The sequence below is a fragment of the Acinetobacter sp. SA01 genome (genome assembly GCF_011319235.1).
GTDB lineage: Bacteria > Pseudomonadota > Gammaproteobacteria > Pseudomonadales > Moraxellaceae > Acinetobacter.
Genome location: NZ_WXXM01000001.1, coordinates 1 through 57,671 on the forward strand (window position 1 = coordinate 1; position 57,671 = coordinate 57,671).

Genomic DNA, 57,671 nt, shown 5'->3' on the forward strand with positions numbered 1-57,671 from the left:
TATGCCTCTTTATGTGCTTATCAGTTATGCCATCAAAACAAGCCAACCATTCAAGTAATGGAATGATTGGCTTAAGCAGGATTCGGGTTAATTAAGAAAACTTCTGATTTCAAAATAATTAAACTGCCTGCTGTGCTAAAAATTTCTCAATCGCCTGCTGTGCAATCTCCGCATCTTCAAACGACTTCACGCCTGATACGCCCATCGCACCGACCAACTGCCCTTCATACATAATCGGCTCGCCACCTTCCAGCATTCCTGAAAATGATTCCATGGTCAGAAAACCCATTTGTCCATTTTTTATAATATCCTCAAACAATTTGGATGGACGACGGCTCATTGCCGAGCATTTGGCTTTTTCAATTGCTAAATTAGCAGTCATCGGCGCGGCCCCATCCATACGCTTCATCGCTAACAAATTTCCGGTTTCATCTACAACGGCGATACTGACATTAAAACCATGTTCAAGTGCATATTCATAAGCTGAATTTAGTAAAAATTCCGCATTGCTTAAAGTCAAATAATGTTTGGTTTGCATGTGTTATCCCTAATTTTAGAATTTAATCTCCCCTAACCCATCTTTAAAAAGAGGGGAATTTCAATATAGTAAATTTAGAATTCCCTCCTTTATCAAAGGAGGGTTAGGGAGGATTCGAAAAGTTAAGCTTTCATTTCAGCAAAGGTTTCTTTAGCAGCTTGAATAGTAAATTCAATATCTTCATCACTGTGTGCTGCTGAAATAAAGCCCGCTTCAAATGCAGAAGGTGCAAAATTCACCCCACGCTGCAACATGCCATGGAAAAATTTACGGAAGGCATCCACATCACATTTCAACATGGAATCAAAACTGGTGATGTCTTCTTGATCGGTAAAGTACAAACCGAACATCCCGCCCACTTGTTGAGTCTTGAATGGTATACCTGCTTCATCCGCAGCGGTTTGTAAACCGGCAAGCAATTTTTCGAGTTGCGCGGTTAGTTTTTCATAAAAACCTTCGGCACGTAAATGTTTGAACATTTCAATACCGGCACGCATCGCCAAAGGATTACCTGACAATGTCCCTGCTTGATAGACTTTACCCAGTGGCGCGATGCACTCCATCACTTCACGTTTACCACCAAACGCACCGACTGGCAGGCCTGCACCAATAATTTTACCCAAAGTGGTCAAATCCGGGGTTACGCCATAATGTGCCTGTGCACCGCCTAGACCGACACGAAAACCGGTCATCACTTCGTCAATAATAAAGACCGAACCATGCTCATCACATACATCACGAATCGCTTGCAGGAAACCATCAATCGGTTTCACCAGGTTCATGTTGCCTGCGACTGGCTCAACAATTACGCCAGCAATTTCATGACCGAATTTAGCAAAACATTCTTTTAAAGTCGCGATGTCATTGTATGGAAGCGTCAGCGTATGTTTGGCAAAATCAGCCGGTACACCCGCAGAAGTCGCTTCACCTTCACCGCTAGTCAACATGCCTGAACCCGCTTTAACTAAAAGCGAGTCTGAGTGACCGTGGTAACAGCCTTCAAATTTTACAATCTTGTCGCGGCCTGTGTAGCCTCGTGCCAAACGGATTGCTGTCATGGTTGCTTCCGTACCTGAGTTGGTCATACGAACCAGTTCAATCGATGGCATGATCTCGCAAATAATATCTGCAAGCGTGGTTTCATGAACGGTTGGTGCACCAAAGCTTAAGCCATCAACAGCAGCCTCTTGTACGGCTTTAATGATGTCAGGATGGGCATGGCCTAAAATCATCGGTCCCCATGAACCGACATAGTCCACATAGCGTTTACCATCGACATCGTATAAATAGGCACCCTTGGCTTTTTCAATAAATACAGGCGTACCACCCACCCCATTAAACGCACGTACAGGTGAATTCACCCCACCCGGAATATGTTTGCTGGCTTGTTTAAACAATTGTTCTTGCTTTGGAGATAGGCTCATGAATTTACTCAACTCAAAATTAAATCAATCTAAATCTATATTATTAAAGGTTGTCTTGAAAAAGTGCAGACCATTCATCAAGACGCTCAGGAATGGCATGCATAGGACGACCTAATATATCACTAATCACTGCACAATAATCTGCACCAGATTCCACCACGATCTTTGAATTTTCAACGGTTAACCCGCCAATGGCACAGATCGGCACATTCAATTGTGTTTTAGCCTGTTTCAAGGTTTCCAGACCAATGTTTCCAGCTTCAGGCTTACTCTCAGTCGCATAAATTGCACCAAATGCCACATAATTTGCACCATCGGCAATCGCCTGTTCTGCCAATTCCAGAGAATTGTTACAGCTACGACCAATCAGGACACCTTCTGGCAAACGTGCAACCGCTTCCTGAATCGAGCCATCATCCTGGCCCAGATGCACACCTACACCGTATTTAACTGCAATTTCAAGATCGTCATTAATCACGAAAGGTACGTGATATTCAGCACACATGGCTTTCATGTACTCAATTTCATAAAATTGATCTTCTTTGGCGACTTTTTTACGACGGTATTGCAATACTGAAATACCACCATTGGCCATTGCACCTTCAAGCTTAGCCAATAAAAGTTCTAAAGGATCATCATTGGTGATCAGATATAAACCGCGCATAACAAACTGCCAAAATTAAAACTGCCCTATTATAGGCATATCAAGGACAAGATTCAGCGGAACTGTCTTAATTCCTTAAAATTACAGCAGATGAATATCAAAAATTAGAAAACTTAAACAGTGGCAACTTTGAGTTAAATAGTGTGAAAATACCTATTTTCAGGGATAGATCATCTGAAGATTAAACGATTAAATAAACCACAAAATAACAATAAATAATAATTATAAAAAGAAACTTGAAGCAATGAAAAGACTTCCTGATCCTTGATTATAAAATGCGCTTGGGGGAAGCGAATGAAGGATTAGGAAGTCTTTCTATTTTTATTCCGCTAAAATTGGGTAATATCTTCAACTCTGACAAAGCATTTTTTGTAAATTTTTAATTCCCTATTTTTTAATCTTGATTCAAAAACTTTAGCTTTTATCTAACCTTCGTTAAATAAAACCTTCCTTAAATAAAAAAAGCCTAGAGAAGGTCGCTCTAGGCTTGGAAAACTTTAAAATTAGGACGCTCGAAGTAAGAAATAAATTTATTCAATGCCTGTTCTATTAATAGAATATTCACTCTACCATTGCAAGTCTACATTCCGTAAATTTACAAATATTTTATTTTTAGGTAAATTTTTTAAACACTATTCACATAATATAAGTGATTTTTTAACTAACTGGGAATTTTATCCAGGGAACGATCTTTCAAACTTAAATTCCCACGCAACACATCAGAAAACATGCGCCAATCTGAAATAAAACTATAGAGCGGCTGTTTAAAACTGGCCGGTTTGTTTTTTTCAAAGCAGAAATGACCTGCCCATGCACTGGCATAGCCGAACAATAATCCATAAACAAGATACTTTGGCTTTCTTTTTACAATGGCACGACTTAATAGGCATGCCCCGACACTACTGCCGAATATATGCAAACGGCGACTCATGATATTACGATGCTCAGTTAGATAAAACCGATAGAATTCATGATAGTTTTGAATCGGCAGCTGAAATTCCGGTTCTGGATGATGTTCAAATTTGAGCTGGATTGTTGTATTCATGGTCATAGTCCTGCCTATTTCGATTCAAGTTAGCTCATATTTCAGCCAAATTAAAGTGTCCGCTTTTATCATTTTTTTGATCATTTGCAAAGCAACCAGTCAAGAATCCGTTCGTCAAGTCTTACATCAAAAATCATTTTCGCTACAATCATCAGCTTAGAATGAACAATGCTATTTCCGGCGCTATAAAAGAACAGATTTCATAATGCATGTGTAAGCTATAGATAATGTTTGCATTGCTGACATCACATCAAAAAATTAGGATGAAAAATCATGGTTGAAGTTGAATTAAAATTTCAAATTCCTGAAGCAAGACGTAATGCTTTACTGAAAGCATTGGATCCTAAAAAATCTGAAATTATTCAACTGAAAGCCAAATATTACGACACCTCAGAACGCTTACTCTCACAACATGGTGTTGCCTTAAGACAACGTCTCGAAGGCACGCGCTGGATTCAAACCTTAAAAGCTGCAGGGAAAAGCCACTTACATCGTTTTGAGCATAATCATGACCTGGGTGAACTGGAACATGCCCCGCAGCTGGATTTATCTATTTATGAGCAGGATGCTGAAGCACAACACATCCTGAAAAATGCTTTGGGTGAGGCACAGGATCAACTTAAATTACAGTTTGAAACTGATATACAGCGTACCTTTCGCGTCATTCATTTTGAAGAAACCGAGATAGAAGTCAGTCTAGATGTTGGTGAAGTGCGTACCGAAACAGCCCAGAGTGAAGTACATGAAGTCGAGTTTGAATTGAAGTCGGGCTCAGTCCAATCTCTTCTCACCTTTAGCTTTGAATGGGTGAAAAAATATCACCTTTGGCTGGATGTGCGCAGTAAAGCCGAAATCGGCAATCTTTTGGCCATCCAGCAACCCGTCAGTCCGGCAAAATTAGCCAAGGAATTTCATTTAAGTAAAAAAGACCCCGCCAATAAAAACTTGCGCATGCTGATTGCCCAGCAGTTACAGCATTTACTGCCAAATATCGCAGCTATTGCTGCAGGTGTTGCCGAGCAAACACATATTCAGCAAGCTCAAATTGCACTGGATAATTTACATTTGACCCTGTCGTTATTTAAAGACTGGAATGAGGAAGTTTCCGACAAATGGGCGGTGCAGCTGGGTGCATTTAAGCATCAGTTTGATCATTTACAGCATTTACAGCACATGCAGTCGACTTTAGGCGCATTTTTACAGAACCCCAATACTGCATCGAATTTAGCCAAAGATATTTTGTATGCCAAAGAAAAGTTGGCCAATCTAGTACGTTCCACACAAAACGTACATCATTATCTGGAATTATTGATGTTTGGCCTGGACCATGAGGATAAGCTCCAAGCGCATGACTTAAAATGGTTTGCGCAAAATACCCTTCAAAATCAATATAAACAGCTCCAAGAGCATCTTGCAAATACCGATATTTCCAATTTTGAGAGTCTGGATGAGTTAGCGACTAAAATTCATGAACTGAAATTTAGCTTCCCGATTCTAACTTCGATTTATGATGTCAAAAATTTGCAAAAATACAGCAAAGCCTTGAATGATGCTCAACTTGCCGCCAGTGAATATCAGATTCTGGCCTCTTCTGCCGAGTATATTCAGCAAACTGAACTTGAAGCCAGTGACTGGTTTGTGTTGGGCTGGCTGACAGCAAAACAGGAAGTGTATGCACAAAAACTGCTTGAAGCGACAGAACAATTCCTGGTGAGTCGTAAATTTATTAAGTAACAAATAAAGCGACAAAATTAAACCTGTCAAATCAAAGCGTATGGCATGATCTTTTAATGTACACCAATGAGTGGGGCGACATACGCTTGATCTACTTTCTGGCAAAACCCTACTCTTTTTTTGATACTGGCTTACAATAAAAGTCATGGCCCTATCGGATGATGAAGCGTCAGGAGTTTTAACATGCTTGAAGTAGAATTAAAATTTCAGATCCCCGCATCAGATCAAGAAAAGCTCTATCAGCTCTTCTTGAACAAGAATGCTCGCTTGATTTCTTTATACGCAAAATACTATGACACGCCCGAACGGCATTTGGCTGAAAAAAATATTTCATTACGTCAACGTCTTGAAGATGATCATTGGATACAAACTTTAAAAGCGCCCAGCGATCATTCCTTACAACGTTTTGAACTGGAAAGTGATTTAGGCAAGCTAAAAGACCCGGATTTAGATCTTAAGATTTATCAATCCGATTCGAAAGCAAAACAATTGCTGCAAAATGCTTTGGGCAAACAGGCTAAAAACCTGATTGTGCAATATGAAACAGTCGTTCAACGTCTGGTGCATGTGATTCATTTTAACCGTTCAAAAATTGAAGTCAGTCTGGATCGCGGCAAAATTCGACATAACGATCAGAGCGTATCAATTTATGAAATTGAATTTGAGCTTAAACAAGGTTCCATACAAGACCTGATCAAATTTATTCACCCCTGGGTGCAGCGATATCATTTATGGCTAGATGTGCGCAGTAAAGCTCAACGCGGCGATTTGCTGGCACAGAATTTAAAAAATCCTGCCGCTCAATTTGCCAGCCCACTGCAACTGAATCCACAGGACTCAACAGATCAAGCTTTAAAGCAGATCATCAATAATACCTTGCAGCACCTATTGCCGAATGCATCGACCATCGCTTCCGGACAGTATGATAGCGAACATGTGCACCAGACTCGGGTTGCCATTCGCCGTTTAAGAAGTGCCTTACGTGTTTTTGACGACTGGTCAAAAGATGTCAATCCAGACTGGCAAGAGCAGCTGACTCATCTGTTCCGCCAACTGGGTTCAACCCGTGATCGCGATGCCTTGAGTGAAGGACTTTTACCTCAGCTCGAACAGGCAGGTGCCCCTTTTGTTGAGGTTCCAGATACGCCTGAACAATCTGGCATTCCCATTGATGAATCATTACGTTCTTCAGACTTTGTAGAATTGATTCTTCATCTGCTACGCTTTGTCGATCAGCCAAGTAAAGAACAGAAAAAATCCGGATTAAAAAAAGATATCGCCAAAAAACTGCAAAAAATGCATCAACAAATCTGCAAAGATGCCGATCAATTTTTACAGCTGGATATTCCATCCCGGCATCGTACCCGCAAACGGGTCAAACGCTTGCGTTATTGTGTAGAATTCGTGGCTTCGCTTTATCCTGTTCAAGATGTAAAGCACTATCTCAAAGATTTAAAACCCGCCCAAGAAAGTTTAGGACAATATAACGATTTGATGGTGGCCGAAACGCTGTTTCAGGATATGGTCAAACGTAAACAAAAAGCATGGTTTGCCTTGGGCTGGATTGCCAGTGAGAAAAAATACGTTCTGCAACAGGCTCAGCAGCATTTAGACGATTATTCTAAAACCGATACTTTCTGGTAAGTAGAAAATGTAAAACCAATATTAGCGATATTTGCCAAAAATTTTCCAAGTTCCATTATCTGCCAATGGATCGCTATAACTATCGTTGCGCTGTTTGCGTGGCTTGTCACGGGCATCTACCAGCTCAAAATGTGGCTCTGTACTCAGTACAATACCATTTACATAAAACCGCGTACGAGTATATTCACTTTGTCCATGCTGGAACACATAAGTGCGCAAATCGATGAATTCACGATGAGCCACCAAAGCTGCGGTATCATCACTTTCCAACCAAGCACTCATGGCCTGAATCTGCTCAGGTTCAAATTTTCCGCACTTATCTAATAAGCTGGCAATACCGCGAAAGGTTTTCGACTCTTTGGCGCGGGTTTTATTAATTCGGATGCGGTCAACATGAAAATAGAACAGCGGCAGATTCAAATGGCTGGGTAAATGCACCGCATCGAGTGTTTCATCTTGCATAAAAGGCTGGAATAGATCTTGTGCTCGTTCAATTAACCCAATCCATTGCCGGTAATATTCATCGACTTCTTTTTTAGAACCATAATAAATAGGTAAGCCTTCAACATTGGCCAAATTTGCAGGCGGCCAAATATTTTGACGCAATAAGGCGATGTCACTTTTTAAACTTTGTACGGCAATGGCATCTTGCATTGGAGTATCCATTTTATACTTAGGCTATTTTTAGATTAAGCCAAAGGTTTAGTTTCTGCAAGGCTTTGCCTATAATAAGCTATTAGATCGTTTTTGCAGGAAAAGTTCATGGTTCAAAAGATTGAAGCAACAGATGTAACCGAAGAAGAAGCGTTAAATGCTGCTTTTTTTGAACGTGCTGATGAATTTATTAAACAAGCCAACGAATTTTGCCGTGTCGAAAAAGGTTCAGCCGTGAAACCTGCTGAAATGCGCGGACAAGTCAGCGCTGCCATGTTGTTTGCTACTGCCCGTTTTAATACTTGGGTAGCTGCCAATAACTTTAAAGATGGCAATGAAATGCGTGATGCCAAAGATCAGGTGATGTCATACATCATGCAGCAGTTCCAGATGATGCTGGAAGACAACTATGACGAATATTGCGAACAGTTTGAAAACTATCTTCGCTTCCGTCGTAACGAAGAATTTCATACCAACAAGCATGATCATGACCACAATCACGATCATTAATGAAAAGCCCTACGGGGCTTTTTTTATGTGCTGAGTTTTTGGATGAAAGGTCATCCAAAGCCAAAATACCTTAGTGTATGGTGACATGACAGAGATTTACTGAACCAAAGACTGACCATACAACAGCTGGAGACAGTTTCCGGAAACCTCTATTGTACTGGACCATTTTGGCACGCCTGCCGGATTATTTGGAAAAATCGGCTCACTTACAGGACTGACGAAAACCGCCCAGGAAAATATTCTGGTGCGCTGGCAGGAAGATATTGCCGAACTAGCAAGATATCCAAATGTTTATATCAAGATGTCTGGCCTGTTTATGCGGATATTGGGTCATCAGTTTCATAAACAAGACCGCTTAGCCAGTAAACAGGAAATCTATGATCTAGTCTTTCCACTGATTAGCCATGTGCTGCGCCACTTTGGCAGTTACCGGGTCATGTTTGCGTCCAACTTTTCCATGGATCGGGTCAGTACCTCACTGCTGAACATCATTAATGCCTTTAGTGATGTGGTAGTGGGTCTATGATCCTAATGCACTGAAACAAGTTTTTCATCATAATACAAAGCAGTTTTATCGGCTTTAAATGGGCTTTTCTTTAAGAACAGTTTAGTATAATAATTAAAAATAACCTCTCCCTAACCCTCTCCTAAAAGGAGAGGGAATGTTAAAACAAATAGATTGGTGGCACTAATAAATTAAATGATAGAGCTGATTAAGAACTATGACTTATTTTGTGGCTTTCCATACTGGTCTGCCATGACTTCCACCAGCTGATCCAGTTTGATGTATTTCTTGATTACGGTATCTACATCTGCTTTGCTAAGTTTTGCAAAAGCCTGATCACGCTTTTCACGGAACAACAAGTCGCGATTATGTTCCAGTTGCGGCAAAAGCATTGCGTGAATACTGCGTTCATCTTCCAAAGCAGTCACCCGTTTTTTCAGAATATTGGCTTTGGCCGCTTCCAGCTCCTGTTCAGTTACCCCTTTAGTGAGTAAATCATTCAGTACCTTATGCACGGCTTGTGATACTTGCGCCGACTTTGCTGCAGTATAATTGGCTTCTATGGTGAGTGCCCCTGAATCAATCCATTCATCCAGATCCAGATTGCTGCCAAATCCATATACCAAGGCATTTTTCTCACGGAGTTCCTGGGCTAAACGTGACGACAGCTGCGAGTCAGCCAGAATATAACTAAACGCCATTAAGGCTGGCGCATCGGCATGATTCGAACCCACCGGCAAGGTCAAAATGGCCTGATAATTACCAAATTCACGTTGCTCTGATAAAGCATGGATTTTTTGTGCCTTATACGCCTGATAATCAGAACTTAAACGTTGATAAGGCAATTGCGCTTTCCATCCAGAAAATTCTTTTTGTAGCAGTTTTAGCATGGGCTGAGCCTGATAATCACCGGTAATGGCAATTTGTGCATGATGACTGATAAAGAAATCCTGATATAATTTTTTCACTTGCTCAACTGTTGCTGCTTTAAGCTGCTGTTTAGACAGCTCAGGTTCAAAATGATAGCGTAAATCTCCTGGCTGATAGGTTTCCAATAAGCGCGTCATGGTCAATGCGGCAACTGTTTCAGGTTCCGTATATGGACGATCCAGGCTCGACAAGCTTTGTGACTTGATCAGGTCAAATTGCGATTGTTCAAACTTGGGTGTTTTCAGAACATCAAGTATAAATTTGAAATAATCATCAAATTTATCTTTTTTCGCCACAATCTGAATGGCAATACTATTTGCAGATGCTGTAGCCGTTGCTCCACCACCCGCTTCAATCGATTTGTCTGCAATATCCTGCAAACTATACTGATCTGAACCGCGCAAGAGTAAATAGGCCATCAAATCCAGTACTTCACCTTTATTAAACAAAGATTTATTCGTACCAAAGTCAACAGAAATGGTGGCATAGGTTTTATCATCACGGGTAGAGGTCGGATACAAAGCGTATGCAATACCGTTTTTCAACGTTCCGCGCTGGATTTTCTTTTCAGTATCCACCAAATACTGCTTTGAGGTTTTGACGTATTCCGCGACTTCCTGCTTATAGGCACTGCTGTCTTTAAGCGGCTCTTCTTGCACACTGGCCTGATCTAAGGTTTTAGGTTGCTCGGCAGCCTGTTGTTGTAATGCTTTTTTCTGATCTTCCGGGGTCGGTTTAATATCTCCAGAAATGCGATGTTCTGGCACTAAAAACCGGGTCAGGGTTTGATTGACATCAGTAAGCTTCAATTGCTTCACATTATTCAAATCAGTAAAGTACTGCGACCAGTCTCCCTGATAAGCCACATAATAATCACTTAAGCGCCCCCCCAAAGCGGCAGCATTACTGAGTACACTGTCTGCCTGATTTTGAATCAGGTTTTTTACCCGGTTTAGTTCGGTCTCATTAAATGGCTGACTTTTTTCCACACCCGCAATAAGTTCGGATTGCACTTTTTTCTCATCATGATTCGGTGCATAAATGGCGCCCATAAAGACCAGATTAAAGTCCTGATCTAGCCAGGTAGTAGATTGAACGCCGGTACTTAAACCGGTTTCCACCATGCTTTGATAAAGATGCCCACTCGGTTGCATGGTATATAAATAAGGTGTCAGTGCCAAAGCAGATTTGATCTTTTCATTTTTGCCATTTAGGTAAATATTGAATTTAGCCAGATCACTACCCTTTTTTACAACAAAATTTCTATGCTGAATTTTGGCTGAGTCCAGCACAGGAACTTTGGTCTGTACTGGAACCTGACGAGTTGCTATTGGACTAAACTGTTGATCAATCTGTTTTAACACAGCGGCTTTATCAAATTTACCGGAAATGATCATTACGGCATTGTTCGGCGCATACCAGGTTCGATAAAATTTATTCAGCTCATCCATTTTGATGGACTGCAATTCTTTTAAATCGCCAATCGGCAAACGTCCCAGATACTTATTGCCATAAGCCGATTTCCACATCTGATCCATCATCACTGCAAAAGGCTGATCCATACGAACTTCACGTTCGCGTTTCACAATGGCAATTTCAGAAGGGACAAACTTTTCTTGCAGCACCAGCTTGTCCATACGTTCAGCTTCAAGATGAATCACTTGATTAATGGCATTCTGTTCAGGACGGATCACATTGGTATATTTGGTGGAATAATAATCCGTACTGGCGTTGGTCATTAAGGTGTATTGATCCAGACGGCGCTGAAATTCTTCACCTTTGATATTCTGTGTACCCTTAAATGCCAGATGTTCGAGCAAATGTGCCAAACCGCCTTTGCCCTGCGGATCATTAAGTGAACCGGTCAGATAGACCGTGTTCATAAAGACTTTATTTTCTTTATCATTTTGCGCCAGAACCACGCGAAAACCATTGTCTAATGTATATTCTTCAATCTTCTGCTCAGATTTAACCAAGATCGGTTGTGCCCAGGCAGTTGCACTAAAACCAACAAATAATAATGAGATAGTAAGTTGTTTGAACCGCATGAGCATAATTATTCCAATTTATTCAGTCATATGAATTTTTAAGCATCACATCTTAGAAAATGATCATGATGTTGAGTAGTTACTTTTTGCAAGCATTACCGTTTATTTCAATAGCTTTGTCGTTCATTTATATCCAGATGTTACAAATGTAGCTCTGCCTGCATATATAATTTTGCATAACCTGAAATTTCAATCCGTTCATTTTCAAGCAGTTCACAATATAATTTTCCCCCACGTGCAGATGCCTGATCAGCCAGAATATCTTTTTTGCCCAATTTCTCTGCCCAAAGCGGCGCAATTGCGGTATGAATTGAACCGGTAACCGGATCTTCATCAATGCCATTAGCGGGAGCAAAATAGCGCGATATACAATCATAAGGCGCAGCAGCCTGAGCAGTAATGGCTAGGTCCAGAACACGCTTGGGTTGGGTTTTCTCGGCTTGATTGAGTGTCCATTGTTTGAATAATTCCAGATTGGGCTTCTCATCCCGTACATCTTGTGGATTTGCATATTCCATAATGTAGGCTTGATGATTTAAAAAAACATTTTTAAATGGCTTGCTTAAAATTTGCTTTAAAATTTCAGGGTAATGGGTAATTTTTTTTGCACGGCGAATCGGAAAGTTCATTTTGATTTTGCCATCCATCTCTTGGCTTACCACAAAAATGCCGAGCTCTTTAACATGAAACCGAAGGGTTTTCGCAGCGGTATAATCTTTGAATAGTACAAAACTGCTGGCTAGCGTTGCATGTCCACAAAAGTTCACTTCTGTGGTTGGGGTAAACCAGCGGATTTCATAGTTTTCTGCATCAAGCATTTTCACAAATGCAGTTTCTGCCAGATTATTTTCTAAGGCAATATTTTGCATCAAGACCTCATCCAGCCAGTGTTCAGTCACAATCACTGCCGCAGGATTTCCTTTAAACAGTTCCGTTGTGAAGGCATCCACCTGATACATTTTCATATTGATCTCCCCAATTTTAGATTCAGCACTTTGTATGTTCTAAATGTAATACAGACATTATTGCTGCAAGTATTCCATAGCGTGCTTTTTAAAAACAAAAAGCTGATCGAGAAAGACTGTTTTTGTATCCGCCTGCAGATCAGCAACTTTATGTATAAATACTGGCCTATTAATTGCGATTTTCCCCTGGAAAAAACCTGGCTTTAAGGCTAGCTTATCCATATCTATATCATTGATTTCTATCTTATGCATTTTCAAGTCCATATGATTGATGTGAAAAATCAATTGCAGAACTATATCTGGTTATTAGAACATATCCCGAGTAAAGAAGTAGTTGCAGTTGACCCTACTGAAGCACATCTGGTCGAAGAATTTTGTACAGCGAAAGGTTTAAAGCTGACTCAGATCTGGCTGACACATTGGCATAAAGACCATATTGGCGGTGTGCCCGAGCTTTTACAAAATCGTCATATCCCCGTTTATGGTCCACGGGAAGAATTAAGCAAAGTTCCTTTTATCACCCATCCCCTGCAACATGAAAATCATCTTAGTTTTCATGATTTAAATATTGAGATTATTGCCGTACCTGGACATACACTGGGGCATATCGTTTATTTTATTGATGCGCTGGATGTACTTTTCTGTGGCGATACATTGTTTGCCATGGGTTGTGGCCGTGTGTTTGAAGGAACATATGAGCAAATGTACCATTCGCTGAACCGTCTAGCTGCTTTGCCTGCACGCACAAAAGTCTACTGCACCCATGAATATACACTGGCCAATGCCAAGTTTGCTTTACATGTCGAACCTGACAACCTGGCGATTCAGCAGCGCTTCGAACAGGTGGAAGCACTGCGTATGCTCGGTCAAAGTACCTTACCAAGTAGCATTGAACTGGAACTGCAAACCAATCCCTTTTTAAGGGTGGACAGCGTGGAAGAATTTCGGCACATACGACAGTTAAAAGATAACTTTTAATGGGTGTAGCATGTAGCAGCGATGACAGTTTATAAAATTTGATGGGTTTGGGTGTAAGCATCGAGCTCGGCTTGCGTCACCACTTTGGTGACATGCATCTCGTCCACACGAACTAGCAGCAACCCACCTAAAGCCGGTTGATAACGACGGGCGCTGCCAAAAGGCGTATAGGACACTTTGGATTGTTCGCCGAAAAATAGCCAGTCCTCATGGCCCAGCATAACAGCAACAGGTACCTGACCTTGTTGCTGCATCTGCTGAATTTGCTTGATTACATTCTGTTCAATAGTTTCTGTGGTCATTACAATCCAGTCTTCATCTTGATCAACATTTTGCACCTGCCAGAATTCAATAAATTCTCTTGGTACAGTGCTATATATTTTATCTTTTTTTAAAATATGAAGCACTGTCATTTTTTGGCAGCTATTGAGTTGTGAATAAAATGACATGGCTGTTCCACTTCAGTTCAGTATTCCCCCCCATTTATTCTTCCCCAAAACTGCTCAAAGATAAAAACATTCATGCTCTAGTTAAAATTGTGTTTAAATATTTCCATTTCAAAAAATCAAGAAAATAGACTAAAACAAATAAAAATCAATAATATGTAAAATAATTCTTTGAATGCAAGATTGGTTTTTATCCGCAATTTACTTATTATTTACGCATTTCTTGCATAAAAAAATACAAAATATTTATTTTATAAAAAACCTGTTCAAGCTACCCTTTAAAAAAATATCTGCATCCCTATTAATTATTTAATAGCGGTCAGTATCTAATACACAAGGAGTTCTCTCGTGAAGAAAGTTGTTAAGGCAAAAAATTTAATTGCATTTCGTATCTGGTTAGAAAAATTGGGCTATTCAGTAAAATCATTGACTGATAATCGTGGGTTTACCTTTAGCTTCAAAAAAGAATACGGTCTGGTCACATGTGATTTAGCAGGTAATGCACTTGCCATGCAACTTGGTGAAGAATTCGAAGATCATTTAAAAGCTTAAAAGACTATTGGTCATTTTGGATTAGGACAAAACAATAATAATTTTAAATCTATTTTTAAAAGCCCATTTTTTGGGCTTTTTATTTATATTCACTTTTTACAGGCAATAAAAAAGCAAGGTCTATTTACCTTGCTTTAATATGGTGGGGATAGAGAGACTCGAACTCTCACGCCCAGAGGGCGCTGCGACCTGAACACAGTGCGTCTACCAATTCCGCCATATCCCCGTCAGGACCAGCTTAAATGCTGGATTTTTTTTACAACAAAAAAGCAAGGTAGCTTACCTTGCCTTAATATGATGGTGGGGACGGAGAGACTCGAACTCTCACACCTTGCGGCGCTGGAACCTAAATCCAGTGCGTCTACCAATTTCGCCACGTCCCCATCAGGGTACCAACTGTGTGTTGGATTTTTTAAAGCTTGGCAGAGGATCAAGGATTCGAACCTTGACGAACGGTTTTGGAGACCGTCATGCTACCATTACACCAATCCTCTGTAACCTAATTATCAAACTATGCTGATATTTAAGTGGTGGGGACGGAGAGACTCGAACTCTCACACCTTGCGGCGCTGGAACCTAAATCCAGTGCGTCTACCAATTTCGCCACGTCCCCAATGGCTGTGTATATTATAGAGATCGATTCCTGATGACAAGACCTTTTTATGAAAAATCCACTTGTTTGTTTAAATAAAAAACAAAAACCGTTTTTCTGTATTTTTCTTAAGCATTTTCAGTGACTAAGCAGCATTTTATTGTAGCAATGTCGGTAAATCTCTGCTGTTTTTGCTTCGCCAACATGCCACATAAAAGCTGTTTAAACGCTAAATAAGGTTGTGGTAGTTCAATATTTAGCTGCTGGCAATGCAAATAGGCCCAATCGTGATAAGTTTTTGCACTCAGGCGCTGATTTTTCAACCATTCATACAGAATAATACCCAACGCATAAATATCCGTTTGCACGGTTTTTTCGGCACCCTGAAAAAGTTCGGGTGCCATATAGCGTGGTGTTGCCGTTAGATTTTTCGGATTGTGGACTGCATTGATTTTTTGTACCTGCTCAAAATCAATTAAACATACGCGGTTTTGATGTTTAACCAGGTGCTCACATTTTAAATCACCATGAATCCAGCCCAACTGATGCAACTGATCCACGGCATCTAAAAGCTTCAAGAAAGTCTGTTTGATCTGTTGTAGTGACATCTCATCACAATTACCAAGCAATAAGTCTGCGTCGCTTAGAATCAATGCTGCACTGCCCGACATGTGTGATTCAGCCAGGCTTTTAAAATTAGAAATCATTTGAAAAGGCAATAAAAAATCAGGCTGGCTGCTGGCAAAATTAGCTTGAGCTAAAAATTGCTGATAAAAAAGCAGTTCATTTCGAAACCCGGCTTCAACACTTGGATGGCTATTTAAGCTTTGGGTTTTTAACCAATAGCGTTGTTGCTGATATTCAAAGGTATATAAACAACGCCCAAAAGTTAAACTTTTGGGCTTGGTCTTTAACATTAAATGGATATTAGAAAAATCCACATCTTTAAACCGCAATAAATTCTGCGGTTTTTTTCTCAGGATCATGCTGATAACTTAAAAGCTCTAAACAGTGCTGAATGGTTTTACCTACACGGGCATGGGTTTCGATAGAAGATATTTTCGGCCAGGTTGCCCGCTCCCCTTCTCTTTGCAATAACTTGAACAAATATGGACGTGGATTCTGAAACATGTAACTATAATGGCGCAGACTATAATCACCTACGATATTCACATCGCCATAATAACCTTGATCAATCACCCCATATCCATGATCGAGCAAACGGCGTACAGGGGGAAACATACCAACCCGACCACGTGCAAAATCCATGATTCCTTTGGTAATGACTTTGCCCTGACGACGAACAATCCGCTCTGGCCAGCTCATCATATCTTGACGATAGCGTTCTACATCACTTTGCATGAATGGCACAATATGTGGATTCACCTGACTGGCAATGGTGTAATTTAAGTTATACAGTCGCGCCATTTTTTCTTGCGGGAAATCACTTCTTACACTGCCGTCTACCCAACGGGTATTGGACATATAAGGGGTCAATTTGCCATCGTAACGCTTACTGGTGAGCTTAACCGGTGGAAACAGGATGGGCACAGCACAGGATGCCAACACCGCACTCCAGACCAGTAAATCTGGCGAAGTATAAGTATTCATGATGCGGGCTTGTTGTGAGGTGTCATAAGGTGCTACAGCGACATTAATATGTAAACCGGAAGTTTTAAAGGCTTCTTCAAATGTCACATCACCCAAATTTTCAATCAGGAATTTTTTCAGGTATTTTACATCAGCAAAACCACCGTTTCCCTTTAAAAGATCGCCAAATTTACGAAAGTGAAAAGCTTCGGTAAAAAAGTTTTCACCATTTAAAAGACCGGTAATATCTGAAGGTTTTGAAGTACCGAGCATGGTGGTCATGATTGCCCCGGCACTCGAACCGGATAACACTTTAGGCATTAAATCCTGTTCAAGCAGTGCTTTACATACGCCAGTATGAAACAGTCCTAAAGTTGCTCCACCTGAAAACATGATCGCAGGCTGGCCATAAGCTTTTTTACACTGCTGAAAGAACTCTATTTTTTTTTCCATAGGCAAGCAAGTACAGTTGCTCGAAGCAATGTAAGCCAGGCTTTCACTGACTTCTTCCACATAATCTTCAATAATTTTTTTAGTGCCCACATAGGTGGCATTAAAAAGCATGGGATGTGCAATATTTGCGATATCGTAGCTTAAACCTTCACGCAATATGTACATGAGATCTTGGGTACGTTTTTGAAAACGGTAGCGTTTTAACCTGCTTAATCGCCCAGAAATAATTTCGGCATCAAAATAAGGTGAACAGTTATCCAATTTCCATTCTTGAGCACCGGATTCTTCATCTATTTTTAGGGCAATGCTTTTCCATTCTTCATATGTTTCAGCCGCAGCGAGCTGACTTTTTAATTTTTTTATACGGTATGCTTGATGTGGATTAATATTTGTCGTGAAATCATTAAATAACATATCTATCCCTCAAACACTTTCATTGTTATTTCCTGTCCCTGATCGGGTATCGAGCATCATCTTTGTACAATCAACAAGTGATTAATCCATCATCATACCGCCTATTCAATTGGCAAACTATGGCTATTTGATATACAGTTTCCATGTAAAATGACCTTTTTCACTTTATCCGTATAAGCTGAACCATCATGGCAACAATTGATTTACCTGACAATATCTTACAAGTTCTTTCGACTGTACTCCAACAGCTACAGCAAAACCTACCTGAACTGAAACAAGAAACCAACTTTGAAGCTTCGGCCTATAAGTGGCAAAATAAACAATTAAACGCCATTCAGCAGCCTAAAAAAATCTATTTGGACGACTTAAAAGGTATAGAAAAACAAAAAGAAAAAGTGATTCAAAATACCCGGCAATTTTTAAAAGGCTTGCCTGCCAACGATGTGCTACTGACTGGCTCACGCGGTACAGGGAAATCCTCAATTGTACGTGCATTATTAACCGAGTATGAATCTGAAGGCTTGCGTTTAATTGAAATTGAACGTGATGATTTGGCCGATTTGCCGATGATTCAGAAATTGATTGAAAATCGTCCTGAAAAATTTATTGTCTACTGTGATGACCTGGCTTTTAATGCAGAAGATGAAAACTATCGCAGTTTAAAAAGTGTATTGGATGGTTCATTACAATCCGGTTCAAGCAATTTTATTATTTATGCCACCAGCAACCGCCGTCATTTATTGCCGGAATTTATGCATGAAAACACCCCGATAACGCGTATGGATGTTCCTCAATACACGGAGCTACACCCACAAGAAGCCATTGAAGAAAAAATTTCACTGTCTGACCGTTTCGGTATGTGGCTGTCGTTCTATCCGATGGATCAGAACTTGTACCTGGAAATCGTGCAGCATTATTTAGCAAAAGCTGGTATGTCCATGACAGATGAAGTACGCGCTGAAGCCTTAAGATGGTGTCAGGCACGTGGACAGCGTTCAGGGCGTGCAGCGTATCAGTTCTCAAAACACTGGATTGGATCACAACTACTTCAGTCTCAATAATTAGCTTAAATTTGTGAAAACTGGAAAAGAATCTCTCATATTCTTTTCCAAAATTAAAAAAGAGGCTCTCGCCTCTTTTTTAATTCTTTATATTTAAGCTTCGCTTGGATTGGTCAACTCTGTCATTGGCCAGCGTGGCGTAGTCGTCACAGACAGACCATCATGCTGCCCTGCTTTTAAACGCTGATAACCGGCAAAGGCAATCATGGCACCATTATCAGTACATAACGCGGGTTCTGCATAATAGACTTGGGCTTTAATTTTAGCCAAATCCGCTTCCAGACGTTCACGTAAGCGCTTATTGGCACTTACACCACCTGCAATCACCAAACGTTTTAAACCGGTCTGTTTCAGTGTTTTTACCGATTTTTTCACCAGTGTATCTACTAGCGCTTCCTGAAAGCTCGCTGCGATATCAGCTTCACGGCCTTGTCCTTCCACTTTTTTCAATTGAATGGAAACTGCCGTCTTTAAACCACTAAATGAAAAATCCAGACCTTGATGCAGCATTGGACGCGGGAAAGCAAAGGCTTCTGGATTCCCCTGCTCAGCCAGTTTTGAAATGTTCGGACCACCTGGATAAGGCAAGCCCATCATCTTTGCCACTTTATCAAAAGCTTCACCGGCAGCATCATCAATTGATTCACCCAGCAATTCATATTGACCAATGCCATGAGCTGCCATGAGCTGAGTATGCCCACCAGAGACCAATAAAGCGACAAACGGAAATTCTGGCGGAGTTTTAGACAACAAAGGCGCCAACATATGACCTTCCATATGATGCACACCAATGGCCGGTTTATTTAACGCGAACGCCAAGGTACGACCAAACAGTGCACCGGTCATAAGCGCTCCCATCAAGCCGGGACCACGTGTATAGGCGACTGCATCAATGTCTGATTTTTTAATATTGCTTTGTTCAAGCAACTGATTCATTAAAGGAATAAGCTTACGTACATGATCACGAGAAGCCAGTTCCGGAACCACTCCGCCATATTCAGCATGCAGTTTAATCTGACTATATAACACCTGTCCTATTAAGCCGACTTCACTGTCATAGAGTGCTAACCCAGTTTCATCACAAGAAGTTTCCAAGCCCAGAACGATCATTAAACTGCCTTTTACCCGTATCTAAATATTGCTAAAGCTATTATAGACTTGTGATATGAGATGTAAATGAGTAAAATACTGCACTTCACTTGTGATCGAAGGCAATTCAGCCTAGATCTTATCCATAACTTAATGAGGATTCTTCATGCCACAAGTTAAATTGAAAGAAGGCGAACCAGTAGACGTAGCTATCCGTCGTTTCAAACGTTCATGCGAAAAAGCAGGTGTTTTAGCTGACGTTCGTAAACGTGAATTCTACGAAAAACCAACTCAAGAACGTAAACGTAAAAAAGCTGCTGCTGTTAAACGTTACCAAAAGAAATTGGCTCGCGAATCAGTTCGTACTACACGCCTTTACTAAGATTAATTTGTGATTGACTGCCTGGACTAAATAAATGACTACTTTAAAAAACCAAATCACTGAAGTTTTGAAAGCAACAATGCGTGCTAAAGAAATGAATAAGTTGACGGTTATTCGTAGTCTGCAGGCAGCAATTAAGCAAATCGAAGTCGATGAGCGCAAAGAGCTTGACGACGCTCAAGTTCTTGCGGTCATTGAAAAGCAAATTAAACAACGTAAAGAATCGGTTAAAGCCTTTGAAGGCGCTGGCCGAGATGATTTAGCTAGTAAGGAACAAGCCGAAATTGAAGTGTTATCTCAATTTCTACCAGAAGCTATGACTGAGGAAGAGCTTGATTCTATCATTGCGCAGACGATTACTGCACAAGAAGCTACTAGCATGAAAGATATGGGTAAGGTGATGAATTCTCTGCGTCCGCTCATAGCCGGGCGCGCCGATCCTGCACAAGTTTCAGCTAAAATTAAAGCTAAACTTAGCTAACCCCACTTCTAAAATCGTTCTTTATCGTTGAACTGCCTTTAAGCAAAGACAGTTCAAATGTTTCATCTAATCTCTTATAAACATTCCCGATTATTTCAGATCACACTGAATATTATATTTTTTCAAAATCAGCATTTCTTTTGATGACATCACTTTATTAATGACGTCTTGCCTGGTCATGTGTCTAAATTGACGATCCAAAGACTCCCTGTTCTGATCTGCCGCTTGATATAACTGCTCGACATAATTACCCACGATTCCACAGAATTTCGCTTGTTGCTGTGAAGTAAAGCTGGTTTGCTGTGGATCTAAGCTTGTAAAAAAATTTCTCGTTTGTTGCTTATATTCAGCAGAAATTTGGTCCACCGCTGCGACGTATTGCTCAACACTCGCAACCGCTACATTTGATCCTGCACACCCCAACAATATTAAGGAAAATAATATTTTTTTCATAAAGTAATACATTTAATCATTAAAACCATAAATTCACCCGCAGATTATCACAAAGTGAGCAAATTCAGCTGCAGATTTTATTCATCTATATACAGAAAATCAGGTTTATATTGTGCATAGGCTTGCTCGGAAGGCGCAGGTAAATGACCTTGAGTGACCGTTCCCAAACGCAAACGAATAATTTCAGGCAAATCGACCCGATAAGAATAAACTGGACTACCACATTCCTGACAAAAAACCCGTGCTTTATTCGGGCTATGGAAATATTCTTTTAAAAATTTAAGTCCAGTGGTAATTTCAAATTTTGATTGCTGTAACGGACTGTTCCAAGCAAAGATTGAGCCTTGCGCCATTTGACAATCCTTACAGTAACAGACGATGGTTTTTTCAATTTCACCCTGATAACGATATTTCACCCTTCCACATAAGCATTGACCTTCTAGCATCGGTCACTCCTTGTTTTTTATTATGACTGCAACATCATCATCTACGATTATATCCTGAGCTGCCGCTCTTTTTGCATTTCCTGAATCCGTGCTTTTAATTTTGCAGCCAACACAGCATTATCTTTAGCCAAGCGCTGTGCATGTAATAAAGACTTAATCGCATTTTCTTCCGAACCCGACCAGTATTCTACTTCTGCCCGATAACGCAATACATTTACCGTTCTAAACGGTGACAACCGGTCTATATTAGCCGCCTGCTGCATCAGGCGCCAAGCCTGAATATCACGCGGATTTTTATTGATAAAGCGTTGGATTAGACTGAAAGCTTGTGCAGGCTCTTTTTGACGGATATAAACTTCTGCCAGTTTAAAAGCCAAAGCCCTGCTTTCCGGCATAATTCGTGCGGCTGACTGAATCGCCTGATAGGCTTGCTCGGTTTTGTTTTGCCCCAAATAAATATCAGTTTGAATCAAAACCAACAAATTATTTAAGCGTTGCTGTGCCTTTGCCTGATCTAAAACTTGCTGAGCTAAAACATAATCGCCTTGTTTTAGATAAAAAGCAGCCAATGCCAGCTGGCCGGAAAAATTATTGCGATTCGCCAAAACCTGAAGTTGTTGCTCTGTGGTCTGGTTAGAAATGACCTTGCTGTACCACTTCAGCATTTCAAAATCTTCATCATGTAAATTTGATTTTACCAGAGGGAATTGATTGGCTCTTAAACGCGCTTCGCTCATCCGTTCTGTACTGAGTGGATGGGTGAGCCAGAAATCAGGCAAGAAACTGACCTTGCTGGTTGCCCGGTCCATGACTTCAAAAAAGTCCGCCATACTTTGCGGGTTATAGCCTGCGCTATACATATACTGCATGCCAATCCGGTCTGCTTCACGTTCCTGGTTACGGCTATAGTTCAGCTGTTTATCCATCAATGCCGCCTGAGAACCCAGCATTACCGCAGTTCCAGCATCACCATCAGCTTGAGAAGCAATTAGCGCGCCTACAAGTAATCCTGCCACAGTTAACAGGCCCTGCCCCTTAAACGCCTCTTGTGAGCGACTGTAATGACGCTGTGATACATGGGCCACTTCATGCGCCATCACCCCAGCCACTTCATCAATATTTCGGGCAGAAGTGATTAAGCCCGTATTGATGGCAAATAATCCCCCCGGAACAGCAAAAGCATTGATTTGAGGATCATCGATAATCACCAGCCCTATGGGCTGACCCAGCTGGGTCTGGCTTAAAATATGTGAAAATACACTCCCCAACTGATCTTCCAGCCACGGATTCTGCAAGACGGGCATTTGGTGCTGGACTTCACGAAAGACCTTTTCACCAATCATTTTTTCTTTTTGCTGGTCAATCAAACCAACACCGCTACCAATTTCAGGAACATTAAATTGTGAGGTTAAATTAACATTTGCACTGTGCGTTAATGTGATTGCTGAAATCAAAGTCAGGTTACACGCCCATAAAAACCGTTTCAATGTGATGTTCTCAAACTGCTTTTTTCAATTCACCTGACTATAACATTGAAAATTGGAGCAATTTGCAATGAAGTGTTATCAAAGTTTAAGTAAAGGCCGGATTCACCAGATAAGGCGGTGTACGGCCTTCCAGCACATCCACCAGGTTACGATAGGCCAGCTCAGCCATTTTTTTACGCGTTTCCGCAGTCGCAGAACCGACATGCGGCATAGTCACCACGTTTTCCAGAGCAAAAAGTTCTGATTCCTGCAAAGGCTCTTTCACATAGACATCCAGTCCAGCCGCGAAAATTTTACCGGCTTTGAGTGTATTAATGAGTGCCTGCTCATCCACCACAGAACCACGGGCAATATTGACAAAAACTGCATGTGACTGCATTTGATCGAACTCGTGCTGCCCAATCAAGGCCTGAGATTCCGCATTGAGATCGACAGCCACTACTACAAAATCAGACTGCTGCAATAACTCATCCAAAGCACAATAACGGGCATTTAAAGGCTGCGCCAGTTCAAGTTTTTCACGGCGGTTATGGTAAAGAATGTTCATGTTAAAACCATAAAAGCCACGGCGTGCAATCGCAGCGCCGATATTGCCCAAACCGATGATCCCGAGAGTTTTACCAAAAACATCTTGTCCGAATTGCGCCGTCCCCACGGTACGTTGCCAGTTGCCCTGCTTGGTCCATTGATCCAGAGCCGGAACTTTACGTGCTGCGCTCATCAGCAGAGTAAAAGCCAAATCGGCAGTGCTTTCGGTTAATACATGCGGGGTATTGGATAACCAGATTTTTTGCTGGTTTAAGTAGGACAGATCGTAATTGTCATAACCCACACTGACACTGGAAATAATTTTAAGCTGCTGTGCCGTTGCCAGATTATTTTCATTTAGTAATCGCCCTGCACCAATCATTGCATCGGCATCTTTAACTTGCTCAAGAATCTGTTGGTTGACATCACCCTGTTTCGGTTTAATGATGACCACCTGATATTGCTGTTGCAAGCGCTGAAGGATATCCTGATCTAACTGGCTAAAAACCACGACTTTCTTGTTCATGTTCTATCCGTGTTTTGAGACGATTTTTGCATAAACTGCCACAAGCGTTTTTTCAATAAGGGCTGATTCAGCATTTCCTGCAAACCCGCCAGATTGATGCTTTTTGAATGTTTTAAATAAGCACTCTGCCCCAGAAAAATAATATTTTTATCTGCACTGATTGCATCTAAAAAGCCTTGTACATAACTTTCCGCACCGTGACCATCCTGAAAATTCATTAAAGGAAATGGCCACTGCAATTCATTATATTCACCCGATACTGCATGTTGAATATTATGCCAAAGTTGCTGCTGCTCAGCGGTGATTTCTGTTGTGTCCACTACAATTACACAATGTGACAAAGCCAATGCTTGCAGTTGAAAAGGGGAAATTTGCTGTGCTGGACGTGTTGCTATCTCCTCAGCGACAATTTCAATTTTTTCTTCTACTGCTGCAATTGGAGAGATTAAAGACTCGGTGTGTTCAGGCTCTTGCCTTTGGTCTGCTTTAAGGGCTAGTGGTAGTACAGCTGGTGCTTTTGCCAGCACAATTTCAGTCTGATATTCAGCTGCGGCCTGATCTCGCCACAGCGATGAAGATGGCATTTTTTGACATACAACATCCCGAGGAACCCAGATATCGATTCCTAAAGTTGCCAATATGTCACGCTGATGCCCTATCATCTTTTTTCATCACCAATTGAATAGTGGATATTCTAACGAGATTAGCGTTTTTTTGCTGAGCTTTTATTGAATCATCCGGCATTTTATCGTATGGAGATTAGACGATCATCAAACTATTTTTCTTCTGCATCAACTCGACAATTTCATCAGTTTCAAAACCAAAACGCCAATACAACAGTTCCAGAACATCCAGTTCATCCTGGGTAATAATACGATCATTCCACAAACACAATTCTGCAATGCCTAAAATACTCAAACGGTCACGCAGTAGTAAACCCGCAATATCATTCAGAATTTCTGCCAAATCAATTGGCTCGTCCGAAATTTCAGCATAAATTTCCAGTTCTTTTACAGTTAATACCCGTTTCAGGATTTTTTCACGCACATCAAGCTGATTGTGGCTATTAATTTGCTGCACATGCAATAAGGCATCAATCAAACGCACAATATGCGGTTTCACCTCATCCAAAGACGTTGGCGTATGAATCGGTAAAAGATTCAATTCATGTTTCACATATTCAAGCAACAAAGCATCCAATAAACCAATTTCACCATCTTCCTGAATAATTCGCGCCAGTTTCATTAAAAACTGACGTGCAATGGTCGCTGGCATAGAGCCAATATTTTTACATGCCTCGCGAAAGATCGAGATATGAACCCGTCCATCTAAATGCAGTAATGAATCCACAATGGCACGGCTGACTTCGGCTTCAGCCGGAATAAATTCACGGTACTGCCGAATCATTAAAATGGCCACCATCACTTCTCGCGAACCCGTAGCCGTCTGCAATGCACGCTGGATTAATTCAGGACGCTGCATATTGTTTCGAATTTCTGGATTTAAGGGTTTAATGGCATCCTTCAGGGCAAAACTGATCGGTGATAGACGCAGCAATGGCAAGGGTTGCGGGGAGCTCCAGGGTATATAAACTTCACTGTTCAGCTCCTCAAGCGAACGGAACAGGCTAAATAAGGGCTGATTGCGTAATTTCTTCAAATTTTCAAGCTGTAAATCCTGCACCAGACCAGGATTCAACTCATAAATACGTTGATCAATACGCGGATGAATATTCATCCAGTTTTGTGGACCTAAAGAATTGGCAAAACACATATGCGAAATGGATTCTGCATATTCGCTATGAATTTGTGATCCTGAATGATGTACATGAATTCTTAATAAGGTTTGCACATTGGCATCATTTTGAATCAGACGTCTGGTTTTTTGATCATTCTTAAAAGTGCGACTACCAAGTGAAATATATTTAATAAAACGGGTAATCAAAACCCCTAAACTTCCAACCAACCAGATCAGCCCACCCATAGCTACAAAGAAAGTCGCAAGTTTATGTCTATATGCCCGACCATGCTTGGTAAAGCCTAATTTGGCAATTTTACTGCCCCACTGGCTCAAAGTCGTCAGGCTGCTGTAAAGAATTTTTAGACGCGTATTTTCAGCTGTTTCACCCGATAAAATTTTATTGAATTCATGACTTAACAGACCATAAAGTTCCAGTTCATCCAGATTCTGCAAAGCACCCCAGGTTAAAATGATCACAATATCACGTGGATAAAATCCGGCTGTCAGTGCATTTACCCCAACTTCATCAGGCAACACATATACCGTAGGTGTATCAATTAAAAAGGTTTCAGCCAGCTGTTCGGTAATTTTTAGGGCTATGCTTTCTTCAGGAATACTTTCGATTAAATTTAAACGACGAGCTCCCATCTGTTTCGCCAGTGAATGTCCACCAGAACGAAAAACATAGAACTCATACCCTATAGAAACAGCCATCACACTCAGTAATAAAGCAATCAAATAGGGACTTAACACATGCCAGAAGATGGATTGAGTTTGATCAAAATAAAAAACATTCAACCCCAAAATGGTATTTAAAATAAATAATGTCAGCAACACCGCGAGTACACAGATACTTGCAGACCAAATCATATTTTTGTTTTGAATAAAAGAATAACCCGCACTCTTCAATGTAAAGTTCCTTTATTACATTGCATTTATCTACTCATCATAAATTAAAAAAGCGGGAATTTCCCGCTTTTCATCGCATGCAAGAAGAATTTATTCTTCTTTCACGCCAGTCAAGTCCACTGACGCCGCATCAATATTGACATCAATATAACCATCTTGAGCTTTTTTAGCAGAGTCATTACGCTTGCTTTCCAGTTCCTCCAGATAAGCTTCATCGATACCGCCCGCTACATACACACCATCAAACACCGAACAGTCAAATTCCTGTAATGCTGGTACCTTGTTGGTACGAACTGCACCTTTTAGATCTTCCAGGTCCTGGAAAATCAAACGGTCTGCACCAATAATTTCACGGATTTCTTCAACACTGCGGTTTGAGGCAATCAGTTCCGCTTTTGCTGGCATATCAATACCGTACACGTTTGGATATTTTACCATCGGTGCAGCCGAAGCAAAGAATACTTTTTTCGCCCCGGAATCACGTGCCATTTGAATAATTTCGTTACAGGTGGTACCACGTACAATCGAGTCATCCACCAGTAAAACGTTTTTGCCTCTAAACTCCAGTTCAACTGGGTTTAGCTTTTGACGTACCGATTTCTCGCGTTGCTGCTGGCCAGGCATAATGAAGGTACGTCCGATATAACGGTTTTTCACAAAACCTTCACGGAATTTAACACCCAAACTATTTGCCAGTTCCAAAGCGGAAGTACGAGAAGTATCCGGAATTGGAATCACCACGTCGATATCATGCTCATCACCCCATTCACGGATAATTTTGCTGGCAAGCTTTTCGCCCATTTTTAAACGTGCCTTATACACTGAAATGCCGTCAATAATGGCATCTGGACGTGCAAAATAGACATATTCAAAGATACAAGGACGATATTCAGGATTTTCAGCACATTGCTTACTAAACAACTCACCCTTTGAAGTAATCAAAATGGCTTCGCCTGGTTCAATATCACGTTCAACTTTAAAGCCTAAAGCGGTAATCGCTACAGACTCGGAAGCAATGATATATTCAAGGCCTTTTTCCGTTTCACGAGAACCATAAATCAATGGACGAATACCATTTGGGTCGCGGAAACCCACCAGACCATGTCCAGTAATCATGGCAACTACACCATAAGCACCTTTACAGCGCTCATGTACACGTGTCACCGCATTGAAGATATCTTCCGGCGACGGATTCAACTCGCCACTTTTCTGCATTTCATGAGCAAAAACGTTTAACAGTACTTCAGAATCCGAATCGGTATTCATGTGACGAAGATCTGTTTTAAACAAATCTTCATGAATTTCTTCAGCATTAGTCAAGTTACCGTTATGCGCCAGGGTAATTCCATAAGGCGAGTTCACGTAAAATGGCTGTGCTTCTGCACTGCTCGAAGAACCCGCTGTCGGATAACGCACATGACCAATACCGTAATTCCCTAGCAGTGCACGCATGTGACGCGTATGGAAGACATCTCGTACCATACCGTTGTCTTTACGCAGGAATAGCCGCCCTTTATGACAGGTTACTATTCCGGCTGCATCCTGACCACGATGCTGTAACATCGTCAATGCATCAAACAACATTTGGTTAACGGGTGACTTACCAGCTATACCAACTACTCCACACATAGCAACCTCGCAAACAAGCTAGGATTAATAAAAAGGATTATTTGTTGATTCGCCTGTACGCGCTGCATGCTTCTGCGTTTTTTCAGACGATGAGTCGGAAGATGACGCTGCGTCTTCAGACTTGATATGAGCAAGTGCCCCTTGTGCCGCTTCTTTAGAAAGTTCGGTCGCCCAGGGCGCATACGGAATAAGGAGTTGTACAAATTTAGACTGTTTCCAGTGAGGAGAACTTTCCACCCAGGGACCCAGGCCCTGCATGGTGATGAGTACAATCAATAAACCTTTTAAAGAGCCAAAAGCACCACCTGCCAAACGGTTCAATGGGCCGAGTTTCAGGCTCTTCAATACTTTGTTCAGAAATGCAGTGACAATCCAGGTTAACACCACCATGACTAATACAATAAATGCAAAAGCTGCTATTTTTTGTACCACTGGATCTACACTGAGCGAGACCATCGAAGGTGCTAGGATGGCTGCGTATTTTGCACCGATGACCAGCGCAAGAACCCATCCTACCAAGTTCGCAAAGGCTGAAACCAATCCTTGTCGCAAACCGTTGAGCCCTCCAATGAGCAAGATAATCAGTATAAAGATATCCAGTGTATTCATGGTGTGTTTAAAGCATCAATACAATCTTTAATCAGGGCTGGACCTGTATATATGAGGCCACTATAAATTTGTACAAGGCTGGCACCTGCCTGTTGTTTCGCAACGGCCTGTTCGCCCGACAAAATCCCGCCTACCCCGATCAATGGAATCTGACCTTTTAATACCTTAGCAAAAGCAGCAAGACAAGCGGTACTTTTTTCAAATACAGGCGCACCGGACAAACCACCTGCTTCATTGCCATATTTCAGATTTTCCACCCCTTCACGAGACAAGGTGGTATTGGTCACAATCAAACCATCAATTTTAAACTGGATTAACTGTTTCGCAATGAACTGGATATCTTCGTCGGTCAGATCAGGAGCAACTTTAAGCACTAAAGGCACATAATGCTGATACTCTTCCGCCAGTTCAAGCTGACGTTTTTTCAAGGTTTGCAGCAATTCTGTTAATGCCTCGCCGCTTTGCAGGCTGCGCAAATTTTTAGTATTCGGCGATGAAATATTGACCGTGATATAGGAAGCGTAGTTATAGACTTTTTCCAGACAGATCAGATAATCATTCACAGCATTTTCAACCGGGGTATCGGCATTTTTACCAATATTAATGCCCAAAATACCTTTGAATTTTGCTGCCTTGACATTTTCAATCAGCTTGTCTACACCGTCATTATTAAATCCCATACGATTAATAATGGCCTTGGCTTCAGGCAAACGGAATAAACGGGGATGTGGATTGCCCGATTGGGGACGTGGTGTAATGGTTCCAATTTCAATAAAACCAAAGCCCAGCCCAGCCAGAGCATCAATATAAGCGCCATTTTTGTCCAGACCAGCTGCCAAACCTACCGGATTGGGAAATTCAATTCCCATACAGGTCACAGGTTTGGACGCTACGTTTTGACGCATCATGCCCATGCGATGAGCTGATTTCAATAACGATAGTGTGAGCTCATGTGCACGCTCTGGTGCTAAAGAAAACAACAAAGGGCGGGCAAGAGAATACAACATATCTATAAAAGTCTACTGCTTTTTAAGTCGGCATATTATAGGCATAGCCCGCAGAAAACACCATGCTTCACAGATCTTTATTTTTACCCTTTATTGCACTGTCGCTGTTAATTTAATCTGACCAGCATCAGAAATTAGTTCTATTTTCTCAAGGCTTAGACCCATTTGTACTAATTGGGTTAAAAAATTTGCCAAGATGGCATAATTTTCATGTGCCGCAACAATCTGGATTTGCTCACCCGTTTGCTGAGAAGCCACCGATAATCCCTGCTGCTGGGCAACACGCTGAACCTTTTCTGCAGCAGTTAACTGCACGTCATCTGCAGGTTTCATGGTGACTGCATTACTTTGCATCCATACAATCATATCCTTAAGATCATTGACCCGATTCTGCTGTTTATTCGCAGCGGCATGCATATACCAGAGTGCCGAACCAATAACCGCAATCACAACAAAAATAGTGGTAAAGATCACCATATAACGTTCACGTTGCGACAGCTGGTCCAGATAATCCGTGACTCTTTCAATGAATTGATCAATCGAGTTTTGCAGTTTTTCTGATGTATTCATTATTGTATTTTCACCAATCCAATTGCACCTGGACCATTGGGCTGAACAGTGCCTAATTCTGCCTTAAAGCCTTGCTGATTGAGCTGCTGGGTTAAATTTTGCAAAGCAGCAGCAGAATTGGCTTTCAATTCCATATTTAAAATAGAAGCTTCATAATTGATACGATTGGCTACAATCTGATTTTGCATCAGCACTGGACCAATCCGGCTTAGCAGCTGTAAAGCTTGAGTATTGGCACTTTTATTTAAGCGTACATGACTTTCAAACTGGCTTTTTAAATTCTGCTCGGTCACACGGCTGCTCTGACCAAACCAGTACTTATACTGATCAATCGCTTGCAACGCAGTCTGGTCTGCCACTTTTTTATATTTATACCAGCATGTTGCATCATAGCCAAACTGGACAACAATAGCAGCAACCAAGACAGCTGCACAGGCTTTCCAATAACCAGACATAACCTGACTGTTTTTAGCTTTAGGCAGAATATTAAAAGGATGAAGTCGCGCTTTTTTTAATACCGGTATTTCATAATGGAACGATTCAATCTGTTCATGCGTCACCATGGCTTCAAGGCTTTGCATTTGTTCAGCGGTAAAATTACTGATTTTATAAGATTGCCCCGAAAGCTGATAATCTAAAAACAGTGCCAGATCATCCACCGAATTGCCCATAAATTCACTTTCACGCACCAGCAAGCGCCCGGACAGGTTCGCAATGATGATCTGCCCCACTTCTGGAGCCGGTAAAATGAGAAAATCGGGCAATAAGGAAGCAACTTTAACCGGGATTAAGTTCAAAGCATGTTGCAAGGTCTCAACGGTGCTATTGGCTACACCCAAAATGATTAACTGATCGGGATTTTGAAAATGATGCAATATTTTCATGGAATCGATGGGCAAAAGCACAAATTCTTCTAATAAATATTTAACCCCATCCGTACCCAATTTCTTGTACTGGGGCCTGGATAGACTCTGTTGCAGCATTTGTACATCGCGACTGGGAAAAAATACCACCGCTTCTTGTCCATGATAGCCTTGAATATCTTGAATTAATTGTTCAAGACTAAAGGCCTGAGACCAACTCTCTCCAGTTGACCAGTGCCAAACCCCATTGGCTTCAGGCATCCATAAATACAACATCAATATTTTTCTGCCGTTTTAATTAATATTTTATACATTTGGAATAAAACTTTTTAACTGTGTTGATAATCCTGTTGCAATCACTGCTTGTTCATATATCCGCGCTTCAGCCAGAGCATACGAATGAAAAGGTTCTGCGGTCAACAATGATGCCATATGCGCCACTACATTCATATGACACACCACCACAATAGACTCATAAGGAAGCTGAGACAGCCAGTCCACTGCCAATTTTGCATCATCATCCGGCTTGATCTTATTGCACACCAGCACAGGTACATCATGAAAATAATGTTGTAAATGTGCCAGAGTTTCTTGTGCACGCAATAAGGGACTCACCACAAAAGCATCAGGCTGAATGATATCCTTTAAATATTCTGCAGTAAGCTGCGCCTGCGTATGTCCATGTTCGGTTAAAGGACGCTTGTCATCATTGCCATGCACCGCTGGAGCGGCTTCACCATGACGGACTAAGGTAAGTTGCATAAAAAATTCCTTATTTTCAAATATGCAGCAATTATAACCAAGCTTTATAAACACAATAATATGATTTAAAATTACACTTCATTGTGAGGTAAAACAAATTCCACATCACTACGGTGACCATTTTTCATAAGTGAAAGTGCAATACTTAAAGGTGGTGCACCTTCAAAAATCACATCATATAATGCACTGGTAATGGGCATATAGACACCCAATTCTTCCGAACGGCTGCGCACTTGCACAATGGTATTGATCCCTTCCGCAGTTTGGCCCAATTCTTGGGTGGCCTGTTCCAGAGTCTTACCCGAACCTAAGGCAAAACCCACCTGATAGTTACGGCTGAGTGGACTATTACAGGTTGCAAACAAGTCACCCACGCCAGACAATCCCAGGAAAGTCAGCGGGTTTGCACCCAGTTTCACCGCAAAACGGCTCATTTCTGCCAGTGCACGGGTTAAAATCATGCTCTTGGTGTTTTCACCCACCTTATAAGCAGCAGCCATACCCATGGCAACAGCATAGATATTTTTTAACGCTCCGCCCAGCTCCACACCATGCACATCATCGCTACCAAAAACACGGAACAATGCACTATGCAACGCTTGCTGTACGGCATAACGCACCAGTTCCGATTGACTGGCAATCACCGTTCCTGCAGGTTGCCCGGCCATAATTTCCTTGGCCAGATTCGGTCCTGAAAGGACACCATATGGAACCTGAGGCAATTCTTCACGAATAATATCGCTCATGAAATGAAAAGTTTTTGCCTCAATGCCTTTGGTTAAGGAAATCACCGCCTGCGAGCTAATAAAAGGCTTAATTTGTTTCAGTACATCGCGAAAAGAATGGCTAGGAATAGCCACCAAAATAATGTCACGATTACAGACAGCTGTTTCTAAATCCGATACCGCTTTTAAACCCGGCTCCAAAACAAAATCGGGTAAATAGCGTTTATTGATATGGGTCTGATTAATTTCTGCTGCCGCTGCCTCATCACGAATCCAGATCATAGTGTCACAACCATTACGGACAGCGGTATTGGCCATAGCCGTACCAAAACTGCCACCGCCCAATACGGTCACACGCAAGGCCGTTTTTTGATCAACCACAACCGGTTCAACAAGATCTGAAAATTTCAACTCTGACATTATTTTTATATCTCAACTCATGATTCAATACAGTTACTTATTCCAGTAACTGACATAGTTTTGTGTATCCACTGCTGTACGCGCTGGAATCGCTTTCGCTGCCGTTCCAATATAAATAATTCCAGAAATTAAATCATCTTCTGATAGTCCCAGGCTTCGCTTAAATAACGGCGACTCAACCACTGCTCCGCTACGCCACATGGTTGAAAAGCCTTGTACCTGTAAAGACAACAAGAAGTTTTCTATTGCCGCACCTGAACTTAAGGTTTGTTCAAAATTAGGCACTTTAGGATGAGGCTGAAATTGGGTTAATGCCAAAACCAGCAGCGGTGCACGAAATGGATGGTTTTTTACCCGATCCAATTGAACAGAATCAGTTTCACCCAAATCCGCCAAAGCTCTGGAGAGCAACTCACCAAAAGCTTCACGCTGATCACTCGGAATCACCACAAAACGGGTAGGCTTTAAACGATGATGATCGGGTGCAGTCAAAGCCGCCTGAAAGGCTTTCTCCAGTTGCTCTGCATTCGGCGCAGGCTCAACCAAATGCCCAATCGACTGACGTTGATGAATATTTTGATGAACCGTATCTACCGCTGAATCCGTCATTGACTTTGATATCTGTGTACTAAATATTTCATCAAGATTAGCATAATCTTGTTTAGATACTCTAGAGCGTTGAGTGAATGTCTACTCCACAATAGCTAACTTAACCAACTTTCAGTCACAGAGAGTTCATATAAAGCTGCATATTTCATACAAGTCTTTCAAAAAGCATCCAAAAAGTTATGCTCAAATGTTTTTTATTCTTTTTAAAACAATCCCAGGGGAAAAAGATGAAACAAGTTTTTGCACTCGCTTCTGTTGCCGTTGCTGTCGCCTTAACTGCCTGTACATCAAATCCAACCACCTCATTAGCGATTCAAAAAGAAAATAATCAATATGAAGTGACGGGTATCGGTAAAAGCAGTTTAATTTCTAAAAATAATGCGATTACTGCAGCCAATAATACCTGTGGTAAAAAAGCCACGCCTGTTATCATGAATGAAAAAACTGAATACAACGGTGCCTTAAAAGGTGTCGTCGATGAAAAAACCGGACAAATGATTCAGGCTGCAACTACTGTACTTGGCACCCTGGCTGGCAAAAGCAGCAGTCTGGCACGTGATGAAGACTATCAAACCATACTGACATTCACTTGCCGAGCCAACTAAGAAACCAAATCACAGCCTGCCTCATCTTATTTATTCAATACAACTATCCAGGGCAAAAACAAAAAAGCCGCTTCAATAAGCGGCTTTTTTGTTTATCGCATTATTTAATGCTGAGATAAATATCTTGAAAATTAACAATAACCTTCAAGACGGGTTAAAGGCAATTTCTGACCAATGGCTTTTTCAATTTCCGGAAGATAGAACGCATCATCTTCAGACAGGAAACTGATACTTACCCCACTACTTCCCGCACGACCGGTACGGCCTATACGATGCACATAGTCGTCAGACTGCTCAGGAAGGGTAAAGTTGATTACATGCGAAACACCGTCCACATGAATACCACGACCTGCAACATCGGTCGCGATCATAATATTATGTTGGCCGTTCTTAAACTGATCCAGCATTTTTAGGCGCTTGTCTTGTGCAATCTCACCTGACAACATCACCACTTTATAACCGTCTTTTTTCAGGTGATCATAAAGCTTACGTACCTGATCACGACGGTTAGCAAAAATCATGACTTTTTCAATCGGCTCATCACGCAAGATTTCTTGCAACAATTTATATTTATCAGTTTTGGCAACCATATAAACGCGCTGTTCTACATCGGCATTGGTTTTCTTTTCCGGCTCAATTTCTACAGTCACCGGTTCGAACAACCACTGTTGTGCCAGATTCAATACATCATAGCTAAAGGTGGCAGAAAACATTAAGGTTTGACGCTGTTCCTTACGCGGAGAAAAACGCACAATACGTTTTACCGATGGAATGAACCCCATATCCAGCAAACGGTCTGCTTCATCAATCACCAAAAATTCAATCTGGTCCAACCAGACTTCTTTTTGCTCAACAAAATCGATTAAACGACCTGGCGTCGCCACAATAATATCGACAAAATTTTTATCCAGCTGCGCTTTCTGCTTATCAAAATCTACCCCACCCAGCAAAGTCACCAGATGTAGATCGGTAAATTTGGTAAGCTCTTTGGCATCACTTTCAATCTGCAAAGCCAGCTCACGTGTAGGCGCAAGAATCAGCGCACGTGCTTCGCCACGAAAACGTTGTTCTTTAATCGGATTATTGAGCAAATCATTAATCACACTCACCAGGAAAGCCGCCGTTTTTCCTGTACCTGTTTGTGCACGACCAATGGCATCATGTCCAGCCAGAGTGAATTTTAAAACCTTTTCCTGAATAGGTGTCATTTCTTTGAAACCTAAAGCATCAATCGCCTGTTTCAGTTTCGGATGTAAATTTAAGGTTTCAAAACCAGATGACATATAAATGTGCTCTAACTTAATGATCAGGAAAAATAGGAATCTATTATAAACAAAAACGCCCCAAATTACATTGGGGCGTTCTCATGAATAATCAGGCGATTAGTCTAAAGGTTGTACTTCTTCAGCTTGGAAGCCTTTTTGACCTTTAACTACGCTGAATTCAACACGTTGACCGTCACGAAGTGAACGATGGCCGTCACCTTGGATAGCGCGGAAATGAACGAATACGTCGTCGCCGCCGTTACGTTGAATAAAGCCGAAGCCTTTAGTGTCGTTGAACCATTTAACTACGCCTTGTTCACGAGCTGTCATAAGTTAATCCTCATTGTATTTAATTAAAGGACCACCCGGTGTTGCAAACAGCAGAGTAAACAAGGTTTAAAAATAATTATTATTTCTAAGCTTGTAATCATTCTGTATTACTATTAACAAAATCCCGGTTACATCCATTGCAATATCCAATTTTAAGACATTTAAAATGCTGTCATAAATTTGAATACGCAACGAGCTTAACACGGGTTTATGACAATTCATACTGTTTTTTTTGATTAATCTTCTTTTTGATTCGGCTTCTTTTTTACTAATTATTTCCTTATTTTAGATAAGTACTTTTATGTTGAAGTTCTATAATTTTATTGGGCTTTGGCACTAAATTTGCTAATATTTATCGAAATTAAATTAGATATTAAATGCGATGAATGATCTGACCAATTCAGCAATAATCATTGATGCCATGGGTAAGCCTTGCCCCATGCCGTTATTGATGCTTAAGCGAGCGATCAAGAACAAATCAGGCGGCATATTTTTACTCAAATCTTCAGATCCACATAGTCAGCAAGATGTAACGCGTTATTGTTCAATGCATCAAATGAACTGCAATATGACTAAAATTTCTGATTTTGAATATCACTACTTAATTGAATCTTAATTATTTTCAATTAAACTAGAACGTTTCAAATGTGCATAAAAAATTACATTTCTCTACCCAAATTTCCTAAACTCACTGAAATATTGGATTAAGATAAATTTATTAAGATGGTTATGTCATCCAACTCTCAAGGAGAACACATGAGTGACAGCAGCAATCAATTGATGCCCCTGTCATTATCGGCACCAGGGGTAAATCTCGGTGCTTATATAAGTACTGTCAATCAGATTCCTATTTTAACGGCTGAACAAGAAAAAGAGTTGGCCGAACGCTACTTTTACGACCAAGATTTAGATGCTGCGAAAATGCTCGTGATGTCTCATTTACGTTTTGTGGTTCATATTGCCCGCAGTTATGCCGGTTATGGTTTACCACAAGGTGACCTGATTCAGGAAGGTAACTTGGGCTTAATGAAAGCCGTGAAACGTTTCGACCCCAATATGGGCGTACGCTTGGTATCATTTGCCGTACACTGGATTAAAGCTGAAATTCATGAATACGTGATCCGTAACTGGCGTATTGTTAAAATTGCTACGACCAAAGCTCAACGTAAATTATTCTTTAATCTACGCAGTTTAAAAAAATCCAGTAAAAAACTCACTCTGGATGAAGCACAATCCATTGCCAATGACTTGAATGTCACACCTGAACAGGTGCTGGAAATGGAAGGCCGCCTGACTGCCTACGATGCTGCTTTTGAAGCACAAGGCGATGATGATGATGAAGGTTCAACCCACGTCGCGCCAGCCTTATATCTGGAAGATAACCGTTATGACCCGGCACGTCTGGCTGAAGAAGACGATTATGAAGAACAAAGTACTTCTGCCCTACATGATGCCATGGATCAACTGGATGACCGTTCACGCAACATTTTACAGCGCCGCTGGCTGGATGATGAAAAATCGACGCTGCATGAACTGGCTGCGGAATATAATGTATCTGCGGAACGGATTCGCCAGCTTGAAAAAAATGCCATGGAAAAAATTAAAGTGGCCATGTCTTCCAACTAGATGACCGAACATATGCAAGGTATTTCGAAAAAAGGGCCAAGTGCTCTTTTTTCATATGCAGGCTGCAGTAATGTTGCTTTTTGCCTTCCGTGCAAGTACCAGAATATGCTAAGTTATGGGGCAAATTTACTCAGGTAGTCATTGCTTATGTGGATTGCAATTTCAGCCCTCAATTTAGCTTTTGCTGTCATGCTTGGTGCTTTTGGTGCACATGGCTTAAAAACACGTGCAACAGAAGCTCAATTGGCGTGGTGGCATACCGCAACTGATTATTTTTTCTATCATGCGCTTGGACTTTTGGCGCTGGCCATTTTAGCTAGAGTCATTCCCCAACTTCCCATTAAAGCCAGTTTTATCCTGATTCAGGTCGGTATTTTCTTTTTCTGTGGTTCACTCTATGTCATGGCCTTAGGCCTACCCCGCGGTTTAGGAGCAATTACCCCGATTGGCGGCGCTTTAATGATTGCAGGCTGGCTGGTACTAGCATGGAATGCCTTTAAATACGTGAAATAGAATAAGGGAATTAACGATGCAGATTTATTTGAATGGCGAAGAAAAAAACACCTCATGCACTAATTTACTAGAATTAATTCAAGAGCTTGAACTTGAAGGTAAACGTTTTGCTGTAGAACAGAATGAAATGATCATTTCCAAAAGCAAGTTGGCACAGACGCCTATTTGCGCTGAAGATCATATTGAAATTATTCATGCCGTCGGTGGCGGTTAATCGGAGCTCCCATGGAAGACACCCCACTTATAATTGGTTCTCGTACTTTTAATTCACGCTTATTGGTTGGTACAGGTAAATATAAAGATTTAACTGAAACCGATTTAGCCATTCAGGCCAGCGGTGCAGAGATTGTCACCGTTGCAATCCGTCGGGTCAATATCGGCCAGCATCCTGATCAGCCGAATTTGCTTTCTGTAGTTCCACCAGAAAAATATACTATTCTGCCTAATACCGCAGGCTGTTTTGATGCCAACAGTGCCGTGCGTACCTGCATGCTGGCGCGTGAACTACTGGACGGGCACAACCTGGTAAAACTGGAAGTACTGGGCGATGAAAAAACCCTTTACCCCAATGTTACGGAAACCTTAAAAGCTGCGCGCACCTTGATTGATGACGGTTTCGAGATTATGGTCTACACCTCGGATGATCCGATTATTGCTCAGGAATTGGAAAGCATGGGCTGTGTGGCAATTATGCCCTTAGGTAGCCTGATTGGTTCAGGCTTAGGAATTTTAAATCCGCATACCATTTCGATCATTAAAGAAAATGCCAAAGTTCCGGTATTGGTGGATGCCGGTGTCGGTACAGCCAGTGATGCCGCGATTGCCATGGAGCTGGGTTGTGACGGCGTACTGATGAATACTGCTATTGCTGCTGCGCAAAATCCTATCTTAATGGCCTCTGCGATGAAAAAAGCGGTTGAGGCGGGTCGCGAAGCATTCCTTGCAGGCCGTATGCCGCGTAAACGTATGGCCAATGCAAGTTCACCTGAAACCGGTTATTTCTTTAAATAAAGTTAGAATTTAAAAAAGGACTCAGAGGAGTCCTTTTTTATATGTCAAGAAAAATGTACTTAACTGACTAAGCCCTTAAGCAAAAATATCCATCAAATGTTGACGATATTTATGTTCGTACTGAGTGACATTGGGCATTTTTATCACATCATTTACGATAAAGGTGTCTAAACTTTTCATTCCTAAAAATTGATTGGCTTTATGAAATGGCAGATAAACACCATCAACGCCAACGCCATGAAAGAATTGCTCAGCATCATTAAATGCTTCTATGGGCGCATTCCAGGTTAAGGACAACATATACTTTTTATCGTGAATGAGGCCACCTGAACCATATTTTTTCGATGCATCCGAACGTGATCGACCATCACTGGCATATAAAATTCCATGCCCTTCGGTAAAGATATCATCGATATATTTTTTTACTGTCCACGGCGCGCCCATCCACCATCCTGGCATTTGATAGATAATGACATCTGCCCAGACATATTTTTGAATTTCCTGCTGAATGTCATAGTCGCTATCGGCACGGGAAATTTTAACGCTATGCCCCAGTTCGTCAAGCACAGTATTTGCCAATTCAGTCAAGGTGTCATTTAACTCACCGTTTGAGTGTGCAAACTGTTTGGCACCATTCACAATTAGGATATTACTCATTTATTCGCCTTGAATCATATATTTTCATAAGGCCAATATACTCAAATATCTTATTGATAAAAATTCATGAATTTGCAAAATACTATTGATAAAAAATCAATAATAAAATTATAGATCGTTCTACCAACCAATTTTTAAACCTAAAAAAAGCACCTTCAGGTGCTTTTTCAAATAAATATAAAGAATTAAGGAATAAGACCTTCATCCCGCATGGCAATCTGTACTGACTGACGTTCTGCCACTTTATTACGCAAGGCAACAATGTTCTTGTATGGCATTAAGTCATGTTCAATACCATTCGACCAGTTGGTTAATACGAATAGATACGCATCTGCCGGGCCAAAGTTATCATCCACCAGATAATCATTATCCGACTCGCCAATCACTTTATCGATATAAGTCAATAAACGGTCGATTTCTGCATAAGCTTTTTCTTTTGCTTCTTTCTCCAGGGGAGCACCAAAGAAAACCGCATAAGCATCATGTAATTCTGAGTTTAAATATCCCAACCATTCGAGAACTTTGGCACGTCCTAGCCCGGATGGCGGAATCAAATCTTGTTTAGGGTCGTGCTGAGCAAGGAAAGGTAAAATGGCAACATTTTCAGTAAGGATCAAACCTGAATTAATTTCTAGAGCCGGAACATAACCTTTAGGATTAATCTCGTAATAATCAGCCCCTTTTTCTGTCTTGTGTGTTTTTAAATCAACGCGTTCCAAGTCAAAATCTACATTAATTTCATTCAAAATAATGTGAGATGCTAAAGAGCATGCACCTGGAGAATAATAAAGCTTCATACCTGATCCTTGTTATATGTCTATTCACTGTTTTAAATGGCTTCTAACAAACTTTCAAGTGATCAAACCAGTAAATTGCAAAAAAGCGTAAATATATAAAAATCATTTACCTTCTGAATATTGTCTAAATTTCGCATATTTTCAAGTCAAATTCATATGCTTTTTTGACTGAACTTGTTTTACCATACGCACCTTTAAAATTTGATGAAATCAATTCGTGTGATTAGCCTTAAAAAAGAACAATGGTTTTCCAATATCCGTAGCGATGTATTGGCCGGATTGGTGGTCGGTTTAGCCTTAATTCCCGAATCTATCGCTTTTTCGGCTATCGCTGGTGTTGACCCGCAAGCGGGCTTATATGCCTCTTTCTGTATAGCGGTAACGATTGCTTTCTTTGGCGGTCGTCCTGCCATGATTTCTGCTGCTACAGGTGCCCTGGCCTTGCTGATGATTACCTTGGTGAAAGATTATGGACTGCAATATTTACTGGCTGCCACGATTTTAACCGGCATCATTCAAGTCATTGCAGGCTATTTTAAAGTCGCAAAACTGATGCGCTTTGTCTCGCAGTCTGTGGTGTATGGTTTTTTAAATGCTCTCGCCATTTTGATTTTTGCCGCACAACTGCCGGAAATTAATAAAATGGATAGCTTAGGCTATTTATTTATGGTGCTGGGACTAGGCATTATTTATCTGTTTCCTTATCTGCCCAAAATTGGCAAAACAATTCCCTCTCCTTTAGTCTGTATTGTTGTGCTGAGTGCTTTAGCAGTATTTTTGGGTGCCGACATGCGTACTGTCAGTGATTTAGGACAGTTCCCCGAGACTTTGCCAATTTTCCTGATTCCAGACATTCCGCTGAACTTTGAAACACTACAGATCATCTTTCCTTATTCCATCACCCTTGCCACGGTCGGTTTACTGGAAACCATGATGACCACCACGGTGATTAATGAAATCACCGGAACGGAGGCTGACCGCCATCAAGAATGTCGTGGCCAAGGAATTGCCAATATTGTCAGCGGTTTTATGGGCGGTATGGCGGGTTGTGCCATGATCGGCCAGTCGATTATTAACGTCTCTTCAGGTGCACGTACCAGACTGTCGACTTTGGTGGCTGGGGTATTTTTACTCTGCCTGGTCGTTTTCTTCAAAGACTGGTTGGCTTATGTGCCAATGGCAGCATTGGTGGCGATTATGCTGATGGTGGCCTTCACCACTTTCCAGTGGGATTCAGTGAAACAGTTCCGTCAGCATCCGGCTGCATTTAATGTGGTGATGATTGCTGTGGTGATTGTGGTACTGGCAACGCATAACCTAGCTTTAGGCGTGTTGACTGGTGTGCTGCTGTCTGCGCTGTTTATTATCAACAAGCTGGAAAGTGCTGTGAAAGTCGTATCCAGCTGTACGGGTGAGATGCGTCATTACAGCATTTATGGTCAGATTTTCTTTAGCAGTTCGGAAAAATTTTTCCAGTTTTTTGACTTTAAAGAAAATGTTGCCAAAGTCGTGATCGATCTGAGTCATGCCCATGTCTGGGATATTACTTCAGTGAATATGCTGAATAATGTAGTGCAGAAATTTAAAGATCAAAATATTGAGGTTGAAGTGATAGGCTTGAATGAGGCCAGCAGTACCTTGATTGATCAATACAATCAATCCTCATGAAAGATAAACAGCTTTCATGTTCTTTTATTTTTAAAGCTGCTTTTAGCGACCGAAAAAACCGAGAAAAGTTTGACTTGTTAGGCGCAGGACTTAAAATACCGCATTCGAATTTTTTACATTTGCCAAAGTTATGTCGAACGATCAATTAGACCAGCAAGTCGTAGAGCTGGACAACTTGAATGAACATCGCGAAATTGTCACTTTTATGCGCCGTTCATCTCCGCTGAATACCTCTCAACGTACTGCGCTTGAACAATATGGTCAGCTAATTTTGGAATATCCGGTGGGTGATTTGCGTCAGCATTTTGAACATCCGGAACGCCCACTTACGGTGGAAATTGGTTTTGGTATGGGGCGTTCACTGGTACTCATGGCAAAAGCCAATCCTGAACGCAACTATGTCGGCATTGAAGTCCATGTTCCGGGTATCGCACAATGTGTGTATGAAGCCGGTATGGCAGGCTTAACTAACTTACGTTTATTGGATGCAGATGCCATTCAGGTGCTTCGTGAAATGCCAGACAACAGTATTAATGCCATTCAGCTGTATTTCCCTGATCCATGGCAAAAGAAACGTCATTTCAAACGTCGCTTTGTATCACATGACCGTATGCCATTAGTGGAACAAAAACTGGAAATGGGCGGGACTTTCCACTCAGCAACGGATTGGGAACCTTATGCTGAATGGATGCTGGACGTTTTGGACAATCGTCCAAACCTTGAAAATATGGCCGGAAAAGGCAACAGCTATCCACGTCCAGACTGGCGCCCACAAACCAAATTTGAACGTCGCGGTTTAGAGGAAGGTCATAAAATTAACGACTTCCTGTTCAAGAAAATCAAATAACCTTAATCGACAGCATAAAAATGGCTCATATCAATGAGCCATTTTTTATACTCAAAGTTTAAGCTTTTATCGCCATATAACCTTGATAGGATAAAATCTGGGTAAACCGCTGCACAGCATTAAAACCACTTGCTTTCAGTTGTTCAAAAGTTTCCTGCTCCGATAATGGATAAAAATCATCCTCCATGCGTTCTACCATGGCAGCAGCTTGTGCGGGGATCAAACCATTGGCTTCGCAAATCTGTTTTAATGTTTCCAGCTCATGAGCCGAGTTTATTTTGGTTAAGTCAAAAGTTATGAATATTCCTTGCGATTTTAAACGCGAAGAAATAGCCTTAAAGAACTTGGGCTTATCTTCATAATTGACAAAATGCGTCACCAGAATGGAAAGTGCGGCATCATAGGATGGGCCAGTTTTTAACTGGTCTACATCACCCAATACAAACTCCACCCGATGCAATGCATTTAAGGCGTGGATATGATGTTTGGCTTTATCCAGCATGTTTTGCGACAACTCGGTTGCGGTAAAGGTCCAGTCAGGAAATAACTGGACCAGATGTCCCAGTTCATAACCGGTACCACAACCGACAATCAGCACATGCGCATACTCATCCACATAAGCTTTTAATAAAGCTGTAATTTGCTGATGTACCACTTCATAACCAGGAATGAGCTTACGGATGTGTAAATCATAACCGTCTACCACATACTGGCTATTAAAATCCTTTGCCATAAGTGCCTCCCTTTACAATGCATGACCTGAATTTATTTAAGTTTAAGTGACTCATCAGGATGATGCGATTGCAAAATCTGTTGACTCATCAGATTGTAGATATTTTTCAAATCTTCCCATTTGGCATTATCCAGCATCTGTTGATGCATATTCAGGATATTTTGATCTCCTCGCATTGCAGGCCCGGTCTGCATCTGCTTAGGGTCATGCTGTACAGCTTTATGGGCGGTTTCCAAAATTAACGGGTAAAGCAGCGAGAAATCGACTTGCTGTGCATCGACCACCTGTTTTGCCATGTCATAACAGTAATTGCTAAAATTACAGGCAAATACTGCCGCCAGATGTAGACTTAAACGTTGCGCCGATGTATAGGCATAGACACGTGAACTTAGGCTATTTGCTAACTCGGTCAATTGTGCCAGGTCATTCGTCTGGGTAGCTTCCACGAACAATGGCGTGGCCTGCCAATCCACTTCGCGGGCCAGGCTAAAAGTTTGTAAAGGATAAAATACTCCGGCACGTGCATGAACCTCTGCCAGAACTCGAATATCGGTACTGCCTGATGTATGCACAATTAGGACATCGGCCAGTTGTGCATGCACCTGTTGAATGACCTCGGCAATCGACTGATCGCTAACAGCAATAATCACCAAATCCACATCTACTTGAAGTTCTGCAATATTGACTATTGCCTGTGCAGTGACCTGACTGGCCAACGTCTGGGCATGTTCTAAAGTCCGGCTACATATCTGTACAATTTGATGATTTTGGCTTAGAACAGCAGCCAGATGATGCGCCACGCGTCCCGCACCAATAAAACTAATTCGCATAGCTAAGTTCACATTTTACAATTCTGTACAAGCATGCCAATAATAAAAGGACGAATCAATTCGTCCTTTTATTTAATTGCGATTCAACACGTATGAATAAGTATACTTTTTTAAACCGAGATAAAGTTCACCTTTCACTTATTACTGCTTATTTACACCCTGCTCATCCACTTCACGTACCACACCTGTTTCGGTATTTAATACTTCAAACTCAATACGGCGATTTTTGAACTGTCCTTCAGGCGTTGCATTATCCGCTACAGGTTGCTGCGAACCATAACCCATCGCCTGCAACTGTGCAGGATCTACGCCTTGTTTGACCAGATAATCCACAATGGCTTGAGCACGTTTTTGCGACAATGCCTTATTTTTTTCAGCACTCCCTACGGCATCTGTATGCCCTTTAACAGTTAAATGGACCTGTGGCGCGCGTTTAATCAAGGCAGCAGCCTGATCCAGAATCGATTTATTAGCATCTGGAATCTCGGCACTTGCGGTAGCAAAATTTATAATCTGCATATTCAGTGCGGTTGCAATATCCAGTGCACGAATCTGCTCTGGATTAATTTCCGCCAATGCTTGTTCTGCATTGCTATTGCCGGTAGCAATGGCAGTATTGGGATCTACGACTGCTGATGCACTCTGCATTCCAGCCGGAGTCAGCACAGTCATGTTTTTCGCCAGGGGACGAATTTGAGCTACAAGCTGTTCAGCATCCGCCGGATGAGCAGTCTGAATGGAAAGCTGATCTCCCATCCAGGTTAATGAGACATTAGGTACACCTTTGACCAGTTTCAATACGCTTGGAATGACATCCTGATCGATAAATTCTGAATGATAACGGCTATTGTTTTCTACACCACAACCGGTGTTGTGATTAAAAATCTGTTTAATTTCTTGCTGTAAAATATCAATATAATTTGCATTACCGGAATAGAGCTGACATGTGATTAAATCTCCTGTCGAACCGGTACTGAGTTGCAATTTTGCTGGTTCACTACTCGCTGTTTCAGCAGGTATACCACTGGCTGGAGTACTTTCTTTTTTATCTGAACACGACTTAAAAATAAATGCCAATAGTGCAGCTAAAATAAGGAAAACAATCAAGGGAATTAAAAAACCTGATTTCTTTTTTTCCTCAATGACCCTATAAAGGGCAACGGGGGGTACTTGATGTAAAGTTTGCCCTGATGCTGTACTCACCCCTAAAGCGCTGAGGAGTGCGGGAGCCCAATGTGGCAAAGCACTGGATACTGCTGGCCAGTGGTTTTCAATCAAATGGATAATGGCACTAGGTTCGGAAGATCCAGCCTCATCTTCCAGTACTCTCAAAGTTGATGCTATAGAACGATTGAGCGTTGATTCGATTGTTTCAGTCGGCACCGTGCCGGAAATCTGTTGTAAAAATTCCTGCTTTAAAGAGGGGTTGATGATAAAGATATCGCCCAGTCTTGGATTTAATTGTTGCTGTAAATTTATAATAAACTCGGGTTTAGATTTGAAGATAGATAACAAAATGGGGATAAAACTACTTAAGGCCTGACTCTTTTCACTCAGATATGCTGTGTCTCCCTCAAGAACCGTTGCAGATACTTTCTGCTTTAATAAATCAATCAAATCAAGATTCATTGCTTATTCCTCTTATTGTCTTTTTATCATGTCCTTTTTCAGTCTATTCGTTCGTTTTTTAGGCAGTGTAATGAATTGTATTATTTGAATACTATTATTTTTCAATAATAAAAAAGCCAGCCGAAGCTGACTCTGATAAAGTTTAGAAGTAAATGAATTAAGGTTCTAAATAGTAAATTTTTTGACGTAATTCATTGGTACGCTCATTGGTCATGTTTGTTTCACAGTTTAGACGAAAAATTTCCGGATTCTCTGCATTCGAACTTTCTAATTTACATTCCAGCGTGCGTTTTTTCAGCCAAATCCTTTGCTCATCCAAAAGTTGACTACGCACTTCTTTCGTGGTTGCATTCCAAACCAGATTTAAGTTTTCATTGGCTTTATCGAAATTCGTTTGCGCTTCTGCAACTAAAACTGCTTGATACTCTTTTGCAGCTGCATCTTCTTCAGCTACACGTTTCATCTCTTCCTGTTTTGCAACTTCAGCTGCATTTTGTCGTGCTGTTTTGACCAAAGAGTCGACTGCGATATCCCGCACAAAATATGCTAAAGCATCTGGATTTTCTAAAGTTACATAAACTTTCTTGCCATCATCTGTAGGTTGAACCAAATATTCAATTTCTTTTTTTAACTGATTCACCTCAAATGATAAGTCTGATAATACAGCTGCTTGAGCAATATTATTTTCATCATAAACAGCACGGGCAGCATCGGCATCTTTGATCATTTGCGCTGGAATTTTAACCACAAACTCCGTTGCACAATACTGCTTTTTGCTATTTGGATCTGAATTATTGGTACGCACATCATTCACATTAAATGTGATTTGCTGAAGAGTACTGCGTAATTTCCCCATATCAATGGTCACGTTTTCAGTATCAATTAACTCTTTCACACGCTCTGCGGAAATATCACTGACCGTCTTACTAAAACTTTCAACAACTAACTGTTTTGTAGTTTCATTATCACATTTTACTGCACTACCAGTGATAGATTGCATCTTGTCACAACCAGACACAAGCAACATACAGCTGATTAATCCTAATAATTTAAGTTTCATAAGTACCCTATTTTTCAATTCGTCTTTGTTTTTCAAAACAATAAATTATTAATAATCTTCATAATATGCTTCTGAGGCTGCAGTAGTTGCTGCATCAGCTGCTTCTATAGCTTCATTACTTGCGGAATAGGCAATATTTTCGGCATTATTTCTTTGTACAGCTGCTTTATTGGCTTCCAAACTTCTAATTTGATTTTTTTCAATCTGTGGTTTTAAAAATGCGTAAGTTAATGTTTCTGAAAGTAATGTTTGCATATTAGTCGTATTTTTAAGTAGTGCTAAAACTTTATCGCCTTTATCGGTAGGTTGCAGTACATACTCGAGTGTTAAATGCACCTTATTGTTTTCATAATTTACACCTAAATTATTTGCATGTTGCTCTACACTTACAGCATCTACTTTAGTTCTTGCTTCATCAGATTTTTTAACCAGATCAGAAGGAATAGTCGCAGTTAAATCTACTGAACAAGATGTCTTTGGACTATTTGGGTCAATAAAATCTGTTCTGCTATCCGCCAAAGCAAATTGGATATTTTTTGCTGATAGTTTCAGCTTTGTTGGATCTAAATCTTTAATTGCACCATTTTTAATTAAAGCTTTTAATTCCTGCTCTAAAGATTGGGCCAAATCATCTTGTAATACTTGTATGACTAAAGATGTTGCAGATTCATCATCACATTTCACATGTTTAGAGAAAAGATTATTGCATCCAGCTAAAGCTAATGTGGAAATAAGTACGAAAAATGTTTTATTGTTAAGTTTCATTAAAATACCCTCTTTTATTTACATAATTATAAACAAAATCATTAAAAAATAACAATTTAGTCACAAAAAAAGCCAGCCGAAGCTGACTTTCTTAAATTTTACATTCAATCTAATCGCTTAAGCTGCGAAAGTTTTAATCACTTTACCCACCACTTTTTGGTTAATCAGCGGGGTATTTTTGCCTTGAGACACGATGCTCTCTTTACTGACTGTCCACTCAAGTTTAGGATCTAGCAAAGCCCAGCCCGCTTCTTCAGTCCAGCGTTCTAGCATGTTTGCTACTTTTGCCGGTGCAAGCGTGACTTTTTCTACCCACTCTAAAGGCTCAAACAAACCTTCATTAATCAGTTGAATGCCAAAAGGTACAAATGTATCAAATGCAGTAAAACCTGGTTGGGTTTCAGCAAATGGCGCCATTTTTGCAGAACTGCTCAGCGGTTCATGGTGAGTCGTAATCGCATCAATGATGCCATCTTTCACACCTTGACGCAGCAAGTTCTTGTCTTGCTCGGAACGTAAAGGCGGACGTACATGTGCAAGTGAATTGAAACCATCAATCAGCTGATCGGTCAGATGTAACTGGTGCATCGCAACATCACAAGTTACCGGCAAACCTTTTTCTTTGGCGATACGAATCAGTTCTACTGAAGCACCGCAAGACAATAAGCCGAAGTGAGCACGGACTTTAGTCGCTTCAATCATCAACAAATATTTGGCAATTGCAACAGTTTCTGCCAAGGCTGGAATCATCGGCAAGCCCTGACGTGAAGCAATAAAGCCTTCATGCACACAACCGTCTTTGGCAATTTGTGGTTCTTCTGCATAGAACACGACAGTCATATTTAGACCCGCAGCATACTCCAGGGTACGGATCACCACATCATCATCGGCAAACGGTGCATTGGCATTGGATACCGCAGTACAGCCGCCTTTTTTCAGGCCAGCCATATTGGCAGGTTGATTGCCTTTCAAACCTTGAGTTTGTGCACCAATCACTTGCAAATAAATACCGCCATCCAGCATGGCTTTTTCTACCAGACCATGAATTAAAGCACCATTATCTTGCACGATCGGTTTTGAGTCTGGTGGGGTAAACACATGCAGAATACCATTTTCACGTGCTGCCTTACCTTCAGATTTTAAGGTCCCATGCTGCTGCTGACCCGGTTCACGCAAACGGGCACACAAATCTACCATGGTAGGCATCAGCCATTTGCCTTGCCCGTCAATGGTTTCAGTCACGTTGGCAGTTTCAGCAACCCGTTTGCCATTTTCAAGATAAACCGTTTGTACGCTGTCGGTTTTGTTCATGGGGTCCAAGACACGTACATTTTCAATTTTTACAATACTCATGACTTTCCCTTATCCCGCAACCGCTTCTAACAAACCTTTTTCTTGCAACTGACCTTGCATTGCCAGAGCCAATACCGCCATACGTACTGCAATACCGTTGGTCACCTGATGCAGAATCACTGACTGGGTGCCATCGGCAATACTGGAATCAATTTCTACACCACGGTTCATTGGACCCGGGTGCATCACGATGCAATCCGGTTTCGCCATAGCCAGACGTTCTTTGTTCAAGCCGTACATTTTGTAAAATTCAGCTTGTGAAGATAGCGCTGGAGAATCAATACGTTCGTTTTGAATACGCAGGGTAATGATCACGTCGCAATCTTTAATACCCTCTTCCATGTTATTGAATAAACGGACACCTTCGCCATATTCAGCAAAACCATAAGGCAGCAAGGTATTTGGCGCAATCACACGGATATCTTTACAGCCTAAAGTTTGCAGTGCCGCAACATCTGAACGTGCTACACGTGAATGCTTGATGTCACCAATAATGGCAATGCTGATATCTTCAAAATTCTTTTTGGTTTCACGACGAATGGTCAGCATGTCCAGCATTGCTTGTGTCGGATGTGCATGACGGCCATCACCGGCATTAATAATGGCAACATTCGGGCAGACATCTTTGGCAATAAAATGCGGCGCACCTGAAGATGAATGACGCACCACAAAAATGTCGGTTGCCATGGCTTCCAGATTCCACAGCGTATCACGCAGGGTTTCGCCTTTAGAGGTACTAGAACGCGCAATATCAATGTTGAGTACATTGGCAGACAGACGTTTTGCTGCAGCTTCAAAAGTGGTACGGGTACGGGTAGAGTTCTCGAAAAACAGGTTCATCACCGTACGACCTTCAAGAAGATTATTGGTGATCAGCTGATTTTGGTCATTAAAAAAGGACTGCGCAGTGTCCAATATTTTTGTGAGTGTTTCTTTAGAAAGACCCTCGATGGTGAGGAAGTGTTTTAAGTTACCATCTTGGTTGAGTTGAATCTGGCTCGGAGTATGCAATGCCGCCAAGTGCATGAGAGATTCCTTATACGTTAAGTCAACGTATTATACAGAGTTTAAGCGATTTAAATAGTTCAGCTTGATCTTACTTGTCTAAAAAGCAGCTCGGTATTTGGAATAAAAAATATAATTCCCATTTAATTTTTCAATAAGATAAATTAACCATTCAACGATTTAGCCATCTGATTTTAAAAATAAAAACAGGTAACTCAGCCTGATTCCGAGTTACCCCAGGCAACTAACGTAGAGCCCCAATGTAGCGGTTTGCCCCTTGTGCACGCTCTATATCTTCTTGAGTGGGTTCAACCGAAATTAATTCTTCATGTTGCGTGAACTGAATTTCATTTTCAGGCTCTTCATCAGTTTTTAGTCCCAGCACTTTAGTCAAACGTTCAACCAGGCGAAGTAATTCAGGGTCTTGTGTCTGTTTCGCCATTACCATCACATGTTCGGCATATTCGACATTCTCTGTAAGATAGCTTGCATCAATCACACGCCCTGATACCCGTCTTAACCGTGCATAAATAAGTGTTGCCACTGAAAAAACTTCATTTGTAATGATTACACTTTCTGACATTTGTCATTCCCATCTCTAAAAAAAGAAAGTGAGGCATCAAGTGCTTTCCTTGATCAAGCAGCCTCACTGGGCTATGCAGCAATATCTGTACCAATATAAAAAAAGCTCACATGATTCAACATATGAGCTCTCTTAAAATGATGTTTTTATTATATTTTAGAATAGGCTAAAACTTACATGGCCTTCGTCAAAAACTTTTTTATTGGCATTATTTTCCTTCGAAAGACGAATCTGTTGATCTTCTCCATTTATAAGCTCACGATCATCTTGTAAGTCTAAAAGCGCTCGCAAACGTTCCACATAGCTTGCAAGCTCTGGATCCTTTGTCTCAAGTGCAAGTGTGACCACATGATGTGCATAGGAACGATCCTGCATTAAATACATGACATCAATAACCCGGCTATTCACTTTCCTTAAGCGTGCATATAGTAATGTCGCGACTGAAAAAATATCATCCTTTTTTGCTGTAATATTCACACTTTACCCTCAATAAAATCCATTCATTAAACTTTAAAACTTACTTTTAAGCGCAATGTAATTTTACATATCGTCTGAATTTTCAATTGGCTTTTTATTCCAACATTTAGAGCTTTTTATAATTAATACACTGACCTAAGTCGCTTGAAGTTTTCAAAATATAAAAAGTTTTCAGCACTAAAATAAGTTAAACTTATACAAGTTTTTATTTTATTTTTTTCGGTCTCTCTATTTTATGAATACCTCTTCACGTTTAAGCAATTACTGGGTCACCTGTGCAGATGGTCTTGAAACCTTACTCCGCGAGGAAATTGAAGGTTTAGGTGTTCAAAATATTGAACAGTTACCGGGTCGTTTGATTTTCAAAGGCACACTGGCAGATGCATACCGTATTTGCATGTGGTCTCGTTTGGCTTCACGTGTGTTAACCCCTATTCATGTTCATGAACTTGAATTTACCCATGACGCACGTGATGTTGCAGAAGAGCTCTATGAAGGTGCAATCAACTTTGACTGGTCACTCATTTTTGCACCACAAAGTACATTTGCCATTCGTTTACATGTAGAACGTGAAATCAAGGTCAATACACAATTTGCAACTTTACGGGTAAAAGATGGTGTGGTGGATTCCTTTATGGAAGCTGTGGGCAAACGCCCAAGTATCGACATCAAACAGCCAGAAATTACACTCTATGTGCTTGCTGGCAAAACTGCGCATACCTATTGCCTAGATTTATCTGGCGATTCTTTACATAAACGTGGCTATCGTCATTACATGACCGATGCACCGATTAAAGAAAACCTCGCGGCAGCCATTCTGCAAAAGGCCCAATTAAAAAAACGTAATCCCGATATTATTCTGGATCCGATGTGTGGTTCAGGGACCTTTATCATTGAATCATTGATGATGCTGACTGACCGTGCTCCGGGCTTGGTACGTCGCTTTGGCTTTAATGGCTGGAATGGACATGACCATGAATTATGGATGTCGATCAAAGCTGAAGCAGCAGAACGTTATAAAGCAGCTTTAGAACAGCCTTTACCGCAGTTCTACGCTTATGATGCCGACTGGGAAGCAGTGAAAGCCACCAAGCAAAACATCATTGCAGCCGGTTTTGAAAAGCTGCTTGACCATATCAAAATTGAAGAGCGCACATTGGCAGATTGGCCAGACTTTAAAGCCGAAGGTAAAACCTCATTTATTGTCACCAACCCGCCTTATGGTGAACGTTTAGGGGATAAAGCCTCTAACCGTGCGTTATATTTAGGTTTATCTGCGCTGCTACAAAAAAATTTCCCGAACCAGTATGCTGCGGTGATTGCTGCACAGGTTGAGCAAGCCGATGTGCTAGCATTTAATGAACCGCAAATTCTGCGTTTGATGAATGGTAAACTTCCGATTTATGTGCGTTTCGGCATCATTAAACCTGCACCGGTATCAGAACCGTTCTTGGCACACTGGCAACCCCAGCAGTTCGAGCCGATTGAAGGTGCTCAGGACTTTACCAACCGTCTGCAAAAAAACATGCAAAACTTGAAAAAATGGGCGGTCAAAGAAAATATCTTCTGTTTGCGTTTATATGATGCCGATTTGCCTGACTTTAATGTTGCAGTAGATTTATATGGTGACCGTTTACATGTGCAAGAATATGCACCACCAAAAACCATCGATCCGGAAAAAGCTAAAAAGCGTTTTAATCTCGCTTTACAAGCCATTCGTGCAGTGACCGGTTTAGGTCGTGATGCCATTTTCATTAAAACCCGTGCCCGTCAGGAAGGTAAAAACCAGTACACCAAGCAGAGTACTGCTTCTAAACGTTTTATCGTACAGGAAGGCAAAGCCAAAATTTTAGTCAACCTGACTGATTATCTGGATACCGGCCTGTTCCTGGATCATCGTCAAATGCGCTTGCGTATTGCAGCAGAAGCAAAAGGAAAGCATTTCCTCAACCTGTATAGTTATACCTCAACTGCCAGCCTGCATGCTGCTTTAGGGGGCGCTGCCAGTACCACCAGTGTGGATTTATCTAATACTTACCTGAACTGGTCGAAAGAAAACTTTGTCTTGAACGGTTTAACCGTAGATCATGCCGATGAACAACACCAGTTCTTTGCCAGTGACTGTTTTGAATGGCTAAAAGAAGGTCATGAACAATATGACCTGATTTTTATCGATCCGCCAACCTTCTCGAATTCGAAAAAGTTTCATGGCACCTTCGATGTACAACGTGACCATTTATCCCTCATCAAGCGTGCCATGAACCGCCTAACTACAGAAGGAACTTTATACTTTTCGAATAACTATCGTGGTTTTGAGATGGATGAAGAAATTCTGGCATTCTTTGATGTTCAGGAAATTACCAATGAAACCATTGGACCAGACTTTAAACGTAATACCAAAATCCACCGTGCATGGAAAATTCAACATCCACAAAATGGCTAATATATTTTAGATACTGCACTAACTAAAAAGGCTGCCTATCTGGCAGCCTTTGTTTTTACATATGTTAATTTAAAAATTTCTTTTCACCGTATTTATATTCAATACCGATTTTTAAGATATCGCCTTCCCGTTTCGCTTGCAGGGTCTGCTGCATACCATCCAGCATTTGCTCAAGTTCCTGGTCAGATAAGGTTTTACCGCCCTGTTGCAGATAGTTTTTCATGATGGTTTTCATGATCTGTTTATCATATTCAAGATTGGCCTGATATTCGACCAGATTCGGTGCCATTTTAACCAAACTTTCAAAAGAGGATTGATGCCCCGGCATCACCTTTCCTGTCAGGCTGGCTTTGGCATAACCCTCACCCACCTTAATTTGATTATTCTGCGATTCAAAAGCAAAACCGTCATTTACAATGGCCAGGAAACTGCTCACCATATCCTGATTGAGTTCTTCTTTTGCTATACATGCTGCACTACTTTTTTCCAATAAATCAAAAAAATTCTGCACTTTTTGTCGATTAAGATCAGTCAGCTTAAAATTCATTTCAAAATCATGAAAACTAGGAGTTTTATACATGGTCATTTCATCAATTTTGACCTGAGTATCAAAAGCAACCTTGGTTTTATCGAGCTGAGTATTTGCCCGCAAAGCAAAGCCTTTTAATTCACCACTGCCAAACTGCTGTACATTTCGATCCGTACGCTGAATTGAAGCAATATTTAAACGAGCTTCCCCATCCTTCAGAACCATGTTTAAGCCATGATTGCTTTCAAACTCTAAATCGCGCATCTGCATCTGGCCCAATTTATCATTCACCGTCATATTCGGAATTTGAAATTTTACATTCAACACATCGAATTGATCATCTTTTGCTTTGGCAAGCATTGTAAAAGTCATGGGATCAATGCGGGTTTGTATATCTGCATCATTTTTCTCATACACCGGAGTGACGAGTGAAGTATGCATTCTTCCCAACCAATCAATTTTTGTTTGAACCGTTAACGGTTGCTTCAGTAAACGTTGGAAGGTTGCATCGCCTTGCTTTAGAGAGATTTTTGATTCAATCTGATAGCCATTCCAACTGCGCTTGATTTCATCTTGCCCGCTGATCATCAGGATATCTTGAGGCTTACAGGGGTCAAGAGTAAATTCCGCCGTCCAGTCGGCAGAACCCTGCATCGCGCCCATATTAAAATTTTTATACTGAATCGACATGAAATTTGATTTTTGAGACTGCTGATAATAGGAAGTTAAACTTTTGTCTGCATATAAATTGCCTCCTATGACCGCTGTTGCCAATACCGCAATGCTTCCCACACCCCAAGTTGATTTGGACATAGTATCTGCTCTAGATTTATGTGTTTTTATTAAATAAAAGTATAAGTAAATTTTTTAATAAAAGACAATTATTTTTAATAATTAATAACTTGCATACACATAGAACCACAAAAACCTTAAAAATTATGTCAATTTTTTACCCAACCTTTCACTTTTTCGACTGAAATTGTCAGGCATAAAAAAACCCGGCCGAAGCCAGGTTTTTTCTGTTTACAGCAAATTAACTTAATTTCATTTTTTCAAATTCAAGATGACCATTTTCCCCTTTCACGAAAATGGTATCTCCTGGTAGAAAATCACCACTCAGGATTTTTTGCGCCAATGTATTTTCTACTTGTTGCTGGATGGCACGCTTCAATGGACGAGCACCATACACGGGGTCAAAACCGGCATCAATCAACTGATCAAATGCAGTATCATCCACTGAAAGACGCATGTCTTTTTCGCTTAAACGTGCACGCAAACGGTCTAGCTGAATATCAGCAATACCACGAATTTGCGCTTTTTTCAGTGAATGGAACACCACCAGCTCATCAATACGGTTAATAAATTCCGGACGGAAGTGTTGAGATACAGCCGCCATCACCACTGCACGAACTTCATCATCGGTTGCACTGTCACCAAGTTCGCGTACATCTTGTGAACCCAGGTTTGAAGTCAACACAATTACCGTATTTTTAAAGTCCACCACACGACCTTGCGAGTCGGTTAAGCGCCCATCATCCAGTACTTGCAGCAAGATATTAAATACGTCTGGATGTGCTTTCTCCACTTCATCAAACAACACTACGCTATAAGGTTTACGGCGTACCGCTTCAGTCAAGATACCGCCCTCTTCATAACCGACATATCCCGGAGGCGCACCCACCAAACGGCTGACCGAATGTTTCTCCATGAACTCACTCATATCGATACGCACCATGGCATCATCACTATCAAACAGGAAGTTGGCCAAGGCTTTGGTCAATTCGGTTTTACCTACCCCGGTTGGTCCAAGGAACAGGAATGAACCACTTGGACGGTTTGGATCAGACAAGCCTGCACGTGAGCGACGTACTGCATTAGAGACTGCTACTACGGCTTCATCCTGCCCTACCACACGGTTATGCAGGAATTCTTCCATATGCAGCAATTTTTCACGTTCACCTTGCAGCATTTTCGCAACAGGAATACCGGTTGCAGCACTGACCACTTCGGCAATTTCATTTTCCGTAACTTTGGTACGGATCAGTTTCGGTTCCTCACCGTTTTCTTCAGCAACTTCTTCAGCAGCAAGACGTTTTTGTAATTCAGGAATAACCCCGTATTGCAAACGGCTGGCTTCTGCCAAGTCACCTTCACGCTGGGCTTTTTCAAAGGCAGTACGCGCTTTATCGAGTTCAACTTGCGCTTGGCTGGTGCCTTCAACCAGTCGTTTTTCAGCAATCCACTGTTCTTCCAGATCACTGTATTCTTTCTGTACTTCTTCGATCTGTTTTTCCAGATGGCTGACTTCTGCCTTGCTTACCGAATCTGCATCCTGTTTCACCGCTTCCAGCTGCATTTTCAATTGAATTAGGCGACGGTCCAAACGGTCGAGTGGCTCAGGTTTGGAGTCAATTTCCATTTTAATTCGCGAAGCTGCTTCATCAATCAGGTCAATGGCTTTATCGGGCAATTGACGGTCAGTGATATAGCGGTGCGACATTTTCGCTGCGGCAATAATCGCTGAATCAAGAATCTGTACCCCGTGATGGGTCGCATATTTCTCTTTTAAGCCACGCAGAATTGCAATAGTATCTTCAACGCTTGGTTCATCGACCAATACTTTCTGGAAACGGCGTTCCAGTGCAGCATCTTTTTCGATGAACTGGCGGTATTCATCTAATGTGGTTGCACCGACACAGCGCAGTTCACCACGGGCCAATGCAGGTTTAAGCATATTGCCTGCATCCATGGCACCTTCGCCCTTACCTGCACCCACCAGGGTATGTAATTCATCAATGAAGAGGATGATTTCGCCTTCATGTTTGGCCAAGTCTTTCAGAACTGCTTTTAATCGCTCTTCAAACTCACCGCGATATTTTGCACCAGCCAGCAATGAACCCAAGTCCAAAGATAAAACGCGTTTACCTTTCAGACCTTCCGGAACCTCACCATTAACAATACGT

The 57,671-nt window shown here is 41.2% G+C and carries 58 protein-coding genes, 4 tRNA genes and 1 pseudogene (1 of these 63 running past the window's edge); 18 read left to right on the plus strand and 45 right to left on the minus strand.

Features of this window, described 5'->3' with window-relative positions; all coding sequences use genetic code 11:
- Nucleotides 1-118 precede the first annotated feature (118 nt).
- The 4 genes from GTU69_RS00005 to GTU69_RS00020 form a co-directional block, all read right to left on the minus strand.
- A complete protein-coding gene (locus GTU69_RS00005) occupies nt 119-538 on the minus strand; it encodes a heme-binding protein (RefSeq protein WP_166166564.1) in 420 nt (139 codons plus the stop codon).
- Nucleotides 539-660: 122 nt separating this feature from the next.
- Entirely contained in the window at nt 661-1,962 is a 1,302-nt protein-coding gene (gene hemL / locus GTU69_RS00010) for a glutamate-1-semialdehyde 2,1-aminomutase (protein ID WP_166166567.1), read from the minus strand.
- 43 nt (nt 1,963-2,005) lie between these two features.
- A complete protein-coding gene (gene thiE, locus GTU69_RS00015; protein WP_166166570.1) occupies nt 2,006-2,626 on the minus strand; it encodes a thiamine phosphate synthase in 621 nt (206 codons plus the stop codon).
- A gap of 661 nt (nt 2,627-3,287) precedes the next feature.
- Nucleotides 3,288-3,671 carry a DUF962 domain-containing protein gene (locus GTU69_RS00020; RefSeq protein ID WP_166166573.1) on the minus strand — a complete coding sequence of 128 codons (384 nt, stop codon included), beginning with the start codon at nt 3,669-3,671 and terminating at the stop codon, nt 3,288-3,290.
- A 273-nt stretch (nt 3,672-3,944) separates the two neighbouring features.
- Here GTU69_RS00020 and GTU69_RS00025 point away from each other — a divergent pair, with 273 nt between their 5' ends.
- Both GTU69_RS00025 and GTU69_RS00030 read left to right on the plus strand, forming a co-directional pair.
- On the plus strand, nt 3,945-5,405 hold the full coding sequence (locus tag GTU69_RS00025) for a CYTH domain-containing protein (RefSeq protein ID WP_166166576.1): 1,461 nt from the start codon (nt 3,945-3,947) through the stop codon (nt 5,403-5,405).
- A gap of 183 nt (nt 5,406-5,588) precedes the next feature.
- The gene (locus GTU69_RS00030; protein ID WP_166166579.1) at nt 5,589-7,049 is read left to right on the plus strand and encodes a CYTH and CHAD domain-containing protein; all 1,461 of its coding nucleotides are present in this window, start codon (nt 5,589-5,591) and stop codon (nt 7,047-7,049) included.
- 21 nt (nt 7,050-7,070) lie between these two features.
- Here GTU69_RS00030 and GTU69_RS00035 read toward each other — a convergent pair whose 3' ends face one another.
- The gene (locus GTU69_RS00035) at nt 7,071-7,703 is read right to left on the minus strand and encodes a hypothetical protein (protein WP_086195538.1); all 633 of its coding nucleotides are present in this window, start codon (nt 7,701-7,703) and stop codon (nt 7,071-7,073) included.
- Nucleotides 7,704-7,811: 108 nt separating this feature from the next.
- On the opposite strand from GTU69_RS00035, the gene GTU69_RS00040 reads away from it, so the two are divergent.
- On the plus strand, nt 7,812-8,213 hold the full coding sequence (locus GTU69_RS00040; RefSeq protein WP_086195539.1) for a DUF3144 domain-containing protein: 402 nt from the start codon (nt 7,812-7,814) through the stop codon (nt 8,211-8,213).
- A gap of 130 nt (nt 8,214-8,343) precedes the next feature.
- Nucleotides 8,344-8,797, plus strand: a pseudogene (locus GTU69_RS00045) (amidohydrolase family protein); the annotation flags it as partial.
- Nucleotides 8,798-8,933: 136 nt separating this feature from the next.
- On the opposite strand, the gene GTU69_RS00050 reads toward GTU69_RS00045, so the two are convergent.
- From GTU69_RS00050 to GTU69_RS00060, 3 genes are all read right to left on the minus strand, one after another.
- Entirely contained in the window at nt 8,934-11,702 is a 2,769-nt protein-coding gene (locus GTU69_RS00050) for a pitrilysin family protein (protein WP_166166582.1), read from the minus strand.
- 134 nt (nt 11,703-11,836) lie between these two features.
- Nucleotides 11,837-12,661 (minus strand): PhzF family phenazine biosynthesis protein, encoded by an 825-nt coding sequence (locus tag GTU69_RS00055; protein ID WP_166166585.1) that lies wholly within the window; start codon nt 12,659-12,661, stop codon nt 11,837-11,839.
- Between the two features lie 57 nt (nt 12,662-12,718).
- Nucleotides 12,719-12,913: a hypothetical protein gene (locus GTU69_RS00060; protein ID WP_166166588.1), complete on the minus strand. Its 195-nt coding sequence runs from the start codon at nt 12,911-12,913 to the stop codon at nt 12,719-12,721.
- Between GTU69_RS00060 and gloB the strand changes: the two genes are divergently transcribed.
- Nucleotides 12,908-13,639: a hydroxyacylglutathione hydrolase gene (gene gloB / locus GTU69_RS00065; protein ID WP_166166591.1), complete on the plus strand. Its 732-nt coding sequence runs from the start codon at nt 12,908-12,910 to the stop codon at nt 13,637-13,639. The genes GTU69_RS00060 and gloB overlap by 6 nt on opposite strands.
- Before the next feature lie 29 nt (nt 13,640-13,668).
- Here gloB and GTU69_RS00070 read toward each other — a convergent pair whose 3' ends face one another.
- A complete protein-coding gene (locus GTU69_RS00070) occupies nt 13,669-13,941 on the minus strand; it encodes a hypothetical protein (protein ID WP_166167792.1) in 273 nt (90 codons plus the stop codon).
- Between the two features lie 492 nt (nt 13,942-14,433).
- Between GTU69_RS00070 and GTU69_RS00075 the strand changes: the two genes are divergently transcribed.
- A complete protein-coding gene (locus tag GTU69_RS00075; RefSeq protein ID WP_086176023.1) occupies nt 14,434-14,637 on the plus strand; it encodes a hypothetical protein in 204 nt (67 codons plus the stop codon).
- Nucleotides 14,638-14,777: 140 nt separating this feature from the next.
- Here GTU69_RS00075 and GTU69_RS00080 read toward each other — a convergent pair.
- From GTU69_RS00080 to GTU69_RS00105, 6 genes are all read right to left on the minus strand, one after another.
- Nucleotides 14,778-14,863, minus strand: a tRNA-Leu gene (locus GTU69_RS00080).
- A 72-nt stretch (nt 14,864-14,935) separates the two neighbouring features.
- A tRNA-Leu gene (locus GTU69_RS00085) sits at nt 14,936-15,020 on the minus strand.
- 37 nt (nt 15,021-15,057) lie between these two features.
- A tRNA-Trp gene (locus GTU69_RS00090) sits at nt 15,058-15,131 on the minus strand.
- Between the two features lie 34 nt (nt 15,132-15,165).
- Nucleotides 15,166-15,250 (minus strand) — tRNA-Leu (locus GTU69_RS00095).
- A 107-nt stretch (nt 15,251-15,357) separates the two neighbouring features.
- Nucleotides 15,358-16,215, minus strand: a complete 858-nt coding sequence (locus tag GTU69_RS00100; RefSeq protein ID WP_166166593.1) for a protein kinase — start codon at nt 16,213-16,215, stop codon at nt 15,358-15,360.
- On the minus strand, nt 16,175-17,686 hold the full coding sequence (locus tag GTU69_RS00105) for a DUF3336 domain-containing protein (RefSeq protein WP_166166596.1): 1,512 nt from the start codon (nt 17,684-17,686) through the stop codon (nt 16,175-16,177). Before GTU69_RS00105 ends, GTU69_RS00100 begins: the two co-directional genes overlap by 41 nt.
- Nucleotides 17,687-17,874: 188 nt before the next feature.
- Here GTU69_RS00105 and GTU69_RS00110 point away from each other — a divergent pair, with 188 nt between their 5' ends.
- Entirely contained in the window at nt 17,875-18,747 is an 873-nt protein-coding gene (locus GTU69_RS00110) for an ATP-binding protein (protein ID WP_166166599.1), read from the plus strand.
- Nucleotides 18,748-18,840: 93 nt separating this feature from the next.
- Here the strand turns inward: GTU69_RS00110 and tsaD are convergent, their stop codons facing one another.
- Nucleotides 18,841-19,857: a tRNA (adenosine(37)-N6)-threonylcarbamoyltransferase complex transferase subunit TsaD gene (gene tsaD, locus GTU69_RS00115; protein WP_086195547.1), complete on the minus strand. Its 1,017-nt coding sequence runs from the start codon at nt 19,855-19,857 to the stop codon at nt 18,841-18,843.
- 145 nt (nt 19,858-20,002) lie between these two features.
- Between tsaD and rpsU the strand changes: the two genes are divergently transcribed.
- Both rpsU and GTU69_RS00125 read left to right on the plus strand, forming a co-directional pair.
- The gene (gene rpsU, locus GTU69_RS00120) at nt 20,003-20,218 is read left to right on the plus strand and encodes a 30S ribosomal protein S21 (protein WP_001136722.1); all 216 of its coding nucleotides are present in this window, start codon (nt 20,003-20,005) and stop codon (nt 20,216-20,218) included.
- A 34-nt stretch (nt 20,219-20,252) separates the two neighbouring features.
- Complete coding sequence (locus GTU69_RS00125; RefSeq protein WP_086195548.1) at nt 20,253-20,699, plus strand: GatB/YqeY domain-containing protein; 447 nt, start codon at nt 20,253-20,255, stop codon at nt 20,697-20,699.
- A 90-nt stretch (nt 20,700-20,789) separates the two neighbouring features.
- Here GTU69_RS00125 and GTU69_RS00130 read toward each other — a convergent pair whose 3' ends face one another.
- From GTU69_RS00130 to GTU69_RS00195, 14 genes are all read right to left on the minus strand, one after another.
- The gene (locus tag GTU69_RS00130) at nt 20,790-21,152 is read right to left on the minus strand and encodes a hypothetical protein (protein ID WP_166166602.1); all 363 of its coding nucleotides are present in this window, start codon (nt 21,150-21,152) and stop codon (nt 20,790-20,792) included.
- A 77-nt stretch (nt 21,153-21,229) separates the two neighbouring features.
- A complete protein-coding gene (locus GTU69_RS00135) occupies nt 21,230-21,598 on the minus strand; it encodes a GFA family protein (protein ID WP_166166605.1) in 369 nt (122 codons plus the stop codon).
- A 47-nt stretch (nt 21,599-21,645) separates the two neighbouring features.
- Nucleotides 21,646-23,052 (minus strand): M48 family metalloprotease, encoded by a 1,407-nt coding sequence (locus tag GTU69_RS00140; protein WP_240921574.1) that lies wholly within the window; start codon nt 23,050-23,052, stop codon nt 21,646-21,648.
- Nucleotides 23,053-23,170: 118 nt separating this feature from the next.
- Entirely contained in the window at nt 23,171-24,139 is a 969-nt protein-coding gene (locus tag GTU69_RS00145; RefSeq protein WP_166166611.1) for a D-glycerate dehydrogenase, read from the minus strand.
- Complete coding sequence (locus tag GTU69_RS00150) at nt 24,136-24,801, minus strand: hypothetical protein (RefSeq protein ID WP_166166614.1); 666 nt, start codon at nt 24,799-24,801, stop codon at nt 24,136-24,138. Before GTU69_RS00150 ends, GTU69_RS00145 begins: the two co-directional genes overlap by 4 nt.
- A gap of 97 nt (nt 24,802-24,898) precedes the next feature.
- On the minus strand, nt 24,899-26,788 hold the full coding sequence (locus GTU69_RS00155) for a M48 family metalloprotease (RefSeq protein ID WP_086195554.1): 1,890 nt from the start codon (nt 26,786-26,788) through the stop codon (nt 24,899-24,901).
- Between the two features lie 90 nt (nt 26,789-26,878).
- Nucleotides 26,879-28,417 carry an amidophosphoribosyltransferase gene (purF, locus tag GTU69_RS00160; RefSeq protein WP_086195555.1) on the minus strand — a complete coding sequence of 513 codons (1,539 nt, stop codon included), beginning with the start codon at nt 28,415-28,417 and terminating at the stop codon, nt 26,879-26,881.
- Between the two features lie 24 nt (nt 28,418-28,441).
- The gene (locus GTU69_RS00165; RefSeq protein ID WP_086195556.1) at nt 28,442-29,026 is read right to left on the minus strand and encodes a CvpA family protein; all 585 of its coding nucleotides are present in this window, start codon (nt 29,024-29,026) and stop codon (nt 28,442-28,444) included.
- Nucleotides 29,023-30,033: a quinone-dependent dihydroorotate dehydrogenase gene (locus GTU69_RS00170; RefSeq protein ID WP_166166617.1), complete on the minus strand. Its 1,011-nt coding sequence runs from the start codon at nt 30,031-30,033 to the stop codon at nt 29,023-29,025. The genes GTU69_RS00165 and GTU69_RS00170 overlap by 4 nt, the downstream gene beginning before the upstream one ends.
- 90 nt (nt 30,034-30,123) lie before the next feature.
- On the minus strand, nt 30,124-30,603 hold the full coding sequence (gspM, locus tag GTU69_RS00175; protein WP_086195558.1) for a type II secretion system protein GspM: 480 nt from the start codon (nt 30,601-30,603) through the stop codon (nt 30,124-30,126).
- The gene (gspL, locus tag GTU69_RS00180; RefSeq protein ID WP_166166620.1) at nt 30,603-31,742 is read right to left on the minus strand and encodes a type II secretion system protein GspL; all 1,140 of its coding nucleotides are present in this window, start codon (nt 31,740-31,742) and stop codon (nt 30,603-30,605) included. The genes gspM and gspL overlap by 1 nt, the downstream gene beginning before the upstream one ends.
- Nucleotides 31,743-31,772: 30 nt before the next feature.
- Complete coding sequence (locus GTU69_RS00185) at nt 31,773-32,228, minus strand: phosphoglycerate mutase family protein (protein WP_166166623.1); 456 nt, start codon at nt 32,226-32,228, stop codon at nt 31,773-31,775.
- A 71-nt stretch (nt 32,229-32,299) separates the two neighbouring features.
- A complete protein-coding gene (locus GTU69_RS00190) occupies nt 32,300-33,373 on the minus strand; it encodes an NAD(P)H-dependent glycerol-3-phosphate dehydrogenase (RefSeq protein WP_166166626.1) in 1,074 nt (357 codons plus the stop codon).
- A gap of 33 nt (nt 33,374-33,406) precedes the next feature.
- A complete protein-coding gene (locus GTU69_RS00195; RefSeq protein ID WP_166166629.1) occupies nt 33,407-33,982 on the minus strand; it encodes a nitroreductase in 576 nt (191 codons plus the stop codon).
- A gap of 227 nt (nt 33,983-34,209) precedes the next feature.
- Here GTU69_RS00195 and GTU69_RS00200 point away from each other — a divergent pair, with 227 nt between their 5' ends.
- Entirely contained in the window at nt 34,210-34,587 is a 378-nt protein-coding gene (locus tag GTU69_RS00200; RefSeq protein ID WP_166166632.1) for a hypothetical protein, read from the plus strand.
- Between the two features lie 131 nt (nt 34,588-34,718).
- Here GTU69_RS00200 and rhlB read toward each other — a convergent pair whose 3' ends face one another.
- Together rhlB and GTU69_RS00210 are read right to left on the minus strand one after the other, a co-directional pair.
- The gene (gene rhlB / locus GTU69_RS00205; RefSeq protein ID WP_086195564.1) at nt 34,719-35,870 is read right to left on the minus strand and encodes an ATP-dependent RNA helicase RhlB; all 1,152 of its coding nucleotides are present in this window, start codon (nt 35,868-35,870) and stop codon (nt 34,719-34,721) included.
- A gap of 99 nt (nt 35,871-35,969) precedes the next feature.
- Complete coding sequence (locus GTU69_RS00210; RefSeq protein ID WP_004648643.1) at nt 35,970-36,182, minus strand: cold-shock protein; 213 nt, start codon at nt 36,180-36,182, stop codon at nt 35,970-35,972.
- Between the two features lie 382 nt (nt 36,183-36,564).
- Here GTU69_RS00210 and GTU69_RS00215 point away from each other — a divergent pair, with 382 nt between their 5' ends.
- The 5 genes from GTU69_RS00215 to GTU69_RS00235 all read left to right on the plus strand — a co-directional run bounded on the left by GTU69_RS00215 (nt 36,565) and on the right by GTU69_RS00235 (nt 39,332).
- Nucleotides 36,565-36,798 (plus strand): sulfurtransferase TusA family protein, encoded by a 234-nt coding sequence (locus tag GTU69_RS00215; RefSeq protein WP_166166635.1) that lies wholly within the window; start codon nt 36,565-36,567, stop codon nt 36,796-36,798.
- A 140-nt stretch (nt 36,799-36,938) separates the two neighbouring features.
- Complete coding sequence (gene rpoH, locus GTU69_RS00220; RefSeq protein ID WP_086195566.1) at nt 36,939-37,808, plus strand: RNA polymerase sigma factor RpoH; 870 nt, start codon at nt 36,939-36,941, stop codon at nt 37,806-37,808.
- Between the two features lie 147 nt (nt 37,809-37,955).
- Nucleotides 37,956-38,321, plus strand: coding sequence for a DUF423 domain-containing protein (locus tag GTU69_RS00225; RefSeq protein WP_086195567.1), 366 nt, complete (start codon nt 37,956-37,958; stop codon nt 38,319-38,321).
- 16 nt (nt 38,322-38,337) lie between these two features.
- Nucleotides 38,338-38,535, plus strand: a complete 198-nt coding sequence (gene thiS / locus GTU69_RS00230; protein WP_086195568.1) for a sulfur carrier protein ThiS — start codon at nt 38,338-38,340, stop codon at nt 38,533-38,535.
- Nucleotides 38,536-38,546: 11 nt separating this feature from the next.
- Nucleotides 38,547-39,332, plus strand: coding sequence for a thiazole synthase (locus tag GTU69_RS00235; protein WP_086200191.1), 786 nt, complete (start codon nt 38,547-38,549; stop codon nt 39,330-39,332).
- A gap of 75 nt (nt 39,333-39,407) precedes the next feature.
- Here the strand turns inward: GTU69_RS00235 and GTU69_RS00240 are convergent, their stop codons facing one another.
- Nucleotides 39,408-39,989, minus strand: a complete 582-nt coding sequence (locus GTU69_RS00240; RefSeq protein ID WP_166166638.1) for an NAD(P)H-dependent oxidoreductase — start codon at nt 39,987-39,989, stop codon at nt 39,408-39,410.
- 185 nt (nt 39,990-40,174) lie between these two features.
- Nucleotides 40,175-40,786 (minus strand): glutathione binding-like protein, encoded by a 612-nt coding sequence (locus tag GTU69_RS00245; protein WP_166166641.1) that lies wholly within the window; start codon nt 40,784-40,786, stop codon nt 40,175-40,177.
- A 219-nt stretch (nt 40,787-41,005) separates the two neighbouring features.
- On the opposite strand from GTU69_RS00245, the gene GTU69_RS00250 reads away from it, so the two are divergent.
- A complete protein-coding gene (locus GTU69_RS00250; protein WP_166167794.1) occupies nt 41,006-42,454 on the plus strand; it encodes a SulP family inorganic anion transporter in 1,449 nt (482 codons plus the stop codon).
- Between the two features lie 130 nt (nt 42,455-42,584).
- The gene (gene trmB / locus GTU69_RS00255; RefSeq protein WP_166166644.1) at nt 42,585-43,301 is read left to right on the plus strand and encodes a tRNA (guanosine(46)-N7)-methyltransferase TrmB; all 717 of its coding nucleotides are present in this window, start codon (nt 42,585-42,587) and stop codon (nt 43,299-43,301) included.
- Between the two features lie 58 nt (nt 43,302-43,359).
- Here the strand turns inward: trmB and GTU69_RS00260 are convergent, their stop codons facing one another.
- The 9 genes from GTU69_RS00260 to GTU69_RS00300 form a co-directional block, all read right to left on the minus strand.
- Entirely contained in the window at nt 43,360-44,034 is a 675-nt protein-coding gene (locus tag GTU69_RS00260) for a class I SAM-dependent methyltransferase (protein ID WP_166166647.1), read from the minus strand.
- Between the two features lie 32 nt (nt 44,035-44,066).
- A complete protein-coding gene (locus GTU69_RS00265) occupies nt 44,067-44,864 on the minus strand; it encodes a Rossmann-like and DUF2520 domain-containing protein (protein WP_166166649.1) in 798 nt (265 codons plus the stop codon).
- Nucleotides 44,865-45,005: 141 nt separating this feature from the next.
- Entirely contained in the window at nt 45,006-46,493 is a 1,488-nt protein-coding gene (locus GTU69_RS00270) for an OmpA family protein (protein ID WP_166166652.1), read from the minus strand.
- Nucleotides 46,494-46,650: 157 nt separating this feature from the next.
- Nucleotides 46,651-47,589 carry a lysozyme inhibitor LprI family protein gene (locus GTU69_RS00275; RefSeq protein ID WP_240921562.1) on the minus strand — a complete coding sequence of 313 codons (939 nt, stop codon included), beginning with the start codon at nt 47,587-47,589 and terminating at the stop codon, nt 46,651-46,653.
- A gap of 12 nt (nt 47,590-47,601) precedes the next feature.
- Nucleotides 47,602-48,318, minus strand: a complete 717-nt coding sequence (locus GTU69_RS00280) for a hypothetical protein (RefSeq protein ID WP_166166655.1) — start codon at nt 48,316-48,318, stop codon at nt 47,602-47,604.
- A gap of 117 nt (nt 48,319-48,435) precedes the next feature.
- Complete coding sequence (locus GTU69_RS00285) at nt 48,436-49,671, minus strand: dihydroorotase (protein WP_166166658.1); 1,236 nt, start codon at nt 49,669-49,671, stop codon at nt 48,436-48,438.
- A gap of 9 nt (nt 49,672-49,680) precedes the next feature.
- On the minus strand, nt 49,681-50,697 hold the full coding sequence (locus GTU69_RS00290; protein ID WP_086195586.1) for an aspartate carbamoyltransferase catalytic subunit: 1,017 nt from the start codon (nt 50,695-50,697) through the stop codon (nt 49,681-49,683).
- Between the two features lie 223 nt (nt 50,698-50,920).
- On the minus strand, nt 50,921-51,259 hold the full coding sequence (locus GTU69_RS00295; protein WP_166166661.1) for a hypothetical protein: 339 nt from the start codon (nt 51,257-51,259) through the stop codon (nt 50,921-50,923).
- 156 nt (nt 51,260-51,415) lie between these two features.
- A complete protein-coding gene (locus GTU69_RS00300) occupies nt 51,416-51,736 on the minus strand; it encodes a hypothetical protein (protein WP_166166664.1) in 321 nt (106 codons plus the stop codon).
- Nucleotides 51,737-51,971: 235 nt separating this feature from the next.
- Between GTU69_RS00300 and rlmKL the strand changes: the two genes are divergently transcribed.
- The gene (gene rlmKL / locus GTU69_RS00305) at nt 51,972-54,179 is read left to right on the plus strand and encodes a bifunctional 23S rRNA (guanine(2069)-N(7))-methyltransferase RlmK/23S rRNA (guanine(2445)-N(2))-methyltransferase RlmL (protein ID WP_166166667.1); all 2,208 of its coding nucleotides are present in this window, start codon (nt 51,972-51,974) and stop codon (nt 54,177-54,179) included.
- 64 nt (nt 54,180-54,243) lie between these two features.
- Here rlmKL and GTU69_RS00310 read toward each other — a convergent pair whose 3' ends face one another.
- Together GTU69_RS00310 and clpB are read right to left on the minus strand one after the other, a co-directional pair.
- Nucleotides 54,244-55,521, minus strand: a complete 1,278-nt coding sequence (locus GTU69_RS00310) for a DUF945 family protein (protein ID WP_166166670.1) — start codon at nt 55,519-55,521, stop codon at nt 54,244-54,246.
- A 220-nt stretch (nt 55,522-55,741) separates the two neighbouring features.
- A protein-coding gene (clpB, locus tag GTU69_RS00315; RefSeq protein ID WP_166166673.1) for an ATP-dependent chaperone ClpB crosses the window boundary here: on the minus strand, nt 55,742-57,671 show its 3' portion. The gene runs 653 nt beyond the window's last position; 1,930 of the gene's 2,583 nt are visible here — the last part of the coding sequence; the start codon falls outside the window, past its right edge; its stop codon occupies nt 55,742-55,744.

Coding starts and splice junctions, on each gene's coding strand:
- gloB (WP_166166591.1), top strand. CDS start 12,908: ATGCATTTTCAAGTCCATATGATTGATGTGAAAAATCAATTGCAGAAC.
- GTU69_RS00040 (WP_086195539.1), top strand. CDS start 7,812: ATGGTTCAAAAGATTGAAGCAACAGATGTAACCGAAGAAGAAGCGTTA.
- GTU69_RS00235 (WP_086200191.1), top strand. CDS start 38,547: ATGGAAGACACCCCACTTATAATTGGTTCTCGTACTTTTAATTCACGC.
- GTU69_RS00285 (WP_166166658.1), bottom strand. CDS start 49,671: ATGAGTATTGTAAAAATTGAAAATGTACGTGTCTTGGACCCCATGAAC.
- GTU69_RS00020 (WP_166166573.1), bottom strand. CDS start 3,671: ATGAATACAACAATCCAGCTCAAATTTGAACATCATCCAGAACCGGAA.
- GTU69_RS00290 (WP_086195586.1), bottom strand. CDS start 50,697: ATGCACTTGGCGGCATTGCATACTCCGAGCCAGATTCAACTCAACCAA.
- purF (WP_086195555.1), bottom strand. CDS start 28,417: ATGTGTGGAGTAGTTGGTATAGCTGGTAAGTCACCCGTTAACCAAATG.
- GTU69_RS00105 (WP_166166596.1), bottom strand. CDS start 17,686: ATGTTATTTAATGATTTCACGACAAATATTAATCCACATCAAGCATAC.
- GTU69_RS00245 (WP_166166641.1), bottom strand. CDS start 40,786: ATGAAGCTTTATTATTCTCCAGGTGCATGCTCTTTAGCATCTCACATT.
- GTU69_RS00050 (WP_166166582.1), bottom strand. CDS start 11,702: ATGCTCATGCGGTTCAAACAACTTACTATCTCATTATTATTTGTTGGT.
- gspM (WP_086195558.1), bottom strand. CDS start 30,603: ATGAATACATCAGAAAAACTGCAAAACTCGATTGATCAATTCATTGAA.
- GTU69_RS00295 (WP_166166661.1), bottom strand. CDS start 51,259: ATGTCAGAAAGTGTAATCATTACAAATGAAGTTTTTTCAGTGGCAACA.
- thiS (WP_086195568.1), top strand. CDS start 38,338: ATGCAGATTTATTTGAATGGCGAAGAAAAAAACACCTCATGCACTAAT.
- GTU69_RS00265 (WP_166166649.1), bottom strand. CDS start 44,864: ATGCGAATTAGTTTTATTGGTGCGGGACGCGTGGCGCATCATCTGGCT.
- gspL (WP_166166620.1), bottom strand. CDS start 31,742: ATGTTGTATTTATGGATGCCTGAAGCCAATGGGGTTTGGCACTGGTCA.
- GTU69_RS00100 (WP_166166593.1), bottom strand. CDS start 16,215: ATGATCCTGAGAAAAAAACCGCAGAATTTATTGCGGTTTAAAGATGTG.
- GTU69_RS00310 (WP_166166670.1), bottom strand. CDS start 55,521: ATGTCCAAATCAACTTGGGGTGTGGGAAGCATTGCGGTATTGGCAACA.
- GTU69_RS00210 (WP_004648643.1), bottom strand. CDS start 36,182: ATGACAGCTCGTGAACAAGGCGTAGTTAAATGGTTCAACGACACTAAA.
- rhlB (WP_086195564.1), bottom strand. CDS start 35,870: ATGTCATCTGGTTTTGAAACCTTAAATTTACATCCGAAACTGAAACAG.
- GTU69_RS00035 (WP_086195538.1), bottom strand. CDS start 7,703: ATGCAAGATGCCATTGCCGTACAAAGTTTAAAAAGTGACATCGCCTTA.
- thiE (WP_166166570.1), bottom strand. CDS start 2,626: ATGCGCGGTTTATATCTGATCACCAATGATGATCCTTTAGAACTTTTA.
- GTU69_RS00110 (WP_166166599.1), top strand. CDS start 17,875: ATGGCAACAATTGATTTACCTGACAATATCTTACAAGTTCTTTCGACT.
- GTU69_RS00260 (WP_166166647.1), bottom strand. CDS start 44,034: ATGGCAAAGGATTTTAATAGCCAGTATGTGGTAGACGGTTATGATTTA.
- tsaD (WP_086195547.1), bottom strand. CDS start 19,857: ATGATCGTTCTGGGCTTGGAAACTTCTTGTGATGAAACTGGGTTAGCA.
- GTU69_RS00185 (WP_166166623.1), bottom strand. CDS start 32,228: ATGCAACTTACCTTAGTCCGTCATGGTGAAGCCGCTCCAGCGGTGCAT.
- GTU69_RS00060 (WP_166166588.1), bottom strand. CDS start 12,913: ATGCATAAGATAGAAATCAATGATATAGATATGGATAAGCTAGCCTTA.
- GTU69_RS00170 (WP_166166617.1), bottom strand. CDS start 30,033: ATGTTGTATTCTCTTGCCCGCCCTTTGTTGTTTTCTTTAGCACCAGAG.
- GTU69_RS00200 (WP_166166632.1), top strand. CDS start 34,210: ATGAAACAAGTTTTTGCACTCGCTTCTGTTGCCGTTGCTGTCGCCTTA.
- GTU69_RS00195 (WP_166166629.1), bottom strand. CDS start 33,982: ATGACGGATTCAGCGGTAGATACGGTTCATCAAAATATTCATCAACGT.
- GTU69_RS00240 (WP_166166638.1), bottom strand. CDS start 39,989: ATGAGTAATATCCTAATTGTGAATGGTGCCAAACAGTTTGCACACTCA.
- GTU69_RS00070 (WP_166167792.1), bottom strand. CDS start 13,941: ATGACCACAGAAACTATTGAACAGAATGTAATCAAGCAAATTCAGCAG.
- GTU69_RS00165 (WP_086195556.1), bottom strand. CDS start 29,026: ATGAATACACTGGATATCTTTATACTGATTATCTTGCTCATTGGAGGG.
- GTU69_RS00005 (WP_166166564.1), bottom strand. CDS start 538: ATGCAAACCAAACATTATTTGACTTTAAGCAATGCGGAATTTTTACTA.
- GTU69_RS00145 (WP_166166611.1), bottom strand. CDS start 24,139: ATGAACAAGAAAGTCGTGGTTTTTAGCCAGTTAGATCAGGATATCCTT.
- GTU69_RS00030 (WP_166166579.1), top strand. CDS start 5,589: ATGCTTGAAGTAGAATTAAAATTTCAGATCCCCGCATCAGATCAAGAA.
- GTU69_RS00215 (WP_166166635.1), top strand. CDS start 36,565: ATGAATGATCTGACCAATTCAGCAATAATCATTGATGCCATGGGTAAG.
- GTU69_RS00025 (WP_166166576.1), top strand. CDS start 3,945: ATGGTTGAAGTTGAATTAAAATTTCAAATTCCTGAAGCAAGACGTAAT.
- GTU69_RS00190 (WP_166166626.1), bottom strand. CDS start 33,373: ATGTCAGAGTTGAAATTTTCAGATCTTGTTGAACCGGTTGTGGTTGAT.
- GTU69_RS00130 (WP_166166602.1), bottom strand. CDS start 21,152: ATGAAAAAAATATTATTTTCCTTAATATTGTTGGGGTGTGCAGGATCA.
- GTU69_RS00225 (WP_086195567.1), top strand. CDS start 37,956: ATGTGGATTGCAATTTCAGCCCTCAATTTAGCTTTTGCTGTCATGCTT.
- GTU69_RS00280 (WP_166166655.1), bottom strand. CDS start 48,318: ATGAAACTTAACAATAAAACATTTTTCGTACTTATTTCCACATTAGCT.
- hemL (WP_166166567.1), bottom strand. CDS start 1,962: ATGAGCCTATCTCCAAAGCAAGAACAATTGTTTAAACAAGCCAGCAAA.
- GTU69_RS00135 (WP_166166605.1), bottom strand. CDS start 21,598: ATGCTAGAAGGTCAATGCTTATGTGGAAGGGTGAAATATCGTTATCAG.
- rlmKL (WP_166166667.1), top strand. CDS start 51,972: ATGAATACCTCTTCACGTTTAAGCAATTACTGGGTCACCTGTGCAGAT.
- GTU69_RS00055 (WP_166166585.1), bottom strand. CDS start 12,661: ATGAAAATGTATCAGGTGGATGCCTTCACAACGGAACTGTTTAAAGGA.
- GTU69_RS00270 (WP_166166652.1), bottom strand. CDS start 46,493: ATGAATCTTGATTTGATTGATTTATTAAAGCAGAAAGTATCTGCAACG.
- trmB (WP_166166644.1), top strand. CDS start 42,585: ATGTCGAACGATCAATTAGACCAGCAAGTCGTAGAGCTGGACAACTTG.
- GTU69_RS00125 (WP_086195548.1), top strand. CDS start 20,253: ATGACTACTTTAAAAAACCAAATCACTGAAGTTTTGAAAGCAACAATG.
- GTU69_RS00150 (WP_166166614.1), bottom strand. CDS start 24,801: ATGATAGGGCATCAGCGTGACATATTGGCAACTTTAGGAATCGATATC.
- rpsU (WP_001136722.1), top strand. CDS start 20,003: ATGCCACAAGTTAAATTGAAAGAAGGCGAACCAGTAGACGTAGCTATC.
- rpoH (WP_086195566.1), top strand. CDS start 36,939: ATGAGTGACAGCAGCAATCAATTGATGCCCCTGTCATTATCGGCACCA.